This is a genomic window from Falsihalocynthiibacter sp. S25ZX9 (genome assembly GCF_041205405.1).
GTDB classification, from domain to species: Bacteria; Pseudomonadota; Alphaproteobacteria; order Rhodobacterales; family Rhodobacteraceae; genus Falsihalocynthiibacter; species Falsihalocynthiibacter arcticus.
Genome location: NZ_JBGFCD010000014.1, coordinates 1 through 56372 on the forward strand (window position 1 = coordinate 1; position 56372 = coordinate 56372).

Genomic DNA, 56372 nt, shown 5'->3' on the forward strand with positions numbered 1-56372 from the left:
TGGTCAGTGCGATCCGCACCGCATCTTCCCTAAATTCGTCTGTTCGTTTCAGTCCCATGCTCAGTCTCCTTTGTTGCAGTAAATGCTATCAAAGGAGCGGCATCAAACCGTGACAGGTCCAAAGCCGTGCTCCTGGAACAGTGGTTCACGCCAAAACCGTTCACAACAGAAGTTGAGAGTATCGACTTGCGAGTCGGTGGTTCCAGCGTTTTCATCATGCGCGGACAGAATGGCGAGGAGATGCGCAATTCTGGCGTCTATCTGGAGGTCGTGCCCAATGAACGGCTGGTATTTACTGACGCGTATACCCAAGCGTGGAAACCATCGGCAAAGCCCTTCATGACGGGCGAAATCGTCCTGAAGGATGCGGGGGCTGGCAAAACTCGTTACACCGCTACCGCCCGCCACTGGAGCGCTGAAGACCGGAAAAGTCATGAGGAAATGGGTTTTCACGAAGGCTGGACATTGGCGGCGCGACAACTCGAAGAACTCGCCAAAACCCTTTAATTGGACTCGGACGGTGAAATATTATGGAACCTCAGCAAAAAATATCTCCCTGCCTTTGGTTCGAAAATAAGGCGCAGGAAGCGGCAGAGTTCTATGTCTCTGTCTTTCCAGAGTCACGCATCGACCACATTATGCGGTCGGGTATCGACTGGCCTGCGGGCAAGGCTGGGGACGTCATCCTTGTCGAGTTCACCCTATCAGGGGTCGCTCATCAGGCACTGAATGGAGGGGCGAGCGAAGCCTTCAATAACGCGGTTTCCTTGTCGGTCAGTTGCAAGGATCAAGCTGAGGTTGACAGGATTTGGGATGCATTGATTGCTAACGGAGGTGAGCCCATCCAATGCGGCTGGCTAAAGGGCAAATATGGTGAAACTTGATGTCGCGGCGCTGAAGGCTGCTTACGAGAACAACTTTTAACGATGCTCGGCGACGCCCCTTCCTTTCGTACCTCTGGGCAAACATTCGGTACGCATACGCCGACCACTTCATCCAAGTTACGTCCTCACCTCCTTGAATTGAAGTCTGCGATATTCGCATGGGCTCGATCCCGTCATCCGGAGGAATGCGCGCGAAAATCGCTTTGGATTTTCGTACCCAGACATCATTGCCACATCGCGGGCCGTTGAGCGGGGCAGCATAGGGGGCCCGGTCAAGTCTCGCAATGCCCACAATCAGGCGCAGGTCTTCACCTTCGCAGCGAATGCGGGTGCGACTGATCTGTCATCTTGAACATCGGGGCGGAATAAGCGTTCGATTCTAACGCGGCCGATCGGCGCATCGAGCACGGCGACGCGGAATGGGCATTGCCAATCCAAGGTTATAGCTACGGCGGCGGGACCTCTGGCTCAAAACAACTCGGTCGCGGCAAAGGGGATCGAGTTTTCCTCCGTCGGAGGCGTAACTTACAACCTTGAAAACAGTGACACGGGGTATCGGAACGGAATCGACGCACACCTAGATTGGTCCGCATCACGGTTCCTGAATGAAAACTGGCAAGTTGGCCTTGTGGGGTACGTTTATGGCCAGCTAACCGGCGATACGGGGCCGCAACCTGCCAACAACGGGCTGAAATCCAGCGGCGCGGCCATTGGCCCGCAAATCGGCTACTCGTTTACCGTCAACGGGCAGGCAGCTTATGCGAACTTGCGCGGGTACAAGGAATTCGCTGCGGAAAACCGCGTTGAGGGCACTGCAGTGTTTGCAACACTATCAATCCCCCTTGGGCGCAAGGCGTCGAAGTAAACCACGCAAGGGTCGCGACTGTATTCGCGGGCCGCATCTGCAAAATCGCCTACCCCTTTTGGTAGATATTTTCATGGAAGCAATACGAAAGGGGAATACACAATCGCGGAATTGCTCTCGGATTCCGATTATGCCACCGCACTTTACGGCAAATGGCAAATTGATGTCTATGAAATGGCGCAACTACAAGACGATCCAGCGTACATCGTGACACAACTGCCGTTGTACTTTGATCTGGCCCGCGCTTCTTTGAGGAATGGTAGCGCTTTGCATTGTGGCAATTGATGGTAAGACTATCATCAAGCGCTCAACAGAGAGAAGTATTGCCTAATGCCATCTGACCAGACCCTGATTATTGCGATTTTCGCTGTCCTTTTTGTGCTGCTTGTCTGGGGGCGTATCCGCTATGACCTCGTCGCATTCGGAGCCCTCGTGCTCGCCGCCATTTTGGGGCTGGTGCCGACCGAGGATGTCTTTTCCGGCTTCGGTCATTCGGCCGTCGCCATCATTGCCTTAGTCCTAATTGTGTCACGCGGCCTTGTTGGGTCGGGCGCCATCGAAAAACTTGCAGAACGCGTTTTGGACTCCGAACGCCCCCTACCGCTGCATATCGCAGTTATGGCAGTCGTCGGCGCTGGTTTGTCGGCGGTTATTAACAATGTGGCCGCGCTGGCGCTGTTGATGCCGCTCGACATCGACGCCGCCGCCAAGGCAAAACGTACGGTCAGTAAGTCGCTGATGCCCCTATCTTTTGCGACTATTCTTGGAGGAATGATAACCCTGATCGGGACGCCGCCGAATATTGTCATCGCCGCTTACCGCGAGGACGTGCTTGGCGCGCCGTTTGGGATGTTTGATTTTGCCCCTGTCGGCCTGACGGTCGCCGTCGCGGGGATTGCCTTTGTGTCCCTCATCGGGTGGCGGTTGCTGCCCAAACGCGAAGGGGCTTTTGAACAAGAAGGCGAGTTCGCCAAGGGCCGCTACATCGCCGAACTGCGCGTCGGCGATAAATCCATGGAAACCACGTCTACCGTCGGCGACCTGTACCCGCTCGCGGAAGAACATGATTTGCATATTCTGGGGTTGGTGCGGCGCGGGAAACGCTTGCCCGGGTTTGCAGCCTCGCAGGAAATACGGGCTGGCGACTTTATTGTCGTTGAGGGGGAAACGAAATCTATTGAAACCTTTCTGGGGAAAAGCGACCTAGAGTTTTCAGGCTCCGAAAAGCATTCAGGTGGCGTCGCATCGGGCGGCTTGGCCCTCACTGAAGCCATCGTCCCGGAAGGTGCGCGGATTGCGGGACGCACTGCGCGGGGATTGAAGCTCCTGTACTCCCAATCTGTCACCCTCTTAGGAGTCTCGCGTAATGGGCGCCGTTTTACAGACAGGGTGCGCCTGTTGACGATCAGACCGGGGGACGTGCTTTTACTTCTCGGCGCACCCGAGCGAAACGCGGCTGCGGCGGCCTTTCTGGGGGTTCTTCCCCTTGAAGGGCGCAAGACCCAAGTTGTTCAACGCTCTAAAGCGGGCCTCTCAATTGGGATATTTTTAGCGGCAATTGGCACCGCCGTTTTGGGTTGGGTTGCGCTTCCGGTTGCCCTTGCGGCCGCGGTCATTGCCTTGGTCGCGATTGGACTCGTGTCGGGCAGCGATGTTTACGATTCCATCGAATGGAAAGTTATCGTTCTTTTGGCGAGCCTTATCCCGCTTGCAGAAGCGTTTGAAAATTCTGGCGGCGCAGAACTTATCGCTTCACAAATTCTTTCTATAACGGACGGCTTCCCCGCTTGGGTCTCGCTTCTTGCATTGATGATTGTGACTATGACCCTGTCAGATTTCCTGAACAATGTCGCAACTACACTGATCGCCGCCCCGATTGCGATGGGGATGGCTGCGGCAACCAGCACAAATCCGGATGCGTGGCTTATGACCGTCGCAGTGGCCGCCTCTTGCGCCTTTCTCACCCCGATCGGGCACAAAAACAACACCATCATCCTTGGACCTGGCGGATATCGGTTTGGCGATTACTGGCGTATGGGCTTCCTGCTTGAGGTGCTGGTTGTGGCGGTCGCAATGCCGACGATTCTGATCGTCTGGCCTCTATAGAGCGTTCGGATTTTCGAGTGCCGTCACGTGTGGTGTGTCGTCCCCTCCGCATACCTTGTTAAGCGTGCAGCCAGATTACCAACGGTAATGTGGAGGAGAACCGTCAAACAGGCCAGCACAATGAGACTTGCGAACATCAAGTCGATCTTAGCGCGGCCATTGGCCAATAACATGAGGTATCCAAGCCCTTTGGAAGCGCCAACCCATTCGCCGATCACCGCGCCGATTGGGGCATATACCGCGGCCAGCTTAAGTCCGGTGCCTAGATTTGGCAGCGCGTTTGGAATTTGCACGTACCGCATGAAGTGGAATTTTCCCGCCCCCATCGAAACCGACAAATCACGGTATCCCCCGTCAATGCGGGTCAGGCCGTCATGAAACGCCGTGGTTACGGGAAAGTAAATAATGAGGATCGCCATGACGATTTTCGACCCCATACCATAGCCAAACCAAAGGGTCAGCAACGGCGCGAGCGCGAAAACGGGTACGGCTTGCGTGAACACAAGCAGCGGCAAGATTAGCCGCTCTGAGGTTTTTGAAAGCGTTAACTGGATTGCGGTTAACGCGCCCAACACCGATCCAAGGATAAGACCAAGCAAGACTTCAACGCTCGTAATCCACGCATTTTCCGCAAGGATAACGCGGCTTTTATAGGCGGCCTTTGCCACGCGCCAAGGGGAAGGCAAAATATAATGCGGAGCATGTGTAAGCAACACCGCAGCTTGCCACAAAGCGAGACCAAGCAAGACCGCAAAAAGGATATCGCGTCGCCTCATGCCGGCACCTCGCGCAGATAGGCCAACAAGCGGGCTTGGCAGGAGAGCGTTTGTGGATCGTTAATTTCCCGCAATGCGGGCGTATCAGGGGTTGGCCAAACCGTTGCGTTTTGCGCGGACAGAATGATGATCTGATCGGCCAATCGGGCCGCTTCGGCGGGATCATGTGTGACGAGTAAAATGGTACGATCCGCCATAACTTCCGCGACCAACTCCTGCATATCCGCGCGGGTTCCGGCATCAAGCGACGAGAATGGCTCGTCCAAAAAGACAACGGGCCGATCTTCCATAAGCGTACGCGCGAGAGCCGCACGCTGGCGCATCCCGCCCGATAAAGAGGTCGGTTTCTGCGTGATGTGTTTTGCGAGGCCAACCCGTTCCAATAGGGCAGTTGCACGGGAATAATCGGGAGTTTCTCCCCGCAAGCGGGCACCAATGCAGATATTTTCCAGAACGGACAACCACGGCAACAACAGGTCCGATTGCGCCATATAGCTGATACGTCCAGCGAGGCTCAAACCATCCGAGGCCTCGATTGTGCCGTCAAACTGTCCCCCCGTTTCCAGCCCAAGGATCAGCCGCAACACGGTCGATTTTCCGACACCCGACCGCCCGAGTAAGCACGTCCATTGGCCTGCGGGCAAGGAGAGGTCCGCATCGAACAACAGCTTCCCATCGATACGGTGCTTCCCCGCGAGGCGTATGCTTGGGGGAATCGTCATTGAGTGCTGAGGCCCATTTGCCAGAAACCAACCTCAAGAGTCGTGGCCATAGAAAAGCGATCCTGTAAAGCATCACGGCGTGGCGACATTGCGAGTTTCCCAATTCGCCGCGCGACGGCACCATCGATCATGGAACCAACGCTGGTGCAAACCGACTGATATCCGGGGTCGGCATAGGTGTTGATCCAATCGGCATATGGCGTGTCGGGAGCTTTGCTCTCGGCCAACCGCAGGCCAATTTCGCCATACCCCATAACGCAGGGCGCCAAGGCTGCCATCAAATCTAGGAAATCCCCCTGCAGGCCCGCATCCAAAACATAGCGCGTGTAGGCAAGGTTTTCGACGGCTTCGGTCGCGTTAAAAAGCTTGGCTTCGTCAATCCCTTCGGTGGCGCAAACCGACACGTGAAGCGACATCTCGTGATTAACAAGTGCGTCAACGGTCGCAGCGCAAACCTTCATTTCCTCAAGCGTTTCGGATTTGACCACAGCAAGGGACCACGCGCGCGAGAAGTGAACGAGAAACACATAGTCCTGAATGAGGTACTGCACAAACGCTTCGCGCGGCAAAGACCCGTCGCGCAAGCCTTCGACAAAGGCGTGGCGGGTATAATCTTGCCACGGTTCCGCGGCCCCCTCGCGCCAAAGCGCGAAGGTTTTACCATAATCCGGCGCTATCATTTCGCTGTCACATCGATGGCGATTTTTGAAACAGGGTTCTGCGAGGGGATCAGTCCCGCTTCATTCAGGAAAGCTTCAAACGCCGCATAACGGCCCACATCCATCGCCGTTGGGCGCAACGCAAAACGCGGGAATGTATCAACCCAAGCGCGGGCGTTTAACTCGTCTTGCAATTCGGCGGAGGTGCTCGCGAAAACCTCAAAGCTTTCTTCAGGATGATTGACGATATACTGCGTCGCTTTCTCGGTTGCGGCCAAGAAGCGAGCGATCATCTCTTTGTCCATCGTGTCGGGGTTGGCCACATAAATCAGCTCATCATAGGCGGGCAGGCCCTCTTCTTCGACGAAAAAGCAATTGCCCTCGACGCCTTCGATTTCCATTTGGTTCAACTCAAAATTCCGATACGCGCCGATGACCGCATCAACTTGCCCAGACATAAGCGAGGGCGACAACGACCAGTTCACATTGACCATTTCGACATCATCTAGGGTCAGTCCGTTGTGGTTCAGGATCGCCCCCATCACCGCCTCTTCAACGCCGCCCACAGAAAAGCCAACCTTCTTGCCTGCGAGGTCCGCTGGCGATTTGATCGGTCCATCCGCCAGCGCTAGGAGGCAGTTCAATGGCGTCGCAACAAGCGTGCCAACCCGTTGCAGCGGCAGTCCCTCATGAATGAGGAGGTGCAGTTGCGGTTGATAGGATATCGCCAAATCCGCCTTGCCAGCAGCAACAAGTTTCGGGGGATCGGACGGGTCGGCTGGGGCAATAATGTTCACCTCCAAATCTTGATCCGCAAAATACCCCATTTCTTGGGCGACAATGATGGGGCCGTGATCGGGATTCACAAACCAATCAAGCAGCAACGTCATTTGATCTGCGGCCATAATGGGGGTGGCCGCGAGGGTAAATGCGGTGGTTAGGGAGGTTAATTTCATGTGGTCTGCCTTTCGGTATGTGGCGTGTCGCCCATTGCAATGAGGGATATTTCTCCGGTCCAGTAGGTCCGAAGGTGAGTGGCGGCTTGCCATGCGCGCAAACCAGACCGGCAGGTGAAAACTGCGCGCTGGCCCGCGATTGGCGTGGGTTTTTGGTCTGCAAACTCCGCGACGGTAAGGCGCTTTGCAGTTTGCGTGACGGGGATTGGGGCTTCTGTTGCGTCGCGCAACTCCACCACAAAATCAGTCGGGGAAATATCCGATGCCGCGATGAACCCAAGGTCAGCCCTTGGCTCTGGGGCGCTATCAAATCGGAAGCCACCCGTGCGGAAATTTTGCATATCAAAGCTGAGGAGTTGGCCGAGGGGAGACGGGGATTGCCCAGTTAGATAACTTATGGCCATCTGGGCTTGGGCGGCGCCGATCATGCCAGCGACAGGCCCCATGACGCCTGCGGTTGCACAGGTTGCTGCGCGGTCTGGCAGGTCGGGGAATACTGCCCGCAAGGATGGAGCGGTGCCGCAAAACCCCGCCACATATCCCGCGAACCCAAGCACTGAGGCGCTGATCAAAGGAACCCTTGTCGCGTGGCAAATATCGGAAAGTGTGTAACTTGCGGCGAAACTATCCGCGCAATCCAAAACAAGGGTGCTCTGCGCGACAAGGTGCTGCGCATTTGCGGGAGTGAGCGCGGAGGTAACGCAACTAATTTCGCAATCGGCATTCAGCCGTTGAAGGGTCTCTTCGGCCACTTTTGCCTTTAATAGCCCCACATCCTCTTCTCGAAAAAGCGTTTGCCTGTGAAGATTTGACAGCGAGACAACATCGCCGTCAACAAGGGTGAGGTGCCCAATGCCGGCCCCCACCAAATACTGAAGCACAGGCGTACCAAGCCCGCCAACGCCCACAACCAGCACCCGCGCCGCACGTAAGGCGGCCTGCCCAGCCTCGCCGATTTCGGGAAGGGCGGTCTGGCGCGCGTATCTGCTCATCGTGTTGCCGCCAACCAAGCGCGGACGCGGTCTTCGGGACTGTCATTTAACGTAATATCGGTGACGGCGGCCACAACATCCGCACCAGCGTCAAAGGCCCCCGCCGCGCGATTAATACGCATTCCGCCAATCGCAATCAGGGGCGTATCCCCAATTAGGGTGCGCCATGTCGTTAGTTTCTCAATGCCCTGTTCATGCCATTTCATCTTTTTGAGGATGGTCGGATAGATGGGCCCAAGGGCGATGTAATTCGGGCGAAGTTCAAGGGCGCGGGCCAGTTCCGCTTTGTCGTGGGTGCTGATCCCGAGGCGCATGCCAGCTGCTTGAATGGCCGCGATATCCGCGTCCTCAAGGTCCTCCTGCCCCAGATGGATATAATCACACCCCGCATCAATCGCGAGGCGCCAATGATCGTTGATGACCAGCGTGCAACCATGATCCGCACAGACGGATTTCGCCCGCCTGATATGGGCGCGAAGGTGGTCTGCACTTGCATCCTTCATTCGCAATTGCACCAGTTTGATTCCCAATGGGACGAGGCGTTCGAGCCAGTCCGCGCTGTCAAAAATGGGGTAAAATCGATCAAGCTTCATTCGAGAAACGCCTTTCCGATAACGGGGGTTGAGGGCGCAGCCATGTCGCGTGGCTCCATCGGGTCGGCAATCACTGCAATCTGTCCGGCGCGTATCGCGGTGGCGAATGCTTCGGCCATCGCGGCGGGGTCGCCCGCTTTTGCAACGGCCGTGTTTAAGAGCACAGCATCAAACCCAAGCTCCATTGCGCGTGCCGCTTGGGAAGGCAGGCCAAGCCCCGCATCGATCACCAAGGGCACATCCGGAAAATGGGCTCGCATCGCCCGTAATCCAAAAATATTATTCAACCCCAAGCCCGACCCAATCGGCGCGCCCCAAGGCATCAAAACCTCGCAGCCCGCATGGAGCAACCTATCCGCGACGACTAAATCTTCGGTGGTGTAAGGGAAAACCTGAAAGCCGTCCTCGCTAAGAATACGGGCAGCTTCGACCAGCCCAAAAACATCAGGTTGCAGCGTGTCCTCTTCGCCAATCACTTCGAGCTTGATCCATTTTGTGTCGAAAACTTCGCGAGCCATATGAGCGGTCGTGACGGCCTCTTTGACGCTGTGGCAGCCCGCGGTATTGGGAAGGATATGCACGCCAAGGTCACGGATCAGACGCCAGAAATCCTGCCCCGCCCGATCCTGTCCGCTCTCGCGGCGCAGCGAAACCGTCGCGACACTCGCCCCACTCCGCTTAAACGCATCTGCTAAGATCGCAGGGGACGGATATTGCGCGGTGCCGAGCATGAAACCATTGGCAAGGGTCGTGCCATAAAAATCACGCATCCTTTATCCCCCCTGCATCGGGGCAAGGACTTCGATCCTATCGCCGTCGGAGATCGCGAAATCGGCACGGGCGGAGGCGGGAACAAATTGGCCGTTCACAGCAGTCGCAACTTTAGCTTCCCCAAACCCTCGGGCCTCCAGCAGATCTGCTAACGTGCCAATCTGAATGTCCACGGGTTCGCCATTAATTTGAAGTTTCATCCATTACCTCCGGCTGTTTGTTATCAAAGATTAATTCCGCCACCATGCGCGCCAACGCGGGGGCCAATAGGAACCCATGCCGATACAGGCCGTTGGCGCGGATAAGGTTTCCCTCACGGCGAATGCGCAGCAGGTTGTCGGGAAATGCAGGGCGACTATCGACGCCAATTTCCAATACCTCGGCCTCGCCAAAGGCGGGCGCCAGAGCATAGGCTGCGCTCAGCAGTTCGAGCAGCGCGCGGGCGGTGACGTGCTTGCCTGCGCGGCCTTCAATCATCGTTGCGCCCAGCATGAAAACGCCGTCGCCGCGCGGGACAATATAAAGCGGGACGCGTGGGTGCAGAAGGCGGATGGGGCGGCTTAAGGTGACTTCGGGACAGAAGAGCACAAGCATTTCGCCTTTGACTCCGCGCAGATCAGCGATCTGATCGCGGGCCTGAAACCCTCGACAATCAATGGTTAGGCCTCGCTGGGCAAAATCCTCGGGGTCGGCTTCGGCCTGTTCAAACACCGCGCCATCCGCCACCAGACTTGCCTGCAATCGCGCCAAAGTTTCGCGAGGAGCCAGATGCGCCTCGCTTTCGAAGTAAAGCCCATTGGTGAAACGGTCGGCCAAATCAGGCTCTAACGTGGAGATTTCGTCCGAAGTGACCTCTCGAAAGTTGGTCGTGCGTCGTGCAAATCGGGTCAGGTCCGCTTTGTCGCGCGAGGGTGAAACCACGAGCGAACCGTTGCGATGTACGGTCTGCGTTTTCGCTTCCCACCAGTTGGCGGCCTCTTGGCCAAGTCGGATCACGGGTTCTTCGGCGCTTTCACCCTCGCAAAATGGGGCAAGCATCCCGCCCGCCCACCATGAGCAAGCCTGTGGCCCCGGGGTGGCGTGGCGATCAATAACCGTGACATGGGCGCCGCGATCCAACAAGGCGCGCGCCACACACAGGCCCGCGACGCCCGCGCCGATGATCGTGATTTCAGGCATTACCATTGTCCATAAAAGTGATGAACGGGGCCGTGCCCCTTGCCAATTTGCAACTGATCCGCGGCGGCGATTGCTCCTTGCAAATAGCTATGCGCGGCGACCACGGAGGAATGCAAATCCAGCCCCTTGGACAGGTTTGCCGCAATTGCAGCAGAATAGGTGCACCCTGTGCCATGCGTATTTCGCGTAACAATGCGGGGCGCAGAAAGCGTCGTCACCCTACCACCAGCCTCGATCAAAATATCGGTACAGGTATCGCCCTCGGCATGACCACCTTTCATCAAAACCGCGCTCGGCCCCATGCCCAAAAGCCGCAGGCCTTGCGAGGTTATTTCCGCCAATGTGCGCGCTTGAGGTTCGCGCAAAAGACGGGCGGCTTCTGGCAGGTTGGGGGTAAGGAGCGCGGCGAGGGGGAGAATTTCCGCAACCATTGCTTCGATCGCCGCGTTCTGCAAAAGCGCGTCGCCGGATTTGGCGATCATCACGGGATCAACAACGATGGGGCCTTTAAAATCGGCAAGGCCTTGCGCGACGGCATCAATGATCGCGGTCGAGAACAGCATCCCAAGTTTGATTGCACCGACCTGAATATCCGAAAGCACGGCCTTGATTTGCGCAGTAACAACATCTGCGGGCACTTCATGGACGGCAGTTACGGATGTCGTGTTTTGCGCTGTAATGGCTGTAATTACGCTGGTCCCAAACGACCCATTTGCGGACATTGACTTAAGATCAGCTTGCACACCGGCACCGCCGCCGCTGTCTGAACCTGCAATCGTGAGGGCAATTGGGGTGGTCATTGTCACTGGCGCATCTCCATCGAGTTGGGGCATGCCAGCGAAAGAAAGAGTCTGCGCGAGATTTGCGCAAAGTACCCGTTCCCTACGCCGGTATAACCCGGATCAGGTTCGACGGGTCGGTGCAAGCACCTCTCAGCCCTAATGGGCCCCCCGACGGATAAAATATGGTGTCTGGCCACAAGTACGTGGACAAACATTCGTTGGGGCAATGCTTAGTTTAGATTTCTAGCAGTCACAACCCGATGTTTTGAGGCGCTTTCAAATGCATCCACGATCACTATGCCTAACTTGGAAAGTTCTTGCTACTGACCGCAAAGTCAGTTAAAATTTTCACATGTCCCCATCAGAGAAACCAGAACCAAAGTTTCGCCGACGTGCAAACGCACGCCCAGATGAGGTTTTGGATGCGGCCCTTGCCCTCTTTATTGATCAAGGGTTTGCACGAACAAGTGTAGATCAGGTCGCCCAACGCGCGGGTATTTCCAAGGGGGCCGTCTACCTGTATTTCCCCTCCAAAGAGGCCATACTTGCGGGCCTAGTAAATCGCACAATCGCACCCTTAACGGATGCTCTATTTGACAATATTTCGCGTCATCAAGGGGATCCCCGCCCGGCTATTGAGCAATTCTTACGAATGATGGGGAAGGTCTTGACGGACAAACGCAACCGAGCCGTCCCCTTGATCGTAATCCATGAAGCTCCCGCAGCCCCAGAGATTGCCACGCTATTTCGCACCGCCGTTTTAGACCGCGCCATTCCCGCCCTTTCGACGCTTTTGGCGCAGGGTGTCGAAGGAGGCCATATTCGGCCCATCGACCCCGAACTAACCGCGCGAACTGTGATCGGACCAATCCTCGCACACATCATTTTTTACGAAATATTCGGGATCGAACCAGAGGGTGGATTTCATTTGGACCACCTAATTGAGAACCACCTTTTGATCCTAAACGCAGGCCTCGAACCCCAGAAAGGATAGCGAGATGAACTCCCTTCCGAATTGGCTGATCGTCATCATCAACGCCATTTTTCCAAGTTTTGGGGAGCCCGTTGTTTTGGAATATAACGGCTATGCTGAGGGTGATTACGTCTATGTTGCGTCTGCTGTCGCGGGTCGGATTGTGAATATGCGCACGCGAGAAGGCGAGTCCATTTCTGCGCTTGAGACGCTGTTTCAAATCGACGACAGCCACCAGACCGCGGCCTTACATGCGGCGCAGGCCCAAGTTGCTGTCGCGCAAGCAAATCTGGAAAATCTAGCGACAGGAAGCCGTGACGAAGAGATCGCCGTGATCCACGCCTCGCTTGATTCCGCCAAGGTGGATCAACGCCTTGCCCAATCGACATTGGAGCGCACCCAACGCTTGTCCCAGACGGGGTCCGTTTCGCAAGCCCGCGTCGATACCGATACGGCTTTGTTACAAGGGGCCAACGCACGTGTCGCCCAGTTTGAAGCACAACTACACGTCGCCGAATTGCCTGCGCGGGTTTCCCAAAGGATAGCCGCCGAAGCCACCCATGACGCCGCCCTCGCCCAACTTGAAGGCGCCCGATCCGCCCTGAATGACACCACCGTCACAGCTCCGATTGGTGGGCGTGTTGACAAGGTGTTTTACGAGCAGGGCGAAGTTGCTTTGGCAGGTGCTCCGGTCGTCTCGATCCTCCCTCCGGCAAGCTTGAAGGCTTTGTTTTTCATCCCTGAAGGCGAGCGCGCCAGTGTGTCGTTAGGCGAAATTTTTGATGTCGCCTGCAGTGGTTGCCCTGACGAAATCACCGCGCATCTGACGCGCCTTGCCGCGACGCCGCAATACACGCCTCCCATCATTTACAGTCGCGAGGAGCGGTCGCGGCTGGTGTTTCGGGCCGAAGCTATACTGGAGAATGCGGGTGATGTTTTGCCCGGACAACCCCTCACGTTAAGGCCACGCGATTGACCCAACCATTTGCCATATCCGTTACAGGCCTGACCAAGGTTTTCGGCGGGCGAAGGGTGGTGGACAGCTTTGATATGGAGGTACCCAAGGGGGCTATTTACGGCTTTCTTGGCCCCAATGGTTCGGGCAAAACCACGACAATCCGTATGATGTGCGGGTTGCTCACGCCGGATGAGGGCGCGGGTACCTGCCTTGGGTTTGATATCCTGTCGCAACAAGGCAGCATCAAAGAAAACGTGGGATATATGACCCAAAGGTTCTCGCTTTACGAGGACCTGACGATCCGTGAAAACCTCGATTTTATGGCGCGAATGTACCGGATTAAGAACCGCAAGAAATGTGTACAAGAGGCATTGAGCGACTTAGGCCTCGCTGACCGTGCAAACCAATTGGCGGGCACGTTGTCGGGCGGGTGGAAGCAACGTTTGGCGCTGGCGGCATGTTTGATCCACAAACCCACCCTATTGTTGCTCGATGAACCCACGGCCGGTGTCGACCCAAAAGCGCGGCGCGATTTTTGGGATGAAATACGCTCCCTGTCGGCAGCAGGCGTGACCGTTCTCGTTTCAACCCACTACATGGACGAAGCGGTGCAATGCGATTTCATCGCCTACATCGCCTATGGGAAAAAACTTATCGCAGGGCCCGCGCATGACATTCCGCGCATGATCGGCCTCTATACGTGGCGCGTCACGGGCCCTGAAATTTCGGACCTTGAAGCCTTACTCCGGCAGGATGCCGATGTTGGTCAGGTCGCCCGCTTTGGCGCCGTTTTGCATGTGTCGGGGACAGATGAGGCAAAACTCAAAGCACTCGCGGCGCGATACAACACCGAAAATATATACACCTGGGTTCAAAAAGAGGCCGAGCTGGAAGAAGCTTTCATCTATCTGATGACCGGCGTTGACGACAATTTCAGTGGGGCCAAACCATGAAATGGTCGTTCTCACCTGCGCGGTTATGGGCTGTTCTGGCAAAGGAATTCGTCCAGATGCGGCGCGACAAAATCACCTTTGTGATGATGATCGGCGTTCCGATCATGCAACTCCTTATCTTTGGCTACGCGATCAACTCCGATCCTCATAACCTTCCAACGCTCGTTGAAATGTCGGACGAAGGGCCAGTGACGCGGGCGATCCTTATGGGCATGAAATCGTCCACTTATTTTGATTTTCAGGGCATCGTGACCAGCCGCGAAGAAGGCGACAAGGCGCTGCGCGACGGATCGGCGAATTTCTTGGTGGTGGTGCCCCCCAACTTTGAGCGAGATATTTTACGTGGATTTTCCCCCGAAATACTCCTGTCCGCCGACGCCTCTGATCCCGCTGCGGTCGGGGGTGGGGCGTCGGCGATGGGGGGTATTATTGACATCGCGATGGCGCAGACGCTGACTGGCCCCCTGCGCTATGCCGCCGGAGCCCAACCGCCAATTAGCGTTGTGGTTCATCGGCAATATAACCCCGAGGGCAACACCTCAATCAATATTGTCCCCGGTCTTTTGGGGGTCATATTATCGCTGACGATGGTGATGATCACGGCGGTCGCGATTGTTCGCGAAACCGAGAAGGGCACCATGGAAACGCTGATTGCGACTCCTGTGCGGCCCCTCGAAGTGATGCTCGGAAAAATCCTCCCGTATGTCTTGGTTGGATATGTTCAGACCGTGGTTTTCTTGATCGCGTCGCAGGTGTTATTTGGCGTGCCTTTCATCGGATCGCCCTTCGCCTTTTTTGTGGGGTTTAACCTCTATATCGTCGTCAATCTTGCGCTTGGCTTCCTGATCTCGACGGTCGCGCGCAGCCAAATGCAGGCCATGCAAATCTCGTTCTTCACGCTATTGCCAACGATCCTTCTCTCGGGATTCATGTTCCCTTTTGCCGCCATGCCCGTGTGGGCGCAGATGATTGGCAATGCGATCCCCGCGACGCATTTCTTGCGTCTCGTGCGCAAGGTCATGCTCAAAGGGGCCGACATTAGCGATATTCTGGGTGATCTCACGAACATCAGCATTATCATGTTGGTGATCGTCGCGATTGCGCTCAAACGGTATCGCCAAACGCTAGACTAAGTGCAATGAAGGGGCATCCTCGAGCGCAATACCCGCCCAAGGATGCCGTTTTATTAAGCTATATCAAAGCGATCCGCATTCATAACCTTCACCCAAGCTGCGACAAAATCCATCACAAACTTCTCGGAATTATCATCCTGCGCATAGACTTCAGCGTAGGAGCGCAGGATGGAATTGGAGCCAAACACGAGGTCCATGCGTGTCGCGGTCCACTTCACTTTGCCCGAAGTTCGGTCGCGAACCTCATAGGTGCCTCCGTCCACCGGATGCCACGAATTGGCCATATCCGTCAGATTTACGAAGAAATCCGTCGTAAGGGCACCAGCGCGATCCGTGAACACACCGTGTTTTGAACCGCCATAGTTGGTGCCCATAGCCCGCATGCCACCAACCAAGACCGTCATTTCATTGGCCGTTAAGCCCATGAGTTGCGTGCGATCCAACATCAATTCTTCTGGGCTAACAATGTAGTCTTTCTTGAGCCAGTTGCGATAGCCATCGGCCAGCGGTTCCAAAACATCAAAAGACTCGGCATCGGTCATCTCGTCCGTGGCATCTCCACGCCCTGAAGCGAAAGGAACCGACACCGGATATCCCGCAGAATTAGCCGCTTGCTCGACGCCGACATTCCCTGCGAGGACAATGACATCCGCAAGACTTGCACCGCTTTCTGCAGCAATGCCTTCAAGCACACCCAGCACTTTCGCCAAACGCACAGGCTCATTGCTCTCCCAATCTTTTTGAGGTGCGAGGCGAATGCGCGCACCATTTGCACCGCCGCGCATGTCCGAGCCGCGATAGGTCCGCGCGCTGTCCCATGCTGTCGAGACCATTTCGCTCAGGGTCAAACCGCTCGCTGCGATACGGCCCTTAACTGCCTCAACATCATAGTCCGTTTGCCCTGTGGGAACTGGGTCCTGCCAGATCAACTCTTCTTGTGGGACGTCGGGACCGAGGTAACGGGTTTTGGGGCCCATATCGCGGTGGGTGAGCTTGAACCAAGCGCGTGCGAAAGTTTCGGAAAAATACGCGGGATCCTTGGCAAATTTCTCTGAGATTGCGCGATAGGTCGGGTCCATTTTCATCGCCATGTCGGCGTCGGTCATGATGGGCATACAGCGGATCGTCGGGTCTTCGACATCAACAGGCATATGCTCTTCTTTGATGTTGATTGGCTCCCATTGCCACGCGCCTGCAGGGCTTTTCTTTAGCTCCCATTCATACCCGAAAAGCATCTCGAAATAGCCGTTATCCCACTTGGTTGGGTTTGTCGTCCACGCCCCTTCAATTCCGCTCGAGACCGTTTCGCGGCCCACGCCTTTGCCTACCGGATTTTTCCAACCCATGCCCTGCTCTTCAATGCCAGCCCCTTCCGGCGCGTCGCCCAAGAGGCTTGCGTCGCCATTACCGTGGGTCTTGCCCACCGTGTGACCACCCGCCGTAAGGGCCACGGTTTCTTCGTCATTCATGGCCATGCGAGCAAAGGTTTCGCGGATATGTAGCGCGGTTTTGAGCGGATCGGGGGTGCCGTTCACGCCTTCGGGATTCACATAGATCAAGCCCATCTGCACGGCGGCAAGCGGGTTTTCCATCGTGGAAGGGTCTTCTAGGTTTTCATAACGGTTGTCACTCGCGGCCAACCATTCGTTTTCCGAACCCCAGTAAGTGTCGATCTCAGGCTGCCAAATATCTTCGCGCCCAAAGGAAAATCCAAACGACTTCAACCCCATGGATTCATAGCCAATTGTGCCTGCAAGGATCATCAGGTCAGCCCAGCTTAATTTATTGCCGTATTTCTTTTTGATCGGCCACAACAAGCGACGTGACTTATCGAGGCTGACGTTATCGGGCCAAGAATTCAACGGTGCGAAACGTTGATTGCCCGTTCCACCGCCCCCGCGACCGTCGGCAAGGCGGTACGTTCCCGCCGAATGCCAAGCCATGCGGATCATCAGGCCACCATAATGCCCCCAGTCGGCAGGCCACCACTCTTGGCTGTCCGTCATCAGGGCATGAACGTCATTTTTCAACGCCTCTACATCAAGGCTTTTTACGGCTTCACGGTACTCAAAATCCGCACCCATCGGGTTGGTTTTGGAATCATGCTGGTGCAAAATGCCGAGGTTCAGCGCATTGGGCCACCACGCCATAACCGACTTATCCGAAGCCGTATTTCCGCCGTGCATCACAGGGCACTTGCCGACCGTATCTTTATCATTACCGTCCATGTTTTCCTCCGTCAGAAGCCGCGTTACTTGAATTACGTGACAAGGCGAGTAGCTCGAAGAACTCGCCCTGAAACTATCCATTCCATCTAAAGCTAGCAGACCAGAACCATAATACAAATTGCATTTTCTAAACCCAATGATAGTATTTTCTAATGAGTCGACTCTCTATGAAACATCTGCGTTATTTCGATGCCCTCGCGCGATTTGGCCACTTTGGGCACGCAGCTGAGTCCTGCGCCATTTCCCAGCCTGCCCTCTCCGTTCAGATCAAAGAACTGGAGCAATTGATCGGCACTCCGCTGGTCGAACGCGGCGCGCGGCAAATTCGCCTAACCAGTTTTGGCGAGGAATTTGCAAAACGTGCGGGCGATATTCTACGGTCAGTTGACGAGCTTGAAGATATGGCGCGGGCGTCACAAACCCCACTCATTGGACGGCTTCGGATCGGAGTCATCCCAACCGTCGCGCCGTATCTTTTGGCCGATGTCATCAAAGAACTTTTCCGTCAGTACCCCGGATTGGACCTGCGCCCTCGCGAAGCGGTAACCCAAAAACTGATTGAGGATCTGGTCGGAGGCCGCATGGATGCTGCCATCGTCGCCCTCCCGATTTCCGAACCGTCCTTGCATGAGGAGACCCTCTTTGAGGAAGAATTCGTTTTGATGCGGCCCCTAAAAGACGCCGATTTACCGGTTCCAAACTCTGCAATGTTACGCGAAATGCGGCTGCTTTTGCTTGAAGAAGGCCATTGTTTTCGCGATCAGGCCATTTCCTTTTGCAAGATGTCGTCGACCATGCCGCGTGACCTCATGGAGGGGAGTTCCCTGTCGACATTGGTCCAGATGGTTGGGGCGGGCATCGGCGTGACCCTGATTCCCGAAATGGCTGTTCCAATCGAGACAAGCTCCGCAGCGGTTACGGTGTTCCGTCTAGCCGCGCCCCGCCCTTCGCGGACCATCGGCATGGTTTGGCGTAAAACCAACCCATTGTCCGATCAACTCGCCCAAATCGCCGAAGTCGTCAGACAAGCAGGGACGCGCAAAATTTAGATTCCATACGCTTACCTATACGACCGCCAAATGAACCTCTCAATTCGCCTTTGATGACACTAGGACCGCTTTCATGCCCTGCACCCTGATTGTACTTGCCCATCCAGAAAAACAGTCCTTCAACAGCAGCTGGGCACAGGCCAGTGCGCAAGCATCACAGGCCGAGGGGCACGAGGTTATGTGGTCCGACCTCTATGCGTTGAACTTCGATCCCAGCGAGAAAGCCGACAATTATGCCAGCGCCCGACAGGCCGGTTTTTTTGACGTTCTAAAGGCCCAAGAGGCCGCCGCGGACACGAACTCTTTGCCAGAGGATGTTGCGCAGGAAATTGCGAAAATCCGTGCGGCGGATCGGATCATTTTTCACTTCCCGATTTGGTGGTTTGCGCCGCCTGCCATTCTGAAGGGGTGGTGTGATCGGGTTTTTGTACAAGGGGCGCTTCACACCATCGACCAACGTTTTGACAACGGCATATTCCGAGGGAAAACCGTCCTTTTCTGCGCCACCACGGGGGCGAATTCCGCCGAAAGCGCCTTCAACGGCAAGGAAGGCGACGTCCGAATGTTGTTGTGGCCCTTGGCCTATACGCTGCGCTATATCGGGTTTGACGTCCTTGAGCCTCGGGTTTTACATGGCATTCACGGCTATCACGAAGGTGCAAATGAAGTGGCGTTGAAAGCACGTTTAACGTCCGAGCTTGAGGGCCACGCACAGACCATTGCTCAATTTGAAAGCCTGCCAAAAATCGCGTTTAATGCGGACACAGAATTTGATGCTGAAGGCAGTTTATTGCCAGACGCGCCGAGCTATTCCCATTTCATAAGGCAAAAAGCATAAACCAAAATTCAGCAAAAAGGCGCGTCGTTCCATCCGTCTCATTTAATGTGAACCACATTGCGAATATACCGTCGGCAAGCTGGATATTTGAATTTTAACGCCCATCTTTAGGCATGAAAACACAGAAAAGGATTTTCGGATGGATTACCCCCTCAAGACGCTAAGCCTCGCATGCGCGACGGTTGCACTAAGCACGTTCGCCGCAACTGCAGGAACGGTATCGGGCACCGTTGCCTACCTTGAGCGCATTGCCCTGCCGCCCGAGGCGACGCTCACCGTGCGCCTGCTTGATGTGTCCCGCGCCGATGCGCCATCTATGGAACTCTCGACCAAGGTCTACGCGTTGAACGGAGTGCCACAGCCGTTCAGGTTGGATTATGACAACAACATGATCGACCCTCGATTTACCTATTCCGTGGATGCGGAAATTGAGCATATGGACGAGGTGTTGTTTCGCTCCACATCCGCGTATTTGGTGATTACGCGCGACGCTCCATCCGAAGTGGATATTGTGGTTCAAAGGATGCCGGCCCCGCGCGCGGACCTTGAAGATACAAGTTGGGTTGTGACGAGTATTGGCGGCAATGTGATCGTCGCAGATCGCGTACCGATGGTAGAGTTTGCGCAAAACGGTGCGTTTGCCATCCAAACCACCTGCAATAATCTGGGAGGGGAGGCCGAAATCGGCGAGGGCACGATCACGTTTCCCACCAACATGCCAACGACCATGATGGCCTGCGAAGACCCCTATATGAGGTTCCAAGGGGACATTACCGAAGCGCTCCTTCAGGTCACGGGATACACGCTCAGCGACGCCACGTTGACCTTCACCAATGAGGCCGGGATTGAAGTCATGGAAATGCAAGAATCCAAGTAATCAATTACTCGTTAAAAACAAAAAGGGGCGGACCAATCATGGCCCGATTGTGCGGCCCACCCCTTCTCTCAGTCAGTCGTCGCCTATCCCTTAGCGGAACAAGTGAACGGCTGTCATTGAGACCGCTGGGAAATATGTCACGATCATAAGAGCCGTGATGGCCGCCAAATAGATCGGCGCCATTTTCCGTGCGATCGAAAGTACGCCCACACCAGAGATCCGCGACGCCACATAGAGCGTGGCCCCAACAGGTGGTGTGAACAGGCCAACCGCAACATTGCAGGTCATAATTACGCCCAAGTGAACGGGATCGACGCCAAATGCCTGTGCCGTTGGAAGAAACAAGGGCGCAGTCAAGAGGATCGCTGGTACAGGGTCGAGGACCAACCCAAGGATCAACAAAACAATGTTAACCATCAGCAAAAACATCCAAGGTCCGGTTGACACTTCTTGCACGAAGGCCACCAGAATTTGTGGCATTTGTTCAAGCGTAATGAGCCATCCAAGAACAGTTGTTGCGCCAATCACAACCATCACAACCGCACTGGTGACAAAGGCATCAATCATTAGGCTTGGAAGGTCGCGAATGTGGAAATCGCGATACACAAAGATCGTTACGATAAGCCCGTAGACCACCGCCAAAGCCGCAGCCTCAGTGGGGGTTACCCAACCGGTGAAGATCCCGCCAAGGATCAAAACGGGCATAAACAACGCGGGTGCCGTGCCGACAAACGAGCTCCACAATTCCTTGCGCGACGTTTTGCGCCCCCCCGGATCACAGCCCGTGGATTTCCCGACGTAAAAGCACACTCCCATAAACGCGAGCCCGAAAATCAAACCGGGGACCATGCCCGCGAGGAACAGATCGGCGACCGAAACGTTGCCAACAAAGCCATAGATGAGCATCGGAATGGAGGGCGGAATGATGATGCCAATTGTGCCTGCTGCGGCCACGAGGCCCGCTGCAAACGCCTTGTCATAACCTTCCTTGGCCATGTTTTTAATCATGACGGAGCCAATGGCCGCACTGTCGGCAATCGCTGATCCGGAGATACCGCCGAAAATCATCGACGCCCCGACAACAACCATGCCTAAACCGCCCGGCATGAAGCCAAAAGCCGCCCGCGCAAAACCGATAATCCGAAGGCCAACGCCGCCACGGCTCATCAATTCGCCTGCAACGATAAACAACGGAATCGCCAAGAAGTGGTTGGGTTCAACACCGCCGATAAAGTTCAGATAGAGCGCTTGAAGTGGATAGCCCAAGTCGAAAACAAGGATCGGAAGGACCGCCGTCAAAAGGATCGCCCAAACAAGCGGAACCCCCATGAACACCGTCACAAGAAAGACGGCTACGACAAAAAGAAGAATCATATTTGGGCCTCGGTGTTCGATGACAAATCCGGGTCAGTTGGCGGAGTACGCATGTCAATTGCGATATTAAAAGAGTGGAACAAGAGCGTGCAGGCCATTCCCACCGGCATCGACGCGTACAAAAGGCCAACGGGCCAGTAGAGGACCGTGGTTTTTTGCGCCCACGTATGGCTCGAAATCGAGAAGCCCGTGTAGATCAAACTGATCAATAGGGCGGCAACGACAAGGTCGATGAAAAGAACGAGGCGGCGACGCATTACCAGCGAGAAAAGGTTATCAACAATTTCGGTGACCCGCATATGTGCGCCCCGTGCGATTGCTGCGGCGCATCCAAGGAACGTCGTCCAAAGCAGAAGAAACGCGGTGATTTCAAGGGACCATGCCAAATCAAATCCAGCAGCCCCGCGCAGAAACGCGTTAACAAAAACGAGCGAAACGATTGCCGTTCCACCCAAAAAAAGTACACCGTCAATTGATTTGCTCAGTAGGCGCAAACCCGCTGGATATTTTGACCTGTAATCCATGACCCCTCCTTTAGAGAAAAGTCGGGGCCCTTAGACCCCGACTCTGTCACATTATTTGTGTGACTTAGTTGGCTGGAAGTGCAATGCGGATTGCTTCCGCATCGGCCAAGATCTTATCAACTTCTTCGGCGCCATAAACGTCGCGCGCTTTGCCGTAAACTGACGCAACCGCGTCGCGGAAGGGCCCGATCACAGGAACAGCGACCGTCGCTCCGGCTTCAACCATTTCGGCCAACTGACTATCAACCGAGTTTTTCACCAAGTCGCGGCTAAAGGCCGCGGATTCAACGGCTGCCTTCATCACAGCAGCTTGGTCAGCTTCAGAAAAGGACTGCCAAGTTTTTTCAGCAATCGTCAAAGGAAGCGGGCTGTACACGTGACGAGTCAACGTGATGTTTGGCGCAACCTCATAGAAACGCAGGGATTTAATTGTATCCACTGGGTTTTCTTGGCCGCTCACTGTACCCTGTTGGATCGCGAGATATACGTCTGTGATTGGCATCACAACGGTTTGAAACCCAATCGCTTCCATGGTCCAACGGATCATATCGTTGGGGAAAACACGCATTTTTTCGCCAACGGCGTCGGCAGGTGAATTCAACGGTTCTTTGGTTGTGAAGCTGCGAAAACCCGCTTCCCATGTTGAAAGGACGCGGAACCCTTTTTCGGGCAGTTTCGCGAACTCGCCGTTTAGCCACTCGGAGTTGTCATAAAGTTCCCAGCCCTGCTCGTAGGAATCCACGAGAAACGGCATAGCCGTCAAGTTGAGGGATGGAAGATGGGACGCATAGGACCCCGTCGCCGAAACCGTAAAGTCGATCCCGCCAAGCTGAAGTTGCTCAATCGCTTTTGGGTCGTTTGCGAGTTGGCCTGAAGGGAAAATCCGCACTTCATAGCGGCCTTCCGTATACTCCGCGACTTTCTCGGCAAAAACTTCTGCTGCAGCTTGACGCGACCCACCTGGGTTGTCTGTGTGACTAAACTTCAAGACAGTTTGTGCGGTTGCAGCGGCCCCCATGGCAGCCAACATTGCGGTTGCGGTTGCGAATTTAATAAATGTGTTTTTCATTACGTCCTCCCTGACGTTTTCCTCATTGTATATTTTTAGGTATACATTAATAAATTCACTGTCAACCTTGCAATAGGATTTGACGGTGCCAAAAGTTGGCGAATACTACATAAGAATCCATGCTTTGCCGCGCGCCGTGCTTCGGGCGCATGGTTCGCGTAAGAGGGTTCAGCGTTTTCTAGGAAGAGCTCGGGTGGCGCGCCCACACTTGGCGCGACGCGACGCACCGATGAGGCGCGTGTTTAGGGCAAATTGCGAGGCAGATCGCGGAGAGGAACTCGAAAGTGGCGGCTAGACCTCACCCGTGTCGATTTGAATACTTCGCTTTTCTATTTCCGCCAAACAATTGAGGACTGTCTTTTCCATCGACTTTGAGAAGGCCTCGCTCGCCACAAATACCGGATGCTTCGCAGCCGCTTTGATGTCGGCTCCAAGCTTCCGACGCCCTGCGGTGTCGTCCGCCAACTTTCCAACCAGTTCCACATATTCATCTGGCGTATTGGCAAGCAATTTCTCAAACCCAAGGGATCCAACGAGGAATTGGTCGATCGAGCGCGTGGATCTACGACGCAAAACGACCGGCGGAACTCCGTAGATCAAAGAAAGATGCGTCATCGTCGCTCCCCCATGCGGAAAGGACGACAAATATATATCAGACAAGGACAAAACGGTTTCAGCTTCGGCAACGCTCATTTCGCTCAGGATTATGATCCGATCAAGGGAGACGCCGACCTCCTTGGCCGCCTCCGCAACTTGAATATTGAACGCAAACGCTTGGCTACGGCCCGCCCATCCGGGGTTATACGGCGCCAAAAGCAACTTGCCTTTGGGAACCCGCACCAAAGCACGCAACATCGTCAACAGAAATTCTCTACGATTTTTTTGACAGGCCCCAGCGTTGATCATAACGACGTCATCGTCGGCAAGGCCAAGTGTCTCACGTGTAATTGCCTTGGTGGCCTTCGGGGTCAGGGAGTTAATGTAATTGATGACCGGCCCCTCCACCCGCAAAATGCGCTCGGGATGAGCGGCATCTGAAATATCGAACTTGGGATCATCGCTTAGGCCCGTCAGGCAATAGTCAAAAGAGGCAAAACCGGGCGCAATAGGAACATGTGAATTCAACGTCATTTGCAGCGGTGCAATGCGATGAAAGAGCGCGAGTTCTGGTTCGCCTACACCAAAAGTAGTTGCATTCGCATAGAGGAAAACATCCAGATCGTCGGCAAGCAGCCGTTCCCGCATCCCATGTGCATTACTTGAAAACTCTCGGCGGTGATCAATTACGGTGTCAAACAATTCGTCGAATTTATTGTCCGACGCAACGACGCGGTCTGTAAAATTCATCGAGTAAGCGAAAACCTCAAACTTAGTGCGATCAAAGCTTTTGAAAAATGCGACAACAGCCTCACTGTCGGGGCCTTTAACAAAGGTACGACATAGAACGCCTATCCGCATGCGCCCCTGCGACATATCCATCGGGCGCACTGTTGATCGAGGTGGTGTATCGCTGACTACTGCGAGATGCTCCAACAATCTGTTGCGGGCTAACAGCACGTCACCGAAGGGCAGATCGATGAGGAACATTTGCCCTAAATCGAGGCGCGACGCGACCTCGGCGATCTTTTCGCGCTGCTTGATTGGCCGGCTTTCATCAAGATGAACTGCGAGCCAATCCAGCAGTCGAGTGGCAAAAGCGACGTAAATTGCGTCTTCCCCCTCAAGATACGGATAAGTAAGCGCCGTCAGCCACATAAGGTATAGATCTTGCACAGAAGGCTCTAGGCATCTCAAATCAGAAACCAGAGGCAACTTCCAAGTTGGGACAAGGACCATCGCGAGTGCAAGCATCCGCGCAAATTCTTCGTTGACCTCAGGCTCCTGGGCCAAATCGCCAGCAACTTGCTTTGACGCTTTTGAAAAGTAGGCTTTTATGTCTTCAATAGCCGCAAGCTCATCTGCATTATGCTCTTGCAACGCAATGAAACCCGACCAGATATTCGCCCAATAATCTGTGAAAAATCTGTGTTTCAATAAATCTTGAACCTCGTCAGGGGAGGCGTTCTGAAGACGGTCCAACAATTGGCGACGCATTGCGACCAACCGGTCGCTGAAACCCTCCGGAGTTGGCTTCGAGATAAGGCCCCATGAACTCGTGAGCACACCCGCGTTGCTATTTGCCTCCAAAAGGTCGTCGAGCAAATCTATTGCCGACATCTGGGGGCCCTCAAGTCTCTTTTCCGCTGTATTTTTAGAGAAAAATGGAGTCACAAGGGGCACCGGAACGAAAAAGTCTTCGTAAACGCTTTGAAAACCTTGAACACCGCGTATTGCGGAACTTTTGATCCGTGGGCCAGCAATATTGACAACGTGCGAACCAAGACATTCACCGAGCGCGCTCCAATAATAGTAATTCGTCCCGGGTGTATTTGAAAGCAGCGCAAACACACGCGCCCCTTTTGGCGCAAACAGCATGTTGGCCAAATGCGCGTCGCTCTGGCCAACGATATCACCTGCCTGAGCAAACAGGCGCAACAGTTCGGAGAATTGCAAGTCGACACAGGTATGATTTTCGAAACCTTGCTGGTTAAGCGCCTCCCTGACTTTCGGAAAGTTCGCGACCCGCTGATCATCACTTCCGTTGTCCAGAAAAAGGCGCTTTGCGCCCACAAGGCATCCCTCAGAGAGCCCAAACTTAGCGAGCCGCTGGATAATCTTGGGGTGATAACGGACTGTGTCGAATCTAGACTCACCCTCGTTAAAGTAGTCTGAAACAATATTTGCCATGCTGCCGACATAAAGCTTATTGACGCTCACAGAGACATGCCGCGACAGGCGAACGACTTCTCGATTTGGAAAGAAATACCGCAGCGCTTGATAATGCTGAAACGGCATTTCGGCATCCGTTAGGATCGGCACATGCGCGGGCGCGATATCACATGCCAACATGACACGTGGAATAACTTCTAGGATAAAATGGAAATAATTGTGGCTGTAGGTTCCTGAGGCAAAAATCCCGTCTTCAACAATCATTTCTGACGAATACCGGCGCAGGAGAATCCTGTTCTGCTCCACAGCCACGACGGCTCCGGACTCCTTCACACACATCTTTTCGACATCGAAATTTAAAAGACCGTGATCAACCCACGTACCAAAATCCGTTAAGAAACCGTCGTTACCCGCAACCAAGGTAGCGTGCGAATATATCGAAGCTGTCGCTGCGGGTGCGAGATATTGGCCATTGGAGGGCGCAATATGGGTATGGGATGCAACTGATGGCCGCGGGAGGGTGACAGCTTCCTGAGGGTAGATTTCAATCGTCTCAGATGCGTCTGTGGGATCAACACTAAAGGGCACAACCTCGGTAATGAGGGTGGGATGAACGCCACCTGAGGCGTGATGAAGCGATGAATAGAGCAAAGAGGCGGATTCTTTGTCTTGCCCAAGCCTAAAGAAACGAATTGCCGCTTCACGGCCCAAGGTTGGAATTCCCAGACTGCCATGTGGGGCCGAGTGAAAATGCGGAGTCCCCTGGGATAAAAGCCAAAGGAGCGGCGACGCTTGGGAACTATCCGCCTGTGCGGTTTCAAACTCGGCATTCCCTTCAAACATCGGGTGCGGGAGTCGCCCCTCAAATTGGCCAAAACTCAAATAATGCTCAAGCGGATTACCCCCTGGCTCGTGGACATCAGGGTATTGCGTAAGATAGTATTGTGTCGAGAAATTCGGGTGCGGATCAATCGCAAAAGATGCACCATTCGTGAGGAAAAACTCAAGGATGCTCCCGTGAATATTAGCCGCATAAGGCGCTTGGGTCAGGATATGGCTTCTTTGAACCAACGGATGGGTATCAGTGCTCAGTTTATTCGTGGCGACCAGTTGAACAATTGTTTCCTGCGTCCTCAATGTGTCTGGTCTAGACCGTACAACATGCTCAACCGAAATCAAAAGATGCGGATCACGACCGATTTGATTACCTTCGATGAGATGCGCCCAAAGCGAGTTTGGCGCGGCCAGAATATAGCGCGCCAAGTCCTGATCCTTACAGAAATACGCAGGCTCAAAAAGGCCTGACACTTTGGCTTGATCGCGCCCCATCTCCTGATGTGTCAGAAACTGTAGGAGCGCGCCTGGGCGTACTTCGGGATCATGCGAAAGCCACGCGGGATGCAGCAACGGATGCGGGCAGGTTCCTTTTTGAATGCCACTTTCAAGGAAATGTGCCAAGAGGGGTTGACCTTTAACCGGTAGTCGCATTTGCCGCACATAATAACGCGGGTCAAAAAACATATGCGGCGCAATTTGGTCGCTGCGCTGCAAATACTGCGCGAGAATGTTTCCCTTGACGGGATCACCCGCCCCTGTTTCCTCGATTGAGACTTTGCAAAAGGCGGGGTCAAAAAGCGGATGGGGGAAATATCCCTGCGCTTCACCGCGCAAAACATAATGCATCAAGGGAGCCGCCGCTGCGGATTTTCGCTCCTGAACCGTCAGGTTGGACAAATAGTAATTGGCGTCGAAAAGGGGGTTTGGGCTGCGCAACTCATTTTCGCCGTTCGACAAGAAATGCTGCAGGGGGTCAACTCCCGCGGTGGCAATATCCGGATAGCGCCTAAGGTAGTATTCCGGATCAAAAAGCATCGCAATAATTTGGTCACGCGGCACGTTGAGCGGGGCACGGTGGCGCCCTTCGCACAGTCCGATGATCGCATTGAGACGGCGGCTAAATTTTTCGGGCGACCCGTTTGAGACAAACCACTGGCGCGATGATACCGCCATACGGCCCAACCGTGCTTTTGTTGGTTTGCCAAGATTTGATCTTGCAATATACTTTGGCGCATCACTGGCGACGCTACTGACAACATCTGGCGTATCAGACATCAGCGCCCGAAGTTTGTCTTCCAACTCTTGCGCGGTTATCCAATCTAGTGTGTCGGAGGGGGCATGGGTCGCACCAGAAAGGTAGTGGGAAACTTCATCGGAACCACCGCCATAGATCGCAACAGGTATTCCAAGGTAGGCCGCCTCGACAATGGTCAAACCCCCGCCAACGGGGAATGACGAGATAAAAAGATCGACGGTATTTGCAATCAGCTCTTGGGCGACGGAGGGAACTTCGCCAACAATCGACAGGTTCTCAGGGGGAATTTGTGCCGCGAGGAGAGCCTGCTTAAGACAGGTTTTTAGCGCGTCAGTGACGGGTCCGATGTGGACGTGCTGACCGCCCGTCGCGCGCAATATGCGCACAATGGTTTCGGGAAGACCTAACGGGCCGTCAAGATTAAACTTATGGCTCCCGCCGCAGGTAGCCGTCATGAATGCGCCAGCACGGGGAAACACGCGTGGCCGCCGAAGGAGAACCCGCGCGATGCCTTTGCTTTTGGAAACAAGCCGCGCGCGCGCCGTTTTATTACGCAGTTTTATGTGCTCAGGATTAAACGCCAGCGGAAAGGAATAGACCTCGCGATCCGGCCGCATTTCCTGAATACGTTTCTGCTGCTCAGGTCGGATGGCGAGGTGCTTTGCCGCTGCCAGATCAACACCCGCACTCGCGGTGGTATCCGCGTGATGGACGACATAGGTGTTTGGTCGATCAAAATCGCACAAAGCGATTGCCGCGAGTACATCCTCTGGATGGTGCAGCGTAAACAGGCGGCGCGCGGTAAAGGAAGCCAGTTTGTCACGCAGCCACAACAAGCGATCAAAAAGCCCAAGCGTCTTGTCGGGATAGATCGGGAAACCACCCGCCTCGACAACCTCTTGCAAACCAAAGTCACGTTTATTCTCAAATGTACCCGTGAACAAAACGATATGCCGCTCACGTGGACGCGCCGCAATGAGTTGCCTTAGAAGCGTTCGGTGACCGCCCGTTTGATAAACCTCGGTGACAAGATAAACGTTTGTCTGTTTGTCAAAACTTACGCGTTTGGGCGCGACCGTATATTCATCACGCAGTTGCGCCGCAAATTCGCCGCAGGCCGTATCGATTTTTGACAAAAACACTTGCGCACGGCTCGCTGGATCCACGACCGCATCCATTGCGCCCAACAAAAGCAAATTCAGCTTACGAGGTAGATTTTGCGCGGCTTCAGACCCCTCGCCCTGCATTTTTAGATCAAAATCTTGAGAATCAGGTGATCGGAGGTCCATTTAGTATCCCAAAGCTTGTTTACGGCAGAGTACGCGCAGTATTGTCGACGATTGTCGCAATTTCTTGTGCCTGTTCAAGAGACAGATGTGGCCCGATCGGTAGACTCAAGCATGTCCGACAAATCTCTTCGGTAATGGGGAAAGACATTGCCCCAAACTCCGCTTTAAACGCGCCGCTGTGATGATTTGCAGTTGGGTAATGCATTGCCGAAGGCACACCAACTTTTGCCAGCGCCTCTTGCAATCCGGCGCGATTTTCGTGACGCACGACATAGAGATGCCACACCGACCCGACGCCATCGGCAACGCCGGGCAATGTGAGGCCGGGTGTCGCGGCAAGGGTCGTGGTATAGATATCGGCAATTTGAGAACGGCGTGCATTCCACTCATCCAACTTGCGCAATTTCACCGAAAGCATGGCCGCCTGAAGCGTATCGAGGCGCGAATTATAGCCAACCGTATCGTGCTGATATTTCACCTTTGAGCCGTAATTCCCCATCTCGCGAATGCGATCAATAAGGTCTTCGTCATCGGAAACAACCGCCCCTGCATCGCCAAATGCCCCGAGGTTTTTGCCGGGGTAGAAGCTAAAACCTGCCACATCCCCGATTTGACCAGTGCGACGATTTCCGTCAAACGCCCCATGAGACTGCGCGGAATCCTCGATGATTTTTAGGTCATATTTTTCGGCCAGATCCCGTAATCCTTTATAAGGAACGGGTTGGCCATACAGATGCACAGGCATGATCGCACGCGTGCGCTCCGTGATGACCGCAGGCACCAATGAAAGGTCCATATTCATCGTGATCGGGTCGGCATCCACCGGAACAGGCGTCGCACCAACTTGTGCAACCGCCAGCCAAGTCGCAATAAACGTGTTAGCCGGCACGATCACTTCGTCCCCCGGTCCAATCCCATAGGCGCGCAACGGAAACCCGATGGCATCCAAACCACTCGCCATACCAACGCAATATTTAGCACCGCAGTATTCCGCAAATTCGGCCTCAAATTTGGAAACGGGACCGCCCCCGACATAATAACCAGAGTCCATCACAGACTGGTAAGCCGCATCAATTTCGTTTTGCAAAGAACGATAGCCAAAGCCAACATCAAGAAAAGGGTACTTCATGGCATCCACTATTTAACGGGATTTTGCAGCTGCTTCCACGCCAAAAAATCCTCAAAGGTATAAAGATAATCGTCGGTCTCGAAGGGACGCGAAGCAAGGACGCCCACCACAGTTCCCGGAGCATCAAAACTCAGGCTACGCCACAATCCTCGGGCCACATATAGACCGACATCTGGCGACGTAAGTTTGTATTCAGTGGTGCTTTTTGAATCATTCAAGGTCACAGTGCAACTACCGTGCAGGCAAATCATGACCTGCTGAAGTTGCTTATGACCATGCTCGCCCCGTTGCGCACCAAGCGGCACATCAAACAAATAATAGAACCGTTTAATTTCAAAAGGGAGCGCACCAGACTCTACAACGCCAAGCTGTCCTCTGGCATCCGAGAAATTCGGCAAAGACAGCAAACATGGCTTTGAAATGTCGGAAATAATCATCATTCTTCCAGAAAACAAACGTGTTTACGTGAGGTACATGGAAGCGGTTGCGAGGTCAAGGATACTGTAGGTCGCGTGGCGCAGACACCTTCTAGGTGCTACTGAACGGCGATGAGTGGTTTGTTATTAACTATGTGGCGGCGCAACATATTGGCGATAACTTTACCCTTTTTGGCAATGTGCCGTGCTGGAACAGGTGCAAAACTAGAGGTCAAAAATTGAGGGAATATTTCAAATAACTCTTCGCGAGCCGCGACACCAACCCCCTTGAGAGCCTCACGCCCAAGCAACAGGCTTTCTGCAGGAGCGCCCTGTGCAAAAATGATTTCATGCTGATCAAAGAGGATATGGAAATAGGTAACCCTCTGCACCTCATTGTCGACAAAAACTCCCGGCAGGTCCACGAGTTTGTGGGCGGGCACCAAGACTTCTGCCGCATCAAACATCCGCGCAGCAATGGGCGAGCGCACCAGCATCCTATGCTGTGGTGACACACGCAAATCGCTTTCAGGAAGCCCGAGTCCAAGCGCGCCGGCCATGATCTTGATGGGCCTTAGCTTGGTTTTTTGGGCTAATTCCTCGGGTCCAAGCTCATAAGACCCAATCCAGCGAATACGCTGTGCACCGTGATCGCTCGTCAGAACTTCGTCACCAACACACAGTTTTTCAATCGTCCGTTGCCCGTTCGGCGTACCGATCAAAGTTCCGAGCACAAAACAGGGCACAACCGTGTCAACATCAATTGAAGGGCCGTTATCAACGATGGCTCCAATAGTGAGGGGCGTGCTCAACGGCGGCACTTGGCCGTCCAAAAACATCAGGAAATAGCCCTGCTCCGCACCGGGGTATTGGAAACTCCCGTTGCCATTGATGTCATAGTCGACAACGCCAATTTCATAAGTATTCACACCATCATTAACTAGAATGGTGTAGTCCCAAGCAATCGCTTTACCGTTGTAGGTCTGGGTGGCGTCATTTGGGGTTTCGTTTGTTACGTTGTCGCCACTAATGATCGCGGGGTTAGCACCATCGGTCATCGTGATCTGGCTGTAGGCATTGATGACAAAAGTCGCGCCTTGGGTGGCATAGGTTGCCATATCGGCGGTCATTGTTGTATCGGTGCGCAACGCACCATATGCGTTAATTGTCATTGGTTTGCCTGTACTCAAAATTTTCCAGCCACGTATTTACGTCACTGACGGGGTCGTTTTTTTCACGCGCTCGAACGTGTTATTTTGATACAGTTTTAATTTAAATCTGGGCCAATTTGAGGCAAAATATAGGTGTATTTGGCGCCTTACGAGGCAATCACGCCGCGAAACTGGCGTTTCGCGCTGAGCGGAAAGATTCAAATGGAGTGTCGTTAAATAGCAACGGGAGCGGTGTTTAAACCAGAGACATGCTCTCTATGGTCTGTTTCAACCCTTCTCGCAAACTAACTCGAGGCTGCCAAGCAAGGCAGGTCTTGGCTTGGGCTATATCCAAAAAACTTCGCGGAATGTCAGACCCTCGACGTGAAACGTGATTTCGAGCAACGGGGCGTCCGAGCAAGCCTTCGATCACTTCGATAAGTTCGTTGACCGTATGATGTGCGCCCCCACCGATATTGATCAAATGTCCGACGGAACCTTCAAGATTAACCGCGCTTAAAAATGCCCGGACTACATCGTCAATATAGACATAGTCCCGACTATCGTTGCCGTCGCCAAACACCGTAATCGCTTCGCCATTCTGGATCTTAGCCAACAGCGACGGCACCAAAAAACCTTGGCTTGCACGGAAATTTTGTCCCGGCCCGTACGGATTGGACAATCTTAAAGTAACGAAATCCATCCCATGCTCTATGCGGAACAACTCCATATATTTTTCGATCATCAACTTAACTATCCCGTAGGAATTTCTTGGCATGGCAATGGCGCGTTCACTGGTTGGGGATTCAGAAGCGTTCCCATAGATTGCACCTCCGGACGAAGCGAAAATCACACGCTTCACTTTACTCGCGACACAGAGTTCCAGAAGCCGAATTTGCGGCTGAACTTCCTGCTCAATATCTTGAATTAACTGGGTATTCCCCGTACTTGGGTTGATACCGTTTACCAATTGAATCACGGTGTCGGCGCTGCACACAATCTCTTCAAGGGCAGTTGTATCCGCGAAGTCCACCTTTACACATGTTAGGTTTTCGACAGTTGGCAAAAGGGGGCGACGCGACGCGGCAATAACCGAATGCCCAGCCTGCGCAAGTGATTGGGTCAAGGAACGCCCCAAAAATCCAGAGCCGCCCAAAACCACAATCCGCTGGGGTTGGGGCAACGAATGCTCCCTGATAATACGTGTCACAGTCTCCACGCGCACTCTCCATAGTAACTGTAAATGGCTCACATTTCCGAACCCGTAAACTGCCTGAAAGCGCGGCGAAACACAATCTTTACCCTGCAAGCTCCCCCTATTTTACGCTAAAGTACTCCACGGGCGGATCGGTGGCCGATGTAATAATGAGTGTGCCAAAAATTCCTCTGCGCGTATTGAATACCATTTCTTGAAACTTAACGCCCCAAACTCGATGGACCGCGAAATCTCTATGCGTGGCGACGGACTTAAACCCTTCGAGGAGGACGCGCGTATCTCCACCGTTTCGTTCAACACGCCACTTGCCCTCGCGCGTACTGACACTATTGCCCATCGATTGAAAAACTGCATGCCGATAAGTTCCATCTTTCATGAGTTGGATCTGTTGACGATATGCCAGTCCGTCACTGACATATGTCTGCGCAAGATTTCCAGTGGTCAACGGCTTGCAACCAACAGTCCCAAGCAAAGCTATAAAAACGAGCAAAAGCCGCAGGTGCAAAGAAATGTGCATTCGGTGGCCTTTTCTGAGTGTGACGCCTAGTGCCGATTCTACGCACAACCCATTTCAAATGTCCTAACCTTCTGGCTCTATTAACGGAAATTTGCGCTGTATTTATGTGCTCAAAGAAAAGCAATAAACTCCCGTTCATTCCTCACATGCCGAAATCCCCCAAACTTACTAGATTTTTAACCCCGTGCGCCCTAAAGACGAGTGTAAAACCTTCCAGTACTGTAACAGGACAATGTAGAATGAAAAAAATCTTGGTCACGGGAACTGCGGGTTTTATCGGTTTCCATTTGGCAAAACTGTTACTTCGCGAAGGTTTTGACGTAATTGGGTATGACGGGATGACGGATTACTATGACGTCCGCCTCAAAGAACGGCGTCATCAAATACTGCATCAGAACCCAAACTTTTCATGCAAAATTGGGCTGCTGGAAGATTTTGAAGCCCTGCATAATTTTTGCCTGGACGAAAAACCCGATGTTATTGTTCACCTCGCCGCGCAGGCCGGCGTGAGGTATTCCCTAGAGAATCCACGGGAGTATATTGATGCAAATATTGTTGGTACTTTCAACATCATGGAGTGTGCGCGCGAATTGAACGTAGATCACCTTTTGATGGCATCCACATCCTCGGCCTACGGTGCGAATACGGCCATGCCTTTCGTTGAAACCGAGAAGGCCGACACACCCCTCACCATCTATGCCGCCACGAAAAAAGCAGGCGAAGCCATGGGCCATTCCTACGCGCATCTTTGGAATCTTCCGACGACCATGTTTCGGTTTTTTACAGTCTACGGCCCCTATGGGCGCCCAGACATGGCTCTCTTTAAGTTCACGAAAGGAATTCTCGAAGGGACGCCGATTGATATCTATAACAACGGGGATATGTACCGCGACTTCACCTACATAGACGATTTGGTCAAAGGTATTCGCTTGTTAATCGACACGCCACCCGTGCGCCCAGACACCCCAAACGACATCGTAGAAGGGGATAGCCTAAGCCCCGTCGCACCCTACAGAATTGTAAACATTGGAAATTCTGACAAGATTCGCCTTTTGGACTTCATCGAAGCAATCGAGAGCGAACTCGGTCTCAAGGCCAAACGCAACTTTATGGAGATGCAAAAAGGCGATGTGCCTGCGACATGGGCGAACGCCGATTTGCTCAGAACACTGACAGGATACCAACCTCAAACCGAATTTCGGGATGGGGTGGCGAAATTTGTGGCTTGGTACCGGGACTATTACCAAATCTAAGACAGGTTTCTAACTAGGACTGGATCCAAAGATGGGCCCGTGCCCCCTGTGACCACGATTGCCGCGCCAACCTCGGTGCCCACGCCGTGAATTCCCTCTAGAAGCCTCGTTTGCCCCGCGCCGGATCGCGGACGCTTGAGCGGCATTCGAGGATGCGTTGGCGACTCTCCCCATTGCTTCGTCAAGATCCCTGAATTCCTTTCGGTTTGAACTTTGTGCCGCTTCAGCAATGGCCCCAGCAACGGCGCCCAATTGTGAATTAAACCGTGCGGGGGCAAGACCCGCTGCCTTTAGCCGCTTGATCGCAACCTCAACTGCACTATTGCAGCCGTTTGATGAGGTCGAACAAGAGGAGATGAGTTGCGCACGGCCGAAGTCTAGGCCTTGTGCCAAAGAAGGTCGTGGCCCAAGACCAAAGACCAAAACCGCCAGCGTCACGGCCATAATTTTCGCTAAACTTACTGACACTTTTGGTCCTTTCTCATTTTTCGCCCCTCCAAACCGCGTGTGTGGCAATCCCGAAATGCAACCTATACGCTTGTTTTTCGATATTTTTTCACCTACGAAAAGAGTACATTTCAACTCGCTTTGCGCTAGGAATTCAAAATCTGTGCTTGTCACTCACATCTTTCTTGCCCTTCTCGCGCTGTGCATTGCTGCTCTTTCTTTTTCCTTTGGTCGCACCGAACTCGCCGCTCTTCATCACATTCAATTGCCGTATTTCGTTCAACTTCAATCTCTGCGCCAATCGGAGAAACCCATTCCCTCGCCGCGCTCTATTCGATACCGTTCCGCTCTCGTTATTCCTTGCATTGAGGACCAACAGACGCCTGAAGCCCTGTTTTTTCCCCAAGCAGACCGCCTCGCGGTCGCCCGTAACTGTTCTCAGATAGCCGCCGAAACTCTCACAAAATCGCCAACAGATTCCTTGGCGCGACTTGCCCTTGCCAACGCGATGTTTGTCCAAAATGACATGGTTCAGGTTAATGAAGCCTTAAATCTCGCGCAAAAAACGGCCCCAAATGAAGGTTGGCTTGCTGCATATCGCGTTGAACTTGCCTTCTCCCTAGGGCCTGCCCTGACACCGCCCTACGCGCTAGCTCTCGATCGCGACATTTCCCTGCTGCTTAGCGGGTATCGCAACCAGCCATATTTGGCGCGAATTTACCTTGATTGGCCCGACCAAAAGGAGCGCATACTTTTCCTCGTGGAACAGCACCCGCCCGACATTCAGCGCGCCTTCCTTGATGCGGTTCAGGCGGCAATATGAGCAATTCCAAAGCCAGTTGGAGCCCTAGAAGCCTCCACACAAAATTCGCATGGACCCTCACAATCCTCCTCCTCCTGGCCCCCTTACCTCTGGGTTCAAATCGGCCCGTACCATGGATGGCCTGGACCTTTGTTTTGGCTATTCTCCTTCTCCTCTATGTGGTGGTGCTTTCCGTCAAAACACCTGCCCGAAAACTGCGATCAAGGGCCGTTTGGCCGGCCTTCGCTCTTGGTATACCCTTTGTTATCTACGCCCTCCTCCAAGCCCTGCCCCTTGGTCCTTTAAACCTTAAACTTCCCAACGACTTACAGCTATATTTACCTAGTGATTACATAAGCCTAACCCCCGCTGCCACCGCCCTCGGCGCCCTGCGAATCTCTGGCTATGGCGTCCTGTTTTTCCTTATTTTCGAAACCGCCACGCGGCAGTCCCTTCTTAAGCGTATGGCTTGGGCGCTGTTCCTCGGCATTTCCCTTCATGCCGCATGGTCCATGGTCGCGCTCAAGCTGTTGGGAGATGTCACTTTGGTGGGCGAAAAAACGGCCTATTTGGGGTCAGCAACTGGTACATTTATCAATCGGAATTCCTTCGCCACTTTCCTCGGAATGGGTCTTTGCCTTGGCCTTGCAATGATCCTAGATCGCTCCAACAAGCTGCCCTCTACAACCACCACAATCCGCCTCGAAACAGCCCTCCTTTGGATGTGCCTCGCCCTCACCGCCATCGCCCTCGTTTCGACCCAATCGCGCATGGGCGTTTTTGCCACGACCCTCGGAACGTCCGTCGTTATTTACCGAATGAGGCCTGCCAAAACTTGGTTCATTTATGCCGTTATTTTGCTCCCGCTCATCCTACTTTTCGCCGGAAATTTGGCCGAACGCGCACTTTTTTCCCTTATCGACTCCGAAGGCCGCCGCGAACTTTGGGCGCAATCCTTCGAGCTTATAAAAATCCGCCCATTTACCGGCTTTGGACTGGACGCCTTCTCCCAAAGCTTCGCCCTTCAACACGCGCCGCCCCTCGCGCAGGATGTGGTTTGGGAGTACGCCCATAATTCATACCTTACGCTCTGGATTCAAGGCGGAGTTTTCTTTGGTTCCCTCCCTCTTCTGGCTCTCCTTTGGGGGGGCACCAAGTTGGTGCGCGCGCCAAACTTGCACGATCCAATCGCCACATCCGCCCTCGCCATCCTCGTTCTCGCAGGCACGCACTCCTTGGTCGATTTCAGCCTTGAAATGCAGGCAAACGCGTTTCTTTTTACCGCAATTTTCGCGATGGGCCTCGCAGCAGTCCAACCGCGCAAAAATCACAGCATCACTTAACCGTAAATTAAGGAATATTAATCAAGGTTAACCACGAACCATTTTGAGACACTGACCACACGGAAAGCAGCAAATATGAAATCTGGATCCGCCTGCGCCTTTGATCTTCGCGAAATTTGGAACCTCTTGCGCCGAAAAATCCGCCTGATTGGCCTGTCGATGGCGCTCGTCCTTGGCGCGGCCTTGATCTACCTTTTTTACGTCACCCCCCTGTACTCGGCGACCGCGTGGCTGTTTGTGGACACCGACCAGAAAAACCTGCTCGCGCCCAACGAAAGCTATGCCTCCCCGGGTTCCAGAGACAATGCGCGCATCGAAAGCGAAGTCCTGATCCTCAAGTCAAATACGGTTGCGCTTGCGACGATCGAGCGTTCCCAACTCGTGGATCATCCTCTCTATAAGTTCCAGCTGGGCTTAACTGAGCGCGCCAAAACACTTCTCGGAATTGCCGCCAACAAGCCGCCAACGGGGCCGGATTTGGTGAACCGTGTTCTGGAGAAATTCGATAGATCCACGACGATCCGTCGCATGGGGCAAACCTACCTAATTTCTGTCACCGCCACCTCTCAAGATCGCCACCACGCCGCTGAATTGGCTAATTCCTTGTCGCAAACCTATATCAACCTCCAAGTGCAATCCAAGGTAAACGCAACCCTCGCCGCCCGCGATATTCTACAGGGGCAAATTGCCTCGGCCCGCGATGTTTTGGCGCAAACCGAGGGCGCGTTTGACCGCTATATCGACGCAAATCTTTTCCGTCTGACCCAAGAGAGCGGCAACGCCTCCCTACATTCTTTGCGCGCGCAATTGCAGGAAACCAACGCTTTTCACCTTGATGCCGAGGTGCGCGCCACTCAGGCGCAGGCGGCATTTGAGGTGCGCGATTGGAACACGTTGGCCCAGACTTTGGGCGACGAGGCCCTCAAAGACCTCACGCAACAACGGGCTGACCTTTCGCAAAAATTGGGCCAATCCGATGCCAGCACCCCTGATGCAATCGACCTGCGGGGACGGCTCACCGCCCTTGAGAAAAACCTAGAAACCCGCACATCCATGGCGGTTTCCGACCTCAGACTCGACGCCACACAGTTGGAAATGGTGCAACGGGATCAACGCAGAACTCTGCGCACAACCGTTCTGTCAGGCGATCTGTCACCCACCACCCTCGCCCAAATTTATCAACTGCAACAAGAGGCCGACATCGCGCAGCGCCATTATACAACCCTCCTGTCACGCGCCGCTGAACTACAGGCCCAAGCGCTGGTACATGTGGCCGATACCCGCATCGTGTCCGCCGCCCTTGCGCCCTCACGCGCGAGTTTTCCTAACAAGAACCTGATCCTTGTGCTGGCGGTGATAATTGCGCTGGTGCTTGGTGTTGGATTGGCCTTTCTCAGCGAGTATTACGTTGGCGGCATTTCCTCCACGACCCAACTCGCCAATGTCCTACCCGTGCCCGTTGCGACCGCCGTTCCGCGCATGGATCTCGCGCCGGATCAAAGCTCTATCGCCGATTACGTCCTTGATGCGCCGCTTTCGGTTTATGCCGAATCTCTGCGTCTTCTGCGCAGCGCAATCGACCAGAGTTTGCGCGCCCAGACCGCCCCGCAAACGCCGCCTACATGCACCGTTATTATGGTTACCTCCTCCATTCCCGCTGAAGGCAAAAGCACGGTCGCCCTTGGCCTCGCCCGCACTTACGCCGCTGCGGGAAAATCGACCCTGTTGATTGACGCCGATCTGCGCAAGCCCTCCCAGCATAAATACCTTGACCTTAAACCTGACACCAGTTTGCAGGAGTTTCTCAGCGGCGACAGGACCGTCGCGGATGGCTCTGAGTTTTACACATCCGACCCGAAATCCAACCTTGGTGTGATTTTGGGTCGGGACCGCGCTGATGTGCCAACCGACCAGCTTCTTCAGTCCGACACGTTTAAAAACCTGCTGGAAACCGCCAAAATGGCGATGGATATCATCATTCTAGACACATCCCCGCTGCTGCCTGTGGTGGACGCGCGCTATATCGCGCCCCATGCGGATGTGGTGGTAGATTGTGTGCGGTTTGGCGTGACCGAACAGCGCGACCTGCGTGCGGCCTTTGGCCAACTCACCGCGAGCTTGCGCCCTGGCACCCCCGTCGTCACGCTTTTGAACCACGATGAAAGCAAACACACCGGCTATCGTTACGATGGCTATTACGGCAAAGAATAGCGGCTTTAAAACAAAAAGCCCGGCCACAGGGGCCGGGTTTTTATAAAGTCTTAAGCGTTCGAAATTAGTGCAGTTTTGCGCCAACTTCTTTGATCGCATCTTCAATCAGCTTGTTACCGTCCGCCGCAGAGGTGTTTGCCGCGATAACATCACGGGCCGCGCCAATCGCAACCGTAATGGCTGTGTCGCGCACTTCTCTGATGGCTGCGGCTTGGGCCGAAGCGATTTGATCTTTTGCACCAGCAATACGACGTTCAATCGAAGTCTGCAGGTCCGCTTTAGCCACTTCAGCGACAACACGTGCCTCTTCTTTGGCCGCAGCAACAATACCGTCAGCTTGCGTTTGAACTTCTTTTTGCTTGCGTTCGTAATCCGCCAAAAGGCCGCGGGCTTCGTCGCGTAGGGCACGAGCTTCGTCGAGATCCTTTTTGATCCCTTCGGCGCGTGCATCCAACTGGCCCGTCAACATGGCGGGAACGTTGAACTTCAACAAAACCGCGATGAAAAGGATAAAGGCCAGCAGGACAACGAAGTTTGTGTTGGCCAGAGAGAAAAACGGACCAGATGCAGCCAGAGCAGGCGTTGCTGTGAAAGCAAGGAGGAAAGCGAGATGTTTCATCGTATTACCCTTTCATCCGTGCGGTAACCGCAGCTTTGAGTGTTGCAGCATCGGCTTTGGTGCCAAAGGCCGAAACGATCTCTTTTGCCGTATCTTTAGCAACCGTAATCACGCTGTCTTTTGCGCCGTCACGAATGGCCGCAATGGCCTTTGCGCTTTCGGCGGTTTGGACCGCGATCTCAGCATCCGCTTTGGCAATCGCGAGATCCAGATCAACCTGAACTTCGGCTTTTGTCTCGGCGGCGATGCGCGCTGCTTCGGCACGGGCGTTGGCAAGGGCCTTAAGATAGGCTTCTTCCGCTTCATGTGCTTTGGCTTTGAGCTCTTCTGCTGCGGCGATGTCACCGGTGATTGTGCCCTGACGTTCGGCCAAAACTGTTGCGATGCGAGGCAAGGCAACCTTTGTCAAAACGAGGTAGATCACAACCAGTGTGACGGCCAGCCAGAAAATCTGGTTTGGGAACGTCGAAAAATCGAGTTGCGGCATACCAGCGGATTCAGGCACGTGTGCGGCCTCTCCAATGGCGTGCTCTTTCGCGAGTTTCGCTATTTCGTGTGCGGCTTCGGTTGTGCCGCTTTGTGCGTCATTTGCCATGTCGTCCTCCAGGAACCTTGTTTACAACGAGAGAGCGCCAAAGCGCCCCCCCGCACGTAAGGATGGTCCGTGAGACTTAAACAGCAAACATAAGCAAGAGAGCTACGAGGAACGAGAAGATCCCAAGAGCCTCAGCAAACGCGATGCCGATGAAGAGAGTCGCAGTTTGACCTGCGGCTGCGGATGGGTTGCGAAGTGCGCCGGCAAGGAAGTTGCCTGCGACGTGGCCAACACCGATAGCGGCTGCGCCGGAACCGATTGCTGCGAGGCCTGCGCCGATGAATTTGCCAAGTGCTGCTGCTGCGAGTACTTCCATGATATTTCTCCTTACGGTGGGTATCTATTAAATTGAGGTGAGAGAGTTCAAACTTGATCCGCTTAGTGCGACGGATGCAGCGCGTCTTTCAAGTACACGCAAGTCAGAATGGTGAAAACGTAGGCCTGAATGAAGGCCACGAGAACTTCGAGGGCATAAACTGCCGTGATGGCAAGGATCGGCATGAAGGCAAATACGCCCAGCGCGCCGGCAAACCCTGCGAAAACTTTGATAACGGCGTGGCCCGCCATAACGTTACCCGCCAAACGAATGGAGTGGGAAACGGGGCGCACGAAGTAAGAGATAATCTCGATGATGGCGAGGACTGGACGTAATGCCAGTGGCGCAGAAGCGACCCAGAACAGACCCAAAAAGCCAAACCCGTGCTTCACGAAACCAACGATGGTCACCGTAAAGAACACCAGCAGCGCGAGGATCGCTGTGACCGCGATGTGCGATGTGGAGGTAAAGGACAACGGGATCAAACCCATGACATTGGACACCATGATAAACAGGAACAACGTCATGATATAGGGGAAGAATTTCAGCGCATCCTTGCCCGCAACGTCTTCGACCATTTTGTAAACGAAACCGTAAATCATCTCGCCGATGCTTTGGGTGCGCGATGGCACGACGGCACGACCACTTGAGCCAAACACCAGCAGAAGAACGATCACCGCAACGGTAATCATCATCCAAAGCGTCGCGTTTGTCGGCGTGTACCAGTGAAGTTCGCCCCCATGACCGCCAAACAACGGTAGGATGTTAAACTGGTCCATCGGGTGGATTGCCAATTCTCTTACTTCTGGTTGCAAGAAAAGAATCGCCAGAACCATCAGCGCAAGTGCGCCGTACAAAGCAAATTTCCCGTTAGAGGAGCCTGTTTTTGGGGCTTGTTCCGCCATGTTTAGTCCTTCGTCGTTTCAGCAGCCTTGGCCGCCTCGTTTTCCTTCGCCGCTTGTGCGGCAATTTGTTCGGACTGAAGTTCGCTCGCCGTTTTGATCATCGTCTTGACCCCCGCGGCAAACCCCAGAAATGTAAACAGCACCAAGAATATCGGCAGCGTCCCAAACAGAACATCCAACCCGTATCCGATGCCAAAGCCGATCCCAAGACCGGCCACCAACTCGATCACCATCCGCCATGCATGATTGGCTAAGGAATAGTGCTCGTCTTTCTTAGGTTCCGGCGCGTGGCTCTTTTTGAGCCGGGCGATTTTGTCGTCCAACGCCTTCAGCTTGTTTGGATCCTGCATATCAGTCATCAAACTGGCCCCTAAGTCTTCGCGGCAACCTAGAAACACTCCCCCTCCGAGTCAATGCAGCATTTTCAAGAAAATTTGCCGCGCAACTATCTGAAACATAACGATAATTTACATCACCCAAGATTCGCCGTGCCGCGTCCCCCTTGAAACCGGGACCATTTCCACAGGATTTCGATATTCAACCATTCGGTTGACGAACATCCCGCGCCCCGTGTTTCGCGCAATCGGCCTTCCTATTAGGCGTCAAACGCTTAACCAAAAGGTTGAGGTTTCATACAACCCACGCTATCTCTACGCTATGACAGCAGCTCTCGACCTCGCCTTTTCCGCCCTCTCCGATCCAACCCGCCGCGTCATCCTTGCGATGTTGCTTGAGGACGATATGGCCGTGACCGATGTGGCCGAACCCTTCGAGATGTCGCTGGCGGCGATTTCCAAACATCTCGCCATCCTGTCCCGCGCGGGGCTGATCTCTCAGGAAAAGCGCGGACGAGTGAAATGGTGCAAACTCGAGCCTGACGCCCTCAAAGAGGCCTCGGTCTGGATGCAAAGCTTTGGCCAATTTGAGGCGATCAATTTGGACGCGTTCGAAAGTTTCCTCGCGGAAAACAAACTGGCTTAATCCTGCCGGAGCAAGAGCAGCAGCGCCCCCACCGTCAGAGCAACCCCGACCAAACTCGCCCCACTTGGCGCGCCATGTCCGAGCAAGATTTCCAGCAAGATCACCCAACTTGGCACAAGATAGGTATAGGCCATCACCTTGGCCCCCGACAGGCGCATCGAGCCAAAATGGATCAGGCTTAGGCTCCCCGCCGTCGCAAAAACCGCCGTGTAAAAAATCGTAAACCAAACAAGTGGCGGCAGCTGTGCCCAATCCGTCGCCAAAATCTCGCGCCCGCCGACAACCAGCATCAACAGGCTCCCTGCAACAAGGGCATACATCACAAAAACAACGCCGCTCTCGCCACGGTTAAATTTGCGCAGCAGCGGTATATAGAGAGCATGGGCGCAAGCTCCGATGAAAAAGATCAGCTCGCCGCGCGCCACCTCAAACCGCATCAACGCGCCCACATCTGCCCGAAACACCACCCAAAGCGCGCCAATTCCGCCAAGGATCAGCACCCAAAACACCCGTAAGGGCAGTACTTGCCGCAGTACCAAAAACGCGAACCCCGCCGTAATAAGCGGTGTCAGCGTAAACACTGCCGCCGTTGAAATCGGAGGGGCCGTTTTCAGCCCCTCAAACATCAGTATCATATAAGAGCCGATTAACCCGCCCGTGACCGCATAGCGCCACGGAGCCTTGGCCGCCGCCTTTAGCGCCCGCAATGGCGCAGGTTCAAACCACAGAATTACCACCAGCAACACCAGCGCCGCGATCCAAAACCTCAGCAAGTTCAGGGCAGCAGGCGCGATATCATTCGCCACCATCCCCCCCAAGCTAAACGACCCCGCAACGATAACAGAAAACAACAGCATCGCCGCGTGACCCGCCATTTCGCGTCGCCGTAGGGGAAGGCCTTCCCCCCCGAGAGCCGCCTCACTCATCCGGCAAATCTTTCATCGCTTGCTTAAGGAACGTCAGAAAAGCTTGCACCTTGGGCGTACGATGTAGGTCCACATGGGTCACGATCCAATTGGGCGCGGCCCATTCGTCGCGCGGCGGCAATTGCTCGATCAAATCCGGATTCTTTTTGGCCATGCTCTCGGTCATAAACCCCAAGCCAGCCCCCGCCTCGATCGCCGCCGTCCCATCATCCGCGTTATTAAAGCGAAACCGGATCCGATCGCGCGAGACACGCTGATCCAGCCAGCTAAAAAAGGGTGCGCGGGCGTGTGCGGTATCGACGCCAACGAAAATATGGTTGGGCAGATCACCTTCGCCTTGCAACTGACCGTTGCGTGCAACATAGCTTTTATGCGCATACAGCCCGATCAGTGTCGGACGGAATTTCTGCACCACATTGTCCGCCTCTTGGGGTGGATTTCCCGTGCGGATCGCCACATGTGCCTCGCCGTATTCAAGCCGAAACAGCCGCTCGCCCGTCAGAAATCGCACAATAACGCTGGGATGCAAACGTTGAAACTCCGCCAATACCGGCGCCAAATACCGCGCCATTGAGGGCAGACTGGTGATGACCAACTCGCCGCTCACCTCCTCGCCCTGCCCCCGAATGCGCCCTGTCATCTGGGTGAATTGATCGTCGGTAATCCGCGCCACCCGCAGCAGTTCCTGCCCCGCTTCGGTCGGCGTATAGCCACGCGCATGGCGTTGGAACAACTTGGTTTGCAGGCTCTCTTCCAGCGCATCAATATGGCGAATGACCGTTGCATGGTGCACTCCCAAGACCTCGGCGGCCCCGCTCACCGTCCCAACACGCGCGACATGATAGGCCGTTCTAATCTCATCCCAGTTGGACATAATACCCTCTCCGTCAATCCGTGCGTATTCACACATTTAGTGTTGATATATGCGAGTTGTGTTCATTCCCGCAATGCATAAATGTTGGGTCAACAGAAACACTTCCGCCTGAAAGGCTCCTGAAATGACCCATAACATTCTGCGCATTGACGCCTCTGCCCGTTACCAAGGTTCAGTCTCTCGCGACCTTGGCGACGACTTTATCGCCCAAAAACCAAACGCAACCGTCACAACCCGTGACCTTGCCCAAGGCATCCCACAGATCAACGAAACATGGGTCGGTGCCACCTTCACCCCGCCAGAAGCCCGCACCACCGCGCAAAAAGCAACGCTCGCATTGTCCGACGAACTTGTCGCGGAACTGATTGCCGCCGATGAAATCGTCCTGACCACCCCACTCTATAACTTCTCCGCCCCTGCGGCGTTCAAAGCATGGGTCGACCAAATCGCGCGCGCTGGCGTCACGTTCAAATATACCGAAACTGGCCCCGTTGGCCTGCTCGACGACAAACCCGTCACGATCATTGTCTCTTCGGGCGGCGTGGCTCTTGGCTCCCCCGTTGATTTCTTCTCGGCCCACGCGCGCCAAGTCTTTAACTTCATCGGCATTACCAACGTGACCTTGGTTGGCGCGTCTGGTGGCACCGAGGCCGCCATCACCACGGCAAAAACCGAATTGACCAAAATCGCCGCTTAAGCAAAAATCCGGAGGGCCCCAACCACTGGGGCCTTCCCTCTCTTGACTCTCTTCCCCTGACCCCATAAACGCGCACCATATCCCGAGGGTTCCACGCCTTCGGTCCCCGCTTTAGTAGGGATCGCCATCCGTCAGCGCGTTGCGCCCACGGGTGTCGTTGTGGTTTGGTAGTTCGCTACCTTACAATTGGTCGCGCCCAGCATATCTTATGGGCAAATGGTAATGGCGAAGGAGCCGCGATAATGTTTGAAAACCTATCTGAACGTCTTGGTGGCGTCTTTGATCGGCTCACAAAACAAGGCGCCCTCTCTGAGGATGACGTCAAAACAGCTCTGCGCGAAGTGCGCGTCGCCCTGCTTGAGGCCGACGTTTCCCTGCCCGTTGCCCGCGATTTCGTTAAGGCTATCCAAGACAAAGCCACTGGCCAAGCGGTTACCAAATCCATCACCCCCGGTCAGCAAGTCGTCAAAATCGTCCACGACGAACTCGTTCATGTCCTCACGGGCGAAGGCGATCCGGGTGCGCTCAAAATTGATAACGCCCCTGCCCCGATCCTGATGGTCGGTCTGCAAGGCTCCGGTAAGACCACCACCACCGGTAAACTCGCAAAACGCCTGACCGAGAAAAACGGCAAACGCGTGCTGATGGCCTCGCTCGATATTTACCGTCCTGCGGCGCAACAACAGCTTGCGATCCTTGGCACCCAAATTGGCGTTGATACCCTGCCCATCGTGGCCGGCGAATCCGCTGTTCAAATCGCCAAACGCGCAAAACAACAAGCCACCCTTGGCGGCTACGACGTCTATATGCTCGATACCGCGGGCCGCTTGCACATCGACGAAACCTTGATGCAAGAAGTCGAAGACGTGCGCAACGCGGTCAACCCGCGCGAAACGCTCCTCGTCGTTGACGGCCTCACAGGCCAAGTTGCGGTCGAAGTTGCCGAAGAATTCGACGCCAAAGTCGGCATCACGGGCGTTGTCCTCACCCGTATGGACGGCGACGGTCGCGGTGGTGCTGCTCTCTCTATGCGGGCCGTCACGGGCAAACCGATCCGCTTTGTCGGCCTCGGCGAGAAAATGGACGCGCTCGATACCTTCGAGCCTGACCGTATCGCGGGCCGCATTTTGGGGATGGGCGATATCGTCGCCCTCGTTGAAAAGGCCCAAGAAACCATCGAGGCCGCACAGGCCGAACGCATGATGAAACGGTTCCAAAAGGGCCAATTCAACATGAACGATCTCAAATCCCAACTTGAGCAAATGATCAAGATGGGTGGCATGGAAGGTATCATGGGGATGATGCCGGGCATGGGCAAAATGGCCAAACAGGCACAAGGCGCTGGTATGGACGACAAAGTCCTCACGCGGCAAATTGCGCTGATCCAATCGATGACCAAAAAAGAGCGCGCCAACCCTGCCCTCCTGCAAGCGTCGCGCAAAAAGCGCATCGCCAAGGGTGCGGGTCTTGAAGTCTCCGACTTGAACAAACTTCTCAAAATGCAGCGCCAAATGGGCGACATGATGAAGAAGATGGGCAAGGGCGGCATGCTCAAACAGGCGATGAAAGGCATGTTTGGCAAAGGCGGTATGCCCGAGGGCATGGACCCCTCGCAAGCCATGGGTCAAATGGATCCAAAAGCGCTGGAAGCGGCGGCCAAGCAAATGGGCGGCAAACTTCCGGGTCTTGGTGCGCCGGGTGGCTTGCCCATGGGCCTTTCCGGTTTTGGGAAAAAGAAGTAAATGAACAAAGCGCCCGTCATAAAAACTGCACGGCTCGTTTTGCGGGGACATATCCTCGCAGACTTCGAACCGTTGCGCGCGTTTTTTGACACGGACCTCGCAAAATTCGTCGGGGCGCCGATTTCCGACGCCCGTCTGTGGCAAGGCTTCGCCGCCGACGTCGGCGCGTGGGAGCTTTTGGGCATGGGCGGCTGGGCCATCACCCTGCCCGATGGCACGATGATCGGCCAAATCTCCGTGAACCAACCCAAGCATTTCCCCGAAGTTGAATTGGGCTGGATGTTGTTTGAGGGCCACAGCCGCAAAGGTTATGCCGCCGAAGCCGCGATCGCCGTGCGCAACTGGGCCGTTGCCAACCTTCCCCTGACCTCGCTGGTCAGCTACATCGACCCCGAAAACGGACGCTCCATTCTACTCGCCGCCAAGCTCGGCGCGCGTATCGACAACAAAGCAACAAAGCCCCAAAACGAAACCTGTTTGGTCTTTCGTTATAAGTTGGCTGCAGTCGACGATACCGACGGTTCTGTGGAGGCCTACGCGTGAAAAAAATCATATGCAAAACATATGCAATTCATATGGCAAACTCATCGCTGTTTTGGGGGGTCAAATGACCGATAATATCACCCGCGCCGCCGAGGTTCTAAAGTCGCATCGCGAGAGCATCGACCGCCTCGATGCCATCCTTGTTTATACTCTGGGCGAGCGGTTTAAACACACCCAAGCCGTGGGCGCCCTCAAGGCCGAACACGCGCTCCCGCCCTCCGATCCTACCCGTGAAGCGGCGCAAATTGCCCGCCTCGAAGATCTCGCAAAAGAAGCAGGTCTGGACCCCGAATTCGCTAAGAATTTCTTGAATTTCATCATTCAAGAAGTGATTCAACATCACAAAAAACATACTGAATAATCAAACAACCCCAGACATAAGATGCTGGAAACAAATAAAACTTAGGAGACTACTACTATGGCTATGAAAATTCGCCTTGCCCGTGGCGGCAGCAAAAAACGCCCTTTCTACCGTGTTGTCGCAGCAGACAGCCGTATGCCACGCGATGGCCGCTTCATCGAGAAATTGGGCACATATAACCCCCTTCTCGCAAAAGACAGCGAAGAGCGCGTACAGCTCGACCTTGAGCGCGTAAAACATTGGCTTGACCAAGGCGCGCAACCTTCTGACCGCGTAGCACGTTTCCTCGAAGCCGCTGGCGTTCTTGAAGCAAAAACACGCAGCAACCCTAAGCGCGCAATCCCAGGCAAAAAAGCCACAGAACGCGCCGAAGAAAAAGCCGCTAAAGCAGTAACAGCAGCCGAAGCTGCCGCTGCACCAGCAGAAGAAGTATCTGCCGAGTAATCAAATAGTTAGGTCAAAATCATGCCCGAGTTTTCAGACGAGTTTCGGCAAGACTTGGGCCAACTTTTTCGGTGGCGGCGCGATGTGCGCCGCTTCCGCACAGACCCCGTCGATCCCGCGTTAGTCGACCTCTGCCTCGCCAGCTTTTCGCTCGCCCCCTCGGTGGGATTGTCCGAACCTTGGCGGATCATAAAAGTACACAGCGCCCAAGCCCGCGCTGCCGCTTTGCAAAACTTTGAAATTGAAAACAAAAAAGCCCTTGAGGGTCAGGTCGGTGACCGCGCAAAACTCTATGCAAACCTCAAACTTTCCGGCATGAAAGACGCCCCTGTTCAACTGGCTATTTTCTGCGACGAGAGCACCGAAAAAGGCGCAGGTCTGGGCGCACAAACCATGCCGGAAATGCGCCGATATTCGGTTGTTTCGGCCGTTACGCAAATGTGGCTTCTTGCCCGCGCGCATGGTCTTGGCGTAGGTTGGGTATCCATCCTTGACGCCCCAAAACTTTGCGCCGAACTAGACGTGCCAAAAGACTGGCGACTCGTCGCTTTTCTGTGCATGGGTTGGCCCGAAGATGATATGGATAGCCCCGAACTTGAACGCGCTGGATGGGAACAAAGAGCTCCTCATTTGACCGTCGAAACCCGTTAGGAGACCGCAGTGTCCAAAGACAAAATTTGTGTGGGTGCCTTTGCGGGTTCCTACGGCGTTCAGGGCGAAGTGCGCCTCAAGAGTTATTGCGCGGATCCCGCCGCCATCGAGACTTATGGCTTGCTCTCTTCTGAAGATGGCGAGATCGAATATATTGTTGGCATAACCCGCGCTGTAAAGAACGGATTTTCCGCCCGCGTCGAGGGTATCTTCACCAAAGAACAGGCTGATGCGCTCACAAACACACTGCTTTATGTAGATCGTGACGTTCTTCCAAGCTTGCCGGATGATGAGTTTTATCACAGTGATCTCATTGGGTTAGATGTTTTGGATACCGGCGGAGCCCTCCTTGGTAAAGTCCAGAAGGTTGTCAACCACGGCGCCAGCGACATTCTTGAAATTGCGGGCCCAAATCTGAAGGCCACCGTCCTTATGCCCTTTACACATGCGGTGGTTCCGACCGTCGATCTGGCGTCTGGCCGCTTGATTGTTGACCCGCCCGAGGGCGTGTTTCCTGATGACGACTAGGATCATCATTCACGCAGGGTTTTACAAAACTGGAGCCACGTCGCTTCTGGCCTATTTTGAGCGAATCTCAGCCCTGTTTGGGGACCAAATATTCTATTGCAGTCGCGACCAATTGTCCGACGCTGCCATCGCGGCCCCGCAAAAGCACTCCTTGATTTGCTCTGGATGCAGGACAGTCTCCGTGCAAAACTTTCACCTGCACGGCGCGAAAACACAGGCAACACGCTAAAAACAAGAGATATTTCATGACAATCCCACCAATGAAAAGAGCCCTCGCCACAAAGTCCCACGGCCGTTTGTCTATAAGCACGTCCCTGAAACCACGCGAATTGATGACGGACACCCCCCGCCTAAAGGGTGCGTGGACCGCCAAGATCGTCACGCTTTTTCCGGAAGTTTTTCCGGGGATATTGGGTGCATCTTTGACGGGGAAGGCCTTAAAGGAGGGGCTTTGGGCGCTGGAGACCATCGACTTGCGTAGCTATGGCGACGGACGGCACAAAAACGTCGATGACACGCCGTCAGGAGGGGGTGCGGGGATGGTATTGCGGGCCGATGTGGTTGGCAAAGCGCTAGAACATGCGACACACGGCGCACCAAAAGATCGCGCGCGCTGGCCTGTTATTTATATGTCACCACGGGGCAAGCCGCTTACGCAAGCGATGGCCCAGAAATTCGCACAAGCCGAGGGAATGACCATCCTGTGTGGACGGTTTGAGGGCGTGGATGAACGTGTTTTGGAGCATTATGAAATCGAAGAGGTGAGCCTTGGGGATTTCGTTTTAACCGGTGGTGAAATTGCCGCCCAAGCCATGATTGACGCCACGGTGCGGTTGCTGCCGGATGTCCTTGGAAATCACGTGTCGACCGAAGAAGAGAGCTTTTCAAACGGCCTGCTAGAACACGCGCAATACACGCGTCCTGCGATTTGGGAAGGCCATGAAATCCCAGCGATCCTCACCTCTGGCAACCACGCGAAAGTTGAAAAATGGCGCCACGAGCAGTCGGAAAAAATTACACAAGAACGGCGTCCAGACCTATGGGAAGCCTACCAGAAACGGCCTAAATGACGGGCGCCCTAAGCGTGGAAGACCTTGACATGCCTAGGCTTTCCTTCCCCTATTGAAACACAGAAACTCATTTAGGGAGAACTCAAATGGAATTTGTAGCCGCCTATTCGACCGCGATACTATCGCTCCTCGTGTTTGTTCTAATTGTTTTGGTTCAAGGCGCAATGGTGGGGGCCGCCAAAGCATCGGCCGCGCTCACACCCGGAAGTTCACCCAAAGCCGACTATGAGACCGCGTTGTATCGCCTCGATCGTTCGCATCAAAACGGCGTGGAGAACTTGGCCCCCGCAGCGATTGCATTGTTTTCATGCATACTCGTTGGCGCCCCAAGTTGGTGGGTCAATCTATTGATGGTCCTCTTCCTTTTGGGCCGCATCGTTTACGCGCTGATCTACTTGAGAAACGTGGGAAAGCCGACGCAAGGCATCCGAACAGGGGTTTATGTCTTTAGCTGGGCAATGATCGTCATCCTGTGCTGCATGGCAATTTTGTCCCTTATTTAACGGGGCTTTCCTTAGGTCTTCGCAGGCAACTTTGTGGTCGCTTGGGGCTTGCCCCTAGGCCTTTTTGCGCCTATACCGCGCAGACTTGAGATGAGAAAACTGGGTGGATGATTCTGTTTGGGTTCTTGTTTCAGGTACTAAGGGCTATCCCTAACGCGGGGCGCGTCAAACCAAACATTCTTCTGTTTGGGTGTTATGTGCATCAACCGCTTGTGGGCTACCTCTCAAAGGAATGACGATCTTATCTCTGGCGGGCTGATTTTTCGGGACCCGGTGAATGACCAAGAGCACTTAGACCGCACAAACTTCGTGGAAAAAACCGCGAGCATTTATGGAGTAAATCAGATGAACCTGATTGCACAATTGGAAGCTGAGCAAGTCGCAAACCTTGCAAAAGACATTCCAGATTTCAAAGCGGGTGACACTATCCGCGTTGGTTACAAGGTAACCGAGGGCACGCGCTCTCGTGTACAGAACTACGAAGGCGTTTGTATCGCCCGTAAAAACGGTTCCGGCATTGCTGGTTCGTTCACAGTTCGCAAAATTTCTTTTGGTGAAGGTGTAGAGCGCGTATTCCCACTGCACTCCACAAACATCGACAGCATCACCGTGGTTCGCCGCGGTAAAGTCCGTCGCGCCAAATTGTACTATCTGCGTGAACGTCGTGGTAAATCCGCACGTATCGCCGAAGTTACTAACTATAAACCCAAAAAAGAAGCGTAAGGAAAAGGGCCATGAAAAAAGATATTCACCCCGACTACCACTTCATCAACGTCAAGATGACAGACGGTACAATCGTTCCTATGCGTTCGACATACGGCAAAGAGGGCGACCAGCTTTCCTTGGAAATCGATCCCTCCGTGCACCCCGCATGGAATGGCGGCAGCTCGCGTCTTTTGGATGCTGGCGGACGTGTTTCCAAGTTCAAAAACAAATACGCTGGTCTTGGCTTCTAAGCTGTCCACGATATTTATCAAAAAACCCGGCTGTTTTGCAGTCGGGTTTTTTTGTGCGCATTTCTGACGGCCTAAGCTTCTGCAAGAAATTGGTTAAGACCGTTCCACTCGTCGGTCAAAGTCCCTGTCGGCGTTTCCTGCCCGCCCATACGATCCCAATATCCCGCATTTGGGATGTCGCCCTCTATGCGGTGACACAAAGCATGAATGCGGTTCATAATCTGGACGTCCTCATAGGCCTGACAGATTTCATGCGCAGCTTCCCAATGCGAACCCAAAGCAAGCTCCCCTTGTTTCAAATGATCCAATGCGGTGCGCGCCAAACCTGTCATATCATTACTTTCCGTCATAATTCTCTCCCGTAAAATACTCGTGAAGGAACTATACGCCTACAGCGAATTCTGGCGAGCATAATTCCAATCCAATGCCGACAATCTTTCATATTCTCTTGCCGCCTGCGATGGCTTCCCATAAGGAAAATCACAACATATAGTGTCCCCATTAGCTGGGGCTACTGGCAGGACTTTGAAGGGGAAAAGATTTGGCGCATATTATCGTTGTGGGGAATGAAAAAGGCGGTTCAGGCAAATCGACAACTTCGATGCATCTGGCAACGGCGCTGGTTCGCATGGGGCATTCGGTTGGGGCGCTTGATCTGGATTTGCGTCAAAAAAGTTTTGGTCGGTATATCGAAAACCGCAAAGCCTATGCAGAAAAGCATGATCTCACGCTCGCCTGCCCTGATTACCAAGACCTTCCCGAAATCGACTCCACCGCTCTCGAACCCGGTGAAAATATCTATGACCACCGCCTGTCAGCAGCCGTCGCGACCTTGGAGCCAACCTGCGATTTCATTCTTATTGACTGTCCGGGAAGCCATACTCGCCTGTCCCAAGTCGCGCACTCGCTTGCCGACACATTGGTTAGCCCGCTCAACGATAGCTTTGTGGATTTCGATCTTTTGGCCCGTGTGGACCCCGAAACAAACAAAATCCTCGGCCCGTCCGTCTATTCGGAAATGGTCTGGAATGCGCGTCAGTTGCGTGCCCAAGCAGGCCTGCCTCCGATTGACTGGATCGTTGTGCGGAACCGTCTTGCCGCGCAAAACATGCACAACAAGATAAAAATGGGCCAAGCGATGGAAGATCTTTCCAAGCGCATTGGCTTTCGTACCGCGAACGGTTTCGGCGAGCGGGTCATTTTCCGCGAGTTGTTCCCCAAGGGCCTCACGCTACTCGACCTGCGAGATATCGGTGTCAAAGGCCAGATGAACATCTCTAACGTCGCGGCCCGTCAAGAGCTGCGCGAGTTGGTCAAAGTCCTTAAACTTCCCGGCGTCGAAGTAGACTTCTAGATCCTAGGTAAACTTCCGAAAAAATCGGGTGCGGTCGAACATATCTTCGAGCGCCTCCATCCGTGGCCGCGTGGTATCCCACGTGCGCTCTTGCACTGACGCCACCACCGTTTCCAACAAGAGCATGGGCACAATTGCACTGTCCCAAGCAGACGGCACGATAATCCGACAGCTAAAGGTATGGGTCGCGATTTTCTCAATTGGCGACTGCCATTGATCGGTGAACAAAATGATTTTCGCGCCCTTCTCGGCGGCAAGTTCCGCGAGTTTAAGCGTCGAGTTTTCATAGCGCCGCACGTCGAAAATCACCACGACATCACCTTCTTTAACCTCAAGAAGGTAGTGCGGCCATGCGTTTGATATCGATTGAATATGGGTCACATTCGGACGTAGAACCTGCATGTGAAGGAAAAAGTAGTCCGCCAAAGCGCGTGTAATACGACCGCCCACAACGTAAATTCCGCGATCCATATCCGCCAAAAGGTCGCAAGCTTCGTCAAATTCCGTCGTTTCAATTTGCCCCAAGGTCTGGCGGATATTCCCCATAACCGCATCGGTGAAACGATTGAGAATATGCTCGGTGGGCGCACGCCCCGCCCATGTATCGTGTTTTTCTATCGGGTCAGAAATCTGCGCTTGCAACTCGCCGCGTAGTGCACGTTGAAATTCAGGGAACCCCGAGAAGCCAAGCTTCTGTACCATCCGTACGACCGTTGGCGTCGAAACCTCCGCGTCGTGAGCGACCATCGTGATCGAGCCAAGACCTGACATGGGATAGTTTTGCAGGAGCGAATCCGCAAGTTGGCGTTCCGCGCGGGTCAGGTTTGCGAAGCTGGCACGCAGAATATCGGATATAGTCTCTGGTGTACTGGTCAAAATAGGCCCCTTTTTTATGCGTATACCAAGGGAATGCGTTTTCGTGAAGGAAATGCTTTCGTAAAAGAGTTGACAGAGTGATGTGTTCTGAAACAATACTTTCAAAGCGCCATCTTTGGAAGCGTTGATTTGGGTGGGTGAATGTTAAGACTAGAAGACATCGAGGGGAAACCGGCCGTATTCGTAAACCGCGAAGGCGCGACGCCCATCGCAATTGTTTGCGAACACGCGTCGCGGTTTATTCCAACGGAATTTGACGGCTTGGGGCTGACGGATGTCGCGCGCGAAAGTCACGCAGCGTGGGATCCGGGCGCTTTTGACGTTGCGCAGATGTTGGCTCTTGGCCTCAACGCCCCACTCGTTGCTTCAGGTGTTTCGCGGCTTGTTTACGATTGCAACCGCCCACCTGAAGCGCTCGATGCGATGCCCGCCAAAAGCGAACAGTTTGATGTTCCTGGGAATCTTGCCCTGACCGAGGCCCAGCGCGCTGCGCGTACAAAAAACTACTACGTACCATTTTTCGCCGCCCTCACTGAGATGATGGCCACAGGCATTGAAGCCATCGTAACGGTCCACAGTTTCACCCCTATTTATCACGGCACCCCCCGCGCCGTTGAATTGGGTTTTTTGCACGATTCCGACAGCCGTCTTGCCGACGCGATGCTCAAGAACGCCCCCCAAGAAACAACCCTTTTGACCCTGCGCAACGAACCCTACGGCCCAGAACATGGGGTGACCCACACGCTCAAAGTTCACGGCGTTGAAAATGGTGTTGCGAATGTTATGCTTGAAATCAGAAACGATCTTTTAGAGTCGCCGGAACAACGACAGGAAATTGCGCACATGCTTTTACGGATTTTGCGGAAGTCTCTCAATGAAATTGGTGTTTCAACTCCTCAGGGGTCGACAGAATGATCCCATTTATCCGTGTTTACGTCCGCATCGTTGACGGCTTCAATCGTCGCCTAGGGCGCATCACAATGTATGGGATTTTCGTAATGATCGCGATCCTGATGTGGTCGTCGGTCTCTAAAATCGCCTTCAATCCCTCGCTTTGGACACTCGAAATCGCTCAATTTGCCATGGTCGCCTATTACATGCTTGGCGGGCCGTATTCGATACAAGAGGGCGCGAATGTGCGGATGGATTTGTTTTATGGCGAATGGTCGACACGGAAAAAAGCGTGGTTTGACGTTTTCACGGTGCTATTCCTCATCTTCTATCTTGGTGTCTTGCTTTATGGTGCCTATGACAGCACCGCTTATTCCTTCAAATACGGCGAGCGCTCGCCCACCGCTTGGCGTCCGTACATGTGGCCGATCAAAATCACGATGTGCATTGGGATTTTCTTGATGCTTTTGCAGGCGATTTCCGAACTCCTCAAAGATATTGCGACCCTCAAGGGAGTACGCCTCTAATGTCCTACGAAATGATCGCAATCTTCATGTTTGCCACCATGATGCTAATGATGATGACCGGCCAACGGGTGTTTGGCGCGATCGGCGGCGTCGCGGCGGTTGCCGCCCTAACCCTTT

Annotated in this window: 61 protein-coding genes and 1 riboswitch (1 of these 62 running past the window's edge); of the genes, 31 read left to right on the forward strand and 30 right to left on the reverse strand. The window is 54.0% G+C overall.

Translation table 11 applies throughout. The features are described from left to right. Positions 1-126: 126 nt before the first annotated feature. Both AB9F29_RS15340 and AB9F29_RS15345 read left to right on the forward strand, forming a co-directional pair. Positions 127-507 (forward strand): SRPBCC family protein, encoded by a 381-nt coding sequence (locus tag AB9F29_RS15340; RefSeq protein ID WP_369756321.1) that lies wholly within the window; start codon positions 127-129, stop codon positions 505-507. Between the two features lie 23 nt (positions 508-530). After that, positions 531-884, forward strand: coding sequence for a VOC family protein (locus AB9F29_RS15345; RefSeq protein WP_369756322.1), 354 nt, complete (start codon positions 531-533; stop codon positions 882-884). 117 nt (positions 885-1001) lie between these two features. Here AB9F29_RS15345 and AB9F29_RS15350 read toward each other — a convergent pair whose 3' ends face one another. After that, entirely contained in the window at positions 1002-1145 is a 144-nt protein-coding gene (locus AB9F29_RS15350) for a helix-turn-helix domain-containing protein (protein WP_369756323.1), read from the reverse strand. Between the two features lie 235 nt (positions 1146-1380). Between AB9F29_RS15350 and AB9F29_RS15355 the strand changes: the two genes are divergently transcribed. Together AB9F29_RS15355 and AB9F29_RS15360 are read left to right on the forward strand one after the other, a co-directional pair. After that, positions 1381-1749 (forward strand): transporter, encoded by a 369-nt coding sequence (locus AB9F29_RS15355; RefSeq protein WP_369756386.1) that lies wholly within the window; start codon positions 1381-1383, stop codon positions 1747-1749. Positions 1750-2079: 330 nt separating this feature from the next. Further along, a complete protein-coding gene (locus tag AB9F29_RS15360; protein WP_369756324.1) occupies positions 2080-3855 on the forward strand; it encodes an SLC13 family permease in 1776 nt (591 codons plus the stop codon). 23 nt (positions 3856-3878) lie between these two features. Here AB9F29_RS15360 and AB9F29_RS15365 read toward each other — a convergent pair whose 3' ends face one another. Genes AB9F29_RS15365 through thiD form a run of 10 tightly spaced genes read right to left on the reverse strand, consistent with a single transcriptional unit; the run spans position 3879 to position 11303 of the window. After that, entirely contained in the window at positions 3879-4631 is a 753-nt protein-coding gene (locus AB9F29_RS15365) for an ABC transporter permease (protein WP_335585070.1), read from the reverse strand. Continuing rightward, positions 4628-5353 (reverse strand): ABC transporter ATP-binding protein, encoded by a 726-nt coding sequence (locus AB9F29_RS15370; RefSeq protein ID WP_369756325.1) that lies wholly within the window; start codon positions 5351-5353, stop codon positions 4628-4630. The genes AB9F29_RS15365 and AB9F29_RS15370 overlap by 4 nt, the downstream gene beginning before the upstream one ends. Continuing rightward, complete coding sequence (locus AB9F29_RS15375) at positions 5350-6033, reverse strand: TenA family protein (RefSeq protein ID WP_369756327.1); 684 nt, start codon at positions 6031-6033, stop codon at positions 5350-5352. The genes AB9F29_RS15370 and AB9F29_RS15375 overlap by 4 nt, the downstream gene beginning before the upstream one ends. Continuing rightward, positions 6030-6968: an ABC transporter substrate-binding protein gene (locus AB9F29_RS15380; protein WP_335585067.1), complete on the reverse strand. Its 939-nt coding sequence runs from the start codon at positions 6966-6968 to the stop codon at positions 6030-6032. Before AB9F29_RS15380 ends, AB9F29_RS15375 begins: the two co-directional genes overlap by 4 nt. Then, positions 6965-7960, reverse strand: coding sequence for a ThiF family adenylyltransferase (locus AB9F29_RS15385; RefSeq protein ID WP_369756328.1), 996 nt, complete (start codon positions 7958-7960; stop codon positions 6965-6967). Before AB9F29_RS15385 ends, AB9F29_RS15380 begins: the two co-directional genes overlap by 4 nt. Then, complete coding sequence (locus tag AB9F29_RS15390; RefSeq protein WP_369756329.1) at positions 7957-8553, reverse strand: thiamine phosphate synthase; 597 nt, start codon at positions 8551-8553, stop codon at positions 7957-7959. The genes AB9F29_RS15385 and AB9F29_RS15390 overlap by 4 nt, the downstream gene beginning before the upstream one ends. Continuing rightward, positions 8550-9323 (reverse strand): thiazole synthase, encoded by a 774-nt coding sequence (locus AB9F29_RS15395; RefSeq protein WP_335585064.1) that lies wholly within the window; start codon positions 9321-9323, stop codon positions 8550-8552. The genes AB9F29_RS15390 and AB9F29_RS15395 overlap by 4 nt, the downstream gene beginning before the upstream one ends. A 3-nt stretch (positions 9324-9326) precedes the next feature. Beyond that, the gene (thiS, locus tag AB9F29_RS15400; RefSeq protein WP_369756330.1) at positions 9327-9524 is read right to left on the reverse strand and encodes a sulfur carrier protein ThiS; all 198 of its coding nucleotides are present in this window, start codon (positions 9522-9524) and stop codon (positions 9327-9329) included. After that, entirely contained in the window at positions 9508-10503 is a 996-nt protein-coding gene (locus AB9F29_RS15405) for an FAD-dependent oxidoreductase (RefSeq protein ID WP_369756331.1), read from the reverse strand. The genes thiS and AB9F29_RS15405 overlap by 17 nt, the downstream gene beginning before the upstream one ends. Further along, positions 10503-11303 (reverse strand): bifunctional hydroxymethylpyrimidine kinase/phosphomethylpyrimidine kinase, encoded by an 801-nt coding sequence (thiD, locus tag AB9F29_RS15410; protein WP_369756387.1) that lies wholly within the window; start codon positions 11301-11303, stop codon positions 10503-10505. The genes AB9F29_RS15405 and thiD overlap by 1 nt, the downstream gene beginning before the upstream one ends. Before the next feature lie 62 nt (positions 11304-11365). Then, positions 11366-11466, reverse strand: a riboswitch (TPP riboswitch). Positions 11467-11637: 171 nt separating this feature from the next. Here thiD and AB9F29_RS15415 point away from each other — a divergent pair. From AB9F29_RS15415 to AB9F29_RS15430, 4 genes are read left to right on the forward strand one after another with little or no spacing between them, the layout of a single operon-like run. Beyond that, complete coding sequence (locus tag AB9F29_RS15415) at positions 11638-12279, forward strand: TetR/AcrR family transcriptional regulator (RefSeq protein WP_039001666.1); 642 nt, start codon at positions 11638-11640, stop codon at positions 12277-12279. 4 nt (positions 12280-12283) lie between these two features. Further along, a complete protein-coding gene (locus AB9F29_RS15420) occupies positions 12284-13234 on the forward strand; it encodes an HlyD family secretion protein (protein WP_369756332.1) in 951 nt (316 codons plus the stop codon). Beyond that, the gene (locus tag AB9F29_RS15425; RefSeq protein ID WP_335585058.1) at positions 13231-14169 is read left to right on the forward strand and encodes an ABC transporter ATP-binding protein; all 939 of its coding nucleotides are present in this window, start codon (positions 13231-13233) and stop codon (positions 14167-14169) included. The genes AB9F29_RS15420 and AB9F29_RS15425 overlap by 4 nt, the downstream gene beginning before the upstream one ends. Further along, positions 14166-15302, forward strand: a complete 1137-nt coding sequence (locus AB9F29_RS15430) for an ABC transporter permease (protein WP_369756333.1) — start codon at positions 14166-14168, stop codon at positions 15300-15302. The genes AB9F29_RS15425 and AB9F29_RS15430 overlap by 4 nt, the downstream gene beginning before the upstream one ends. A 53-nt stretch (positions 15303-15355) precedes the next feature. On the opposite strand, the gene katG is transcribed toward AB9F29_RS15430, so the two are convergent. After that, positions 15356-17530: a catalase/peroxidase HPI gene (gene katG, locus AB9F29_RS15435; protein WP_369756334.1), complete on the reverse strand. Its 2175-nt coding sequence runs from the start codon at positions 17528-17530 to the stop codon at positions 15356-15358. 152 nt (positions 17531-17682) lie between these two features. Between katG and AB9F29_RS15440 the strand changes: the two genes are divergently transcribed. The 3 genes from AB9F29_RS15440 to AB9F29_RS15450 all read left to right on the forward strand — a co-directional run bounded on the left by AB9F29_RS15440 (position 17683) and on the right by AB9F29_RS15450 (position 20294). Then, entirely contained in the window at positions 17683-18579 is an 897-nt protein-coding gene (locus tag AB9F29_RS15440) for a hydrogen peroxide-inducible genes activator (RefSeq protein ID WP_369756335.1), read from the forward strand. A 73-nt stretch (positions 18580-18652) separates the two neighbouring features. After that, complete coding sequence (locus AB9F29_RS15445) at positions 18653-19417, forward strand: NAD(P)H-dependent oxidoreductase (RefSeq protein ID WP_369756336.1); 765 nt, start codon at positions 18653-18655, stop codon at positions 19415-19417. Positions 19418-19556: 139 nt separating this feature from the next. Continuing rightward, a complete protein-coding gene (locus tag AB9F29_RS15450; RefSeq protein WP_369756337.1) occupies positions 19557-20294 on the forward strand; it encodes a YbaY family lipoprotein in 738 nt (245 codons plus the stop codon). A 90-nt stretch (positions 20295-20384) separates the two neighbouring features. Here AB9F29_RS15450 and AB9F29_RS15455 read toward each other — a convergent pair whose 3' ends face one another. The 9 genes from AB9F29_RS15455 to AB9F29_RS15495 all read right to left on the reverse strand — a co-directional run bounded on the left by AB9F29_RS15455 (position 20385) and on the right by AB9F29_RS15495 (position 33840). Further along, positions 20385-21668 (reverse strand): TRAP transporter large permease, encoded by a 1284-nt coding sequence (locus AB9F29_RS15455; protein WP_335585053.1) that lies wholly within the window; start codon positions 21666-21668, stop codon positions 20385-20387. After that, the gene (locus AB9F29_RS15460; protein WP_335585052.1) at positions 21665-22192 is read right to left on the reverse strand and encodes a TRAP transporter small permease; all 528 of its coding nucleotides are present in this window, start codon (positions 22190-22192) and stop codon (positions 21665-21667) included. Before AB9F29_RS15460 ends, AB9F29_RS15455 begins: the two co-directional genes overlap by 4 nt. Before the next feature lie 64 nt (positions 22193-22256). After that, positions 22257-23261: a TRAP transporter substrate-binding protein gene (locus tag AB9F29_RS15465; protein WP_369756338.1), complete on the reverse strand. Its 1005-nt coding sequence runs from the start codon at positions 23259-23261 to the stop codon at positions 22257-22259. 291 nt (positions 23262-23552) lie between these two features. After that, on the reverse strand, positions 23553-29411 hold the full coding sequence (locus AB9F29_RS15470; RefSeq protein WP_369756339.1) for a glycosyltransferase 61 family protein: 5859 nt from the start codon (positions 29409-29411) through the stop codon (positions 23553-23555). Positions 29412-29430: 19 nt separating this feature from the next. Continuing rightward, positions 29431-30540 carry a DegT/DnrJ/EryC1/StrS family aminotransferase gene (locus tag AB9F29_RS15475; protein WP_335585049.1) on the reverse strand — a complete coding sequence of 370 codons (1110 nt, stop codon included), beginning with the start codon at positions 30538-30540 and terminating at the stop codon, positions 29431-29433. 8 nt (positions 30541-30548) lie between these two features. Beyond that, entirely contained in the window at positions 30549-30980 is a 432-nt protein-coding gene (locus AB9F29_RS15480; RefSeq protein ID WP_369756340.1) for an FdtA/QdtA family cupin domain-containing protein, read from the reverse strand. A 95-nt stretch (positions 30981-31075) separates the two neighbouring features. Continuing rightward, positions 31076-32128: a Hint domain-containing protein gene (locus AB9F29_RS15485; protein ID WP_369756341.1), complete on the reverse strand. Its 1053-nt coding sequence runs from the start codon at positions 32126-32128 to the stop codon at positions 31076-31078. Between the two features lie 235 nt (positions 32129-32363). Then, positions 32364-33290, reverse strand: coding sequence for an NAD-dependent epimerase/dehydratase family protein (locus AB9F29_RS15490; RefSeq protein ID WP_369756342.1), 927 nt, complete (start codon positions 33288-33290; stop codon positions 32364-32366). Between the two features lie 133 nt (positions 33291-33423). Continuing rightward, positions 33424-33840 carry a hypothetical protein gene (locus AB9F29_RS15495; protein WP_369756343.1) on the reverse strand — a complete coding sequence of 139 codons (417 nt, stop codon included), beginning with the start codon at positions 33838-33840 and terminating at the stop codon, positions 33424-33426. 239 nt (positions 33841-34079) lie between these two features. Between AB9F29_RS15495 and AB9F29_RS15500 the strand changes: the two genes are divergently transcribed. From AB9F29_RS15500 to AB9F29_RS15515, 4 genes are all read left to right on the forward strand, one after another. Beyond that, positions 34080-35093, forward strand: coding sequence for an NAD-dependent epimerase/dehydratase family protein (locus AB9F29_RS15500; RefSeq protein ID WP_369756344.1), 1014 nt, complete (start codon positions 34080-34082; stop codon positions 35091-35093). A 610-nt stretch (positions 35094-35703) separates the two neighbouring features. Next, positions 35704-36363, forward strand: coding sequence for a hypothetical protein (locus AB9F29_RS15505; RefSeq protein ID WP_369756345.1), 660 nt, complete (start codon positions 35704-35706; stop codon positions 36361-36363). Positions 36364-36497: 134 nt separating this feature from the next. Next, entirely contained in the window at positions 36498-37685 is a 1188-nt protein-coding gene (locus AB9F29_RS15510; RefSeq protein ID WP_369756346.1) for an O-antigen ligase family protein, read from the forward strand. A 75-nt stretch (positions 37686-37760) separates the two neighbouring features. Then, positions 37761-39896, forward strand: coding sequence for a GumC family protein (locus tag AB9F29_RS15515; protein WP_369756347.1), 2136 nt, complete (start codon positions 37761-37763; stop codon positions 39894-39896). A gap of 64 nt (positions 39897-39960) precedes the next feature. Here AB9F29_RS15515 and AB9F29_RS15520 read toward each other — a convergent pair whose 3' ends face one another. From AB9F29_RS15520 to AB9F29_RS15540, 5 genes are all read right to left on the reverse strand, one after another. After that, on the reverse strand, positions 39961-40515 hold the full coding sequence (locus tag AB9F29_RS15520) for a F0F1 ATP synthase subunit B (protein WP_039001625.1): 555 nt from the start codon (positions 40513-40515) through the stop codon (positions 39961-39963). Positions 40516-40519: 4 nt separating this feature from the next. After that, a complete protein-coding gene (locus tag AB9F29_RS15525) occupies positions 40520-41110 on the reverse strand; it encodes a F0F1 ATP synthase subunit B' (RefSeq protein WP_082802184.1) in 591 nt (196 codons plus the stop codon). Between the two features lie 76 nt (positions 41111-41186). Next, a complete protein-coding gene (locus AB9F29_RS15530; RefSeq protein WP_039001624.1) occupies positions 41187-41426 on the reverse strand; it encodes a F0F1 ATP synthase subunit C in 240 nt (79 codons plus the stop codon). 62 nt (positions 41427-41488) lie between these two features. Then, the gene (locus AB9F29_RS15535; protein ID WP_335586998.1) at positions 41489-42262 is read right to left on the reverse strand and encodes a F0F1 ATP synthase subunit A; all 774 of its coding nucleotides are present in this window, start codon (positions 42260-42262) and stop codon (positions 41489-41491) included. A gap of 71 nt (positions 42263-42333) precedes the next feature. Next, complete coding sequence (locus AB9F29_RS15540) at positions 42334-42690, reverse strand: AtpZ/AtpI family protein (protein WP_039001623.1); 357 nt, start codon at positions 42688-42690, stop codon at positions 42334-42336. 298 nt (positions 42691-42988) lie between these two features. Between AB9F29_RS15540 and AB9F29_RS15545 the strand changes: the two genes are divergently transcribed. Further along, positions 42989-43312 carry a metalloregulator ArsR/SmtB family transcription factor gene (locus AB9F29_RS15545; protein ID WP_335586993.1) on the forward strand — a complete coding sequence of 108 codons (324 nt, stop codon included), beginning with the start codon at positions 42989-42991 and terminating at the stop codon, positions 43310-43312. Here the strand turns inward: AB9F29_RS15545 and AB9F29_RS15550 are convergent. Next, entirely contained in the window at positions 43309-44238 is a 930-nt protein-coding gene (locus AB9F29_RS15550; RefSeq protein WP_369756348.1) for a DMT family transporter, read from the reverse strand. The genes AB9F29_RS15545 and AB9F29_RS15550 overlap by 4 nt on opposite strands. Further along, the gene (locus tag AB9F29_RS15555; protein ID WP_369756349.1) at positions 44231-45112 is read right to left on the reverse strand and encodes a LysR family transcriptional regulator; all 882 of its coding nucleotides are present in this window, start codon (positions 45110-45112) and stop codon (positions 44231-44233) included. The genes AB9F29_RS15550 and AB9F29_RS15555 overlap by 8 nt, the downstream gene beginning before the upstream one ends. A gap of 124 nt (positions 45113-45236) precedes the next feature. On the opposite strand from AB9F29_RS15555, the gene AB9F29_RS15560 reads away from it, so the two are divergent. The 11 genes from AB9F29_RS15560 (at position 45237) to rpmE (ending at position 52607) form a co-directional block, all read left to right on the forward strand. Further along, positions 45237-45809 carry an NAD(P)H-dependent oxidoreductase gene (locus AB9F29_RS15560; RefSeq protein WP_335586996.1) on the forward strand — a complete coding sequence of 191 codons (573 nt, stop codon included), beginning with the start codon at positions 45237-45239 and terminating at the stop codon, positions 45807-45809. Between the two features lie 242 nt (positions 45810-46051). Then, entirely contained in the window at positions 46052-47551 is a 1500-nt protein-coding gene (gene ffh, locus AB9F29_RS15565) for a signal recognition particle protein (RefSeq protein WP_039001619.1), read from the forward strand. Further along, complete coding sequence (locus AB9F29_RS15570; protein ID WP_369756350.1) at positions 47552-48094, forward strand: GNAT family N-acetyltransferase; 543 nt, start codon at positions 47552-47554, stop codon at positions 48092-48094. It abuts the gene before it with no gap. A 64-nt stretch (positions 48095-48158) separates the two neighbouring features. Further along, positions 48159-48455: a chorismate mutase gene (locus tag AB9F29_RS15575; RefSeq protein WP_335586033.1), complete on the forward strand. Its 297-nt coding sequence runs from the start codon at positions 48159-48161 to the stop codon at positions 48453-48455. A gap of 57 nt (positions 48456-48512) precedes the next feature. After that, positions 48513-48899 carry a 30S ribosomal protein S16 gene (gene rpsP / locus AB9F29_RS15580; protein WP_335586032.1) on the forward strand — a complete coding sequence of 129 codons (387 nt, stop codon included), beginning with the start codon at positions 48513-48515 and terminating at the stop codon, positions 48897-48899. A 21-nt stretch (positions 48900-48920) separates the two neighbouring features. Further along, complete coding sequence (gene bluB, locus AB9F29_RS15585; RefSeq protein ID WP_335586031.1) at positions 48921-49550, forward strand: 5,6-dimethylbenzimidazole synthase; 630 nt, start codon at positions 48921-48923, stop codon at positions 49548-49550. A gap of 9 nt (positions 49551-49559) precedes the next feature. After that, entirely contained in the window at positions 49560-50078 is a 519-nt protein-coding gene (gene rimM, locus AB9F29_RS15590) for a ribosome maturation factor RimM (RefSeq protein ID WP_335586030.1), read from the forward strand. 245 nt (positions 50079-50323) lie between these two features. After that, a complete protein-coding gene (gene trmD / locus AB9F29_RS15595; protein ID WP_369756351.1) occupies positions 50324-51148 on the forward strand; it encodes a tRNA (guanosine(37)-N1)-methyltransferase TrmD in 825 nt (274 codons plus the stop codon). 86 nt (positions 51149-51234) lie between these two features. Next, entirely contained in the window at positions 51235-51651 is a 417-nt protein-coding gene (locus tag AB9F29_RS15600; RefSeq protein ID WP_369756352.1) for an MAPEG family protein, read from the forward strand. A 345-nt stretch (positions 51652-51996) separates the two neighbouring features. Then, positions 51997-52374: a 50S ribosomal protein L19 gene (gene rplS, locus AB9F29_RS15605; protein ID WP_039001659.1), complete on the forward strand. Its 378-nt coding sequence runs from the start codon at positions 51997-51999 to the stop codon at positions 52372-52374. A gap of 11 nt (positions 52375-52385) precedes the next feature. Then, positions 52386-52607 carry a 50S ribosomal protein L31 gene (rpmE, locus tag AB9F29_RS15610; protein ID WP_039001611.1) on the forward strand — a complete coding sequence of 74 codons (222 nt, stop codon included), beginning with the start codon at positions 52386-52388 and terminating at the stop codon, positions 52605-52607. Positions 52608-52678: 71 nt separating this feature from the next. Here the strand turns inward: rpmE and AB9F29_RS15615 are convergent, their stop codons facing one another. Further along, positions 52679-52957: a hypothetical protein gene (locus tag AB9F29_RS15615; protein ID WP_369756353.1), complete on the reverse strand. Its 279-nt coding sequence runs from the start codon at positions 52955-52957 to the stop codon at positions 52679-52681. A 191-nt stretch (positions 52958-53148) separates the two neighbouring features. Between AB9F29_RS15615 and AB9F29_RS15620 the strand changes: the two genes are divergently transcribed. After that, on the forward strand, positions 53149-53961 hold the full coding sequence (locus tag AB9F29_RS15620) for a division plane positioning ATPase MipZ (protein ID WP_039001609.1): 813 nt from the start codon (positions 53149-53151) through the stop codon (positions 53959-53961). 3 nt (positions 53962-53964) lie between these two features. Here the strand turns inward: AB9F29_RS15620 and AB9F29_RS15625 are convergent, their stop codons facing one another. Next, positions 53965-54837 (reverse strand): MurR/RpiR family transcriptional regulator, encoded by an 873-nt coding sequence (locus tag AB9F29_RS15625; RefSeq protein WP_039001658.1) that lies wholly within the window; start codon positions 54835-54837, stop codon positions 53965-53967. A 141-nt stretch (positions 54838-54978) separates the two neighbouring features. On the opposite strand from AB9F29_RS15625, the gene AB9F29_RS15630 reads away from it, so the two are divergent. The 3 genes in view from AB9F29_RS15630 to AB9F29_RS15640 are tightly spaced (each overlapping or abutting the next) and all read left to right on the forward strand, a layout consistent with a single transcriptional unit that may run on beyond the window. Then, on the forward strand, positions 54979-55752 hold the full coding sequence (locus AB9F29_RS15630; protein WP_369756354.1) for an N-formylglutamate amidohydrolase: 774 nt from the start codon (positions 54979-54981) through the stop codon (positions 55750-55752). Then, the gene (locus AB9F29_RS15635) at positions 55749-56255 is read left to right on the forward strand and encodes a TRAP transporter small permease subunit (RefSeq protein WP_039001607.1); all 507 of its coding nucleotides are present in this window, start codon (positions 55749-55751) and stop codon (positions 56253-56255) included. The genes AB9F29_RS15630 and AB9F29_RS15635 overlap by 4 nt, the downstream gene beginning before the upstream one ends. Continuing rightward, positions 56255-56372, forward strand: the 5' end (the start) of a protein-coding gene (locus AB9F29_RS15640) for a TRAP transporter large permease subunit (protein ID WP_335586024.1). Its footprint extends 1385 nt past the window's final position; only the first 118 of its 1503 coding nucleotides appear in the window; the start codon lies at positions 56255-56257; the stop codon falls past the right edge of the window. Before AB9F29_RS15635 ends, AB9F29_RS15640 begins: the two co-directional genes overlap by 1 nt.

Bases quoted from the DNA above. Each gene is read 5' to 3' on its own strand.
- AB9F29_RS15555 (WP_369756349.1), bottom strand. From the start codon at position 45,112: ATGTCCAACTGGGATGAGATTAGAACGGCCTATCATGTCGCGCGTGTT.
- AB9F29_RS15445 (WP_369756336.1), top strand. From the start codon at position 18,653: ATGCCCTGCACCCTGATTGTACTTGCCCATCCAGAAAAACAGTCCTTC.
- AB9F29_RS15570 (WP_369756350.1), top strand. From the start codon at position 47,552: ATGAACAAAGCGCCCGTCATAAAAACTGCACGGCTCGTTTTGCGGGGA.
- AB9F29_RS15560 (WP_335586996.1), top strand. From the start codon at position 45,237: ATGACCCATAACATTCTGCGCATTGACGCCTCTGCCCGTTACCAAGGT.
- AB9F29_RS15465 (WP_369756338.1), bottom strand. From the start codon at position 23,261: ATGAAAAACACATTTATTAAATTCGCAACCGCAACCGCAATGTTGGCT.
- katG (WP_369756334.1), bottom strand. From the start codon at position 17,530: ATGGACGGTAATGATAAAGATACGGTCGGCAAGTGCCCTGTGATGCAC.
- AB9F29_RS15600 (WP_369756352.1), top strand. From the start codon at position 51,235: ATGGAATTTGTAGCCGCCTATTCGACCGCGATACTATCGCTCCTCGTG.
- thiD (WP_369756387.1), bottom strand. From the start codon at position 11,303: ATGACCACCCCAATTGCCCTCACGATTGCAGGTTCAGACAGCGGCGGC.
- AB9F29_RS15575 (WP_335586033.1), top strand. From the start codon at position 48,159: ATGACCGATAATATCACCCGCGCCGCCGAGGTTCTAAAGTCGCATCGC.
- AB9F29_RS15515 (WP_369756347.1), top strand. From the start codon at position 37,761: ATGAAATCTGGATCCGCCTGCGCCTTTGATCTTCGCGAAATTTGGAAC.
- AB9F29_RS15480 (WP_369756340.1), bottom strand. From the start codon at position 30,980: ATGATGATTATTTCCGACATTTCAAAGCCATGTTTGCTGTCTTTGCCG.
- AB9F29_RS15395 (WP_335585064.1), bottom strand. From the start codon at position 9,323: ATGCGTGATTTTTATGGCACGACCCTTGCCAATGGTTTCATGCTCGGC.
- bluB (WP_335586031.1), top strand. From the start codon at position 48,921: ATGCCCGAGTTTTCAGACGAGTTTCGGCAAGACTTGGGCCAACTTTTT.
- AB9F29_RS15450 (WP_369756337.1), top strand. From the start codon at position 19,557: ATGGATTACCCCCTCAAGACGCTAAGCCTCGCATGCGCGACGGTTGCA.
- AB9F29_RS15525 (WP_082802184.1), bottom strand. From the start codon at position 41,110: ATGGCAAATGACGCACAAAGCGGCACAACCGAAGCCGCACACGAAATA.
- AB9F29_RS15350 (WP_369756323.1), bottom strand. From the start codon at position 1,145: ATGCTGCCCCGCTCAACGGCCCGCGATGTGGCAATGATGTCTGGGTAC.
- AB9F29_RS15530 (WP_039001624.1), bottom strand. From the start codon at position 41,426: ATGGAAGTACTCGCAGCAGCAGCACTTGGCAAATTCATCGGCGCAGGC.
- AB9F29_RS15385 (WP_369756328.1), bottom strand. From the start codon at position 7,960: ATGAGCAGATACGCGCGCCAGACCGCCCTTCCCGAAATCGGCGAGGCT.
- AB9F29_RS15380 (WP_335585067.1), bottom strand. From the start codon at position 6,968: ATGAAATTAACCTCCCTAACCACCGCATTTACCCTCGCGGCCACCCCC.
- AB9F29_RS15615 (WP_369756353.1), bottom strand. From the start codon at position 52,957: ATGACGGAAAGTAATGATATGACAGGTTTGGCGCGCACCGCATTGGAT.
- thiS (WP_369756330.1), bottom strand. From the start codon at position 9,524: ATGAAACTTCAAATTAATGGCGAACCCGTGGACATTCAGATTGGCACG.
- AB9F29_RS15635 (WP_039001607.1), top strand. From the start codon at position 55,749: ATGATCCCATTTATCCGTGTTTACGTCCGCATCGTTGACGGCTTCAAT.
- AB9F29_RS15440 (WP_369756335.1), top strand. From the start codon at position 17,683: ATGAGTCGACTCTCTATGAAACATCTGCGTTATTTCGATGCCCTCGCG.
- AB9F29_RS15430 (WP_369756333.1), top strand. From the start codon at position 14,166: ATGAAATGGTCGTTCTCACCTGCGCGGTTATGGGCTGTTCTGGCAAAG.
- AB9F29_RS15460 (WP_335585052.1), bottom strand. From the start codon at position 22,192: ATGGATTACAGGTCAAAATATCCAGCGGGTTTGCGCCTACTGAGCAAA.
- AB9F29_RS15495 (WP_369756343.1), bottom strand. From the start codon at position 33,840: ATGCACATTTCTTTGCACCTGCGGCTTTTGCTCGTTTTTATAGCTTTG.
- trmD (WP_369756351.1), top strand. From the start codon at position 50,324: ATGACAATCCCACCAATGAAAAGAGCCCTCGCCACAAAGTCCCACGGC.
- AB9F29_RS15545 (WP_335586993.1), top strand. From the start codon at position 42,989: ATGACAGCAGCTCTCGACCTCGCCTTTTCCGCCCTCTCCGATCCAACC.
- AB9F29_RS15485 (WP_369756341.1), bottom strand. From the start codon at position 32,128: ATGACAATTAACGCATATGGTGCGTTGCGCACCGATACAACAATGACC.
- AB9F29_RS15370 (WP_369756325.1), bottom strand. From the start codon at position 5,353: ATGACGATTCCCCCAAGCATACGCCTCGCGGGGAAGCACCGTATCGAT.
- AB9F29_RS15630 (WP_369756354.1), top strand. From the start codon at position 54,979: ATGTTAAGACTAGAAGACATCGAGGGGAAACCGGCCGTATTCGTAAAC.
- AB9F29_RS15500 (WP_369756344.1), top strand. From the start codon at position 34,080: ATGAAAAAAATCTTGGTCACGGGAACTGCGGGTTTTATCGGTTTCCAT.
- AB9F29_RS15550 (WP_369756348.1), bottom strand. From the start codon at position 44,238: ATGAGTGAGGCGGCTCTCGGGGGGGAAGGCCTTCCCCTACGGCGACGC.
- AB9F29_RS15360 (WP_369756324.1), top strand. From the start codon at position 2,080: ATGCCATCTGACCAGACCCTGATTATTGCGATTTTCGCTGTCCTTTTT.
- AB9F29_RS15455 (WP_335585053.1), bottom strand. From the start codon at position 21,668: ATGATTCTTCTTTTTGTCGTAGCCGTCTTTCTTGTGACGGTGTTCATG.
- AB9F29_RS15520 (WP_039001625.1), bottom strand. From the start codon at position 40,515: ATGAAACATCTCGCTTTCCTCCTTGCTTTCACAGCAACGCCTGCTCTG.
- rplS (WP_039001659.1), top strand. From the start codon at position 51,997: ATGAACCTGATTGCACAATTGGAAGCTGAGCAAGTCGCAAACCTTGCA.
- AB9F29_RS15535 (WP_335586998.1), bottom strand. From the start codon at position 42,262: ATGGTTCTGGCGATTCTTTTCTTGCAACCAGAAGTAAGAGAATTGGCA.
- AB9F29_RS15470 (WP_369756339.1), bottom strand. From the start codon at position 29,411: ATGGACCTCCGATCACCTGATTCTCAAGATTTTGATCTAAAAATGCAG.
- AB9F29_RS15415 (WP_039001666.1), top strand. From the start codon at position 11,638: ATGTCCCCATCAGAGAAACCAGAACCAAAGTTTCGCCGACGTGCAAAC.
- rpsP (WP_335586032.1), top strand. From the start codon at position 48,513: ATGGCTATGAAAATTCGCCTTGCCCGTGGCGGCAGCAAAAAACGCCCT.
- AB9F29_RS15375 (WP_369756327.1), bottom strand. From the start codon at position 6,033: ATGATAGCGCCGGATTATGGTAAAACCTTCGCGCTTTGGCGCGAGGGG.
- AB9F29_RS15540 (WP_039001623.1), bottom strand. From the start codon at position 42,690: ATGACTGATATGCAGGATCCAAACAAGCTGAAGGCGTTGGACGACAAA.
- AB9F29_RS15475 (WP_335585049.1), bottom strand. From the start codon at position 30,540: ATGAAGTACCCTTTTCTTGATGTTGGCTTTGGCTATCGTTCTTTGCAA.
- rpmE (WP_039001611.1), top strand. From the start codon at position 52,386: ATGAAAAAAGATATTCACCCCGACTACCACTTCATCAACGTCAAGATG.
- AB9F29_RS15405 (WP_369756331.1), bottom strand. From the start codon at position 10,503: ATGCCTGAAATCACGATCATCGGCGCGGGCGTCGCGGGCCTGTGTGTG.
- ffh (WP_039001619.1), top strand. From the start codon at position 46,052: ATGTTTGAAAACCTATCTGAACGTCTTGGTGGCGTCTTTGATCGGCTC.
- AB9F29_RS15420 (WP_369756332.1), top strand. From the start codon at position 12,284: ATGAACTCCCTTCCGAATTGGCTGATCGTCATCATCAACGCCATTTTT.
- AB9F29_RS15365 (WP_335585070.1), bottom strand. From the start codon at position 4,631: ATGAGGCGACGCGATATCCTTTTTGCGGTCTTGCTTGGTCTCGCTTTG.
- AB9F29_RS15390 (WP_369756329.1), bottom strand. From the start codon at position 8,553: ATGAAGCTTGATCGATTTTACCCCATTTTTGACAGCGCGGACTGGCTC.
- AB9F29_RS15345 (WP_369756322.1), top strand. From the start codon at position 531: ATGGAACCTCAGCAAAAAATATCTCCCTGCCTTTGGTTCGAAAATAAG.